Source organism: Fibrobacter sp. UWP2, assembly GCF_900141705.1.
Classification (GTDB): domain Bacteria; phylum Fibrobacterota; class Fibrobacteria; order Fibrobacterales; family Fibrobacteraceae; genus Fibrobacter.
Map to the genome: position 1 here is coordinate 115343 of NZ_FQYM01000001.1, position 57541 is coordinate 172883.

Consider the following 57541-nt stretch of genomic DNA (forward strand, 5'->3'; position numbering starts at 1 on the left):
ATGGGATTCACGCGCAACCTCGAGGCGGGCGAAATTCTCGAAGAAATCCTGAACGTCAACTGGCATCTCAAGGACTCGGGAGTCCTCGACGAAGAGGGCAACATCGCGCAGGTGACGAACATCATCTTTATGGGCATGGGAGAACCTCTCAACAACCTCGAGAACGTTCACCGCGTCTGCTGCACGCTGCACAACCAAAAGCTCTTTAACATGGGCGCAAAGCGCATGACCGTGAGCACCTCGGGAGTCGTCCCCAAGATCAAGGACCTTGTGGACCGCAACACACCCTGCTGCCTTGCGGTAAGCCTCAACAGCACAAACAACGAATACCGCTCCTCTGTGATGCCCGTGAACAAGACGTGGCCCATAGAGAAACTCCTGGAAGCGGTGGACGAGTACATCCGCCGCACCGACAACTACGTGACCTTTGAATTCGTCCTGATCCAAGACATCACCTGCACGCCCAAGGCGGCCAAGGAGCTCATCCGCATTTGCGCCCCCCGCCGCGTGAAGGTGAACGCCATCGTACTAAACGACGGTGACGACCCGACGCTCCACGCGCCGACCCCGGAACAGGTCGAAGATTTCCTCGCCCTAGTGCGAGCAGCCGAAATTCAAATAACGATCCGCAACCCCCGTGGCAGGGACATCCTCGCCGCGTGTGGGCAACTAGCGTACAAAAAGGAAGGTAAAAAATGTTAACGCAAAACCTCCCGGAATTCTGGGACAACCTCTATGCCGACGGCAAGGATTACTGGAATTTCAAGAAGGCGACACCGGCCCTGCTTGAATTTTTCAAGCATCCCTCCTGCCCCGCTACCGGCACAGTGCTGATACCGGGCGCCGGGTTTGGCTACGATGCCGAAGCATGGGCTTTGCGCGGCCACGACGTGCTCGCCGTGGACTTCGCCCCCACCGCCGTTGACGAACTGGACCACCTGAGCCGCAAGCACAAGAACCTGCGCTCCCTCGACCTGGACTTGTTCACGCTCTCCCCCAAGGACACAAAGCGCGGCGGTCAGCAATTTGACATTGTTTACGACTACGGCACGTTCTCGGCAATCCACCCAGGGCGTCGCGACGAATTCTTTGAAGTTTGCTACAAGATGCTCAAGGACGAAGGACTTTTCATTTGCCTCATGTACCCGCTGATGAACGGGAAGTCCCTGCAGGGGCCTCCGCACTGCACCAGCGAAGGCGAGCTCATGGCCCGTCTCGACGGCGTCTTTGACATTGTCGAGCGCATCCCCGTGAAAGAGAGCTTCCCCGGTCGCGAAGGCAAGGAAGAGTTCTGGCTCATGAAGAAAGTCGTGTAATGCAATGTAAAATGTGTAATGTGTGGGGGTGACTAAAACTTAAAACTGCCGCATAGAAAGAAAATCATAAAGATTGCTATTTTTCTTGGCAAACACTAGGTTTTTCTCAAAGCGAGCAACGCAAGCGACCTCACTCCTCAAACCTCATACCTAACAAGGATTAAACTATGTCTAAAGATTTATGCCCCTGCGGAAGCGGAAAAGAATACGGCGAATGCTGCGAACCCATCATCAAAGGCACTGCTCTTGCTTCGTCCCCCGAAGCCCTGATGCGCTCCCGCTACACCGCCTACGCCAAGCACGAAATCAAGTGGCTCAAGGACTCCCTCGAAGCCACCCAGCGTGACGACTTTGACGAACCGAGCGTGGACGCCTGGAGCCGCGAATCCGAATGGCTCGGCATCGAAATCAAGCAGACCAAGACTGAAGAAGAAAAGAATATCGGCTGGGTCGAGTTCATTGCCCGTTTCAAGCAGGGCAACATCACCCGCAACCACCACGAGCTGGGCGAGTTCCACAAGGTGGGCGGCGCTTGGTTCTTCTACGACGGTCGTGCCGTGAAGCAGGAAACCGTTCGTCACGAAGGTCCGGTGGTCGGTCGTAACGACCCGTGCCCGTGCGGATCTGGCAAGAAGTACAAGAAGTGCTGCGGCGCTGGCAAGTAAGGAATAAGAGATGTTCAAAGTTTTCGTAGATGGTGAAGCAGGGACTACAGGCCTGCAGATTTATGAGAGACTCGCAAAGCGCACCGACATCGAAGTGTTGCGTATTTCTCCCGAACTCCGCAAGGATACCGCCGAACGCAAGCGACTCATCAACGAGTCCGACGTGACGTTCCTTTGCCTGCCCGACGCTGCGGCGGTTGAAAGTGCAGCCCTCTGCGAAAACCCGAACACCCGCGTGATTGATGCCTCCACGGCGCACCGCGTGAACCCGGCCTGGACCTACGGCATGCCGGAACTCAGCCCCGCACAGCGCGAAGCCATCGCGAAAGCCAAGCGCATCGCGAACCCCGGCTGTCATGCCTCGGGCTTTATCCTGGGCGTTCACCCGCTGGTTGCCGCCGGCATTTTGCCGAAGAGCGCAAACCTCGCCGCCTACAGCATCACCGGTTACTCTGGCGGCGGCAAGAAACTGATTGCCGAATACGAAGAAGCCGCAGCCCTTTCGCATGCCGCCGGCGAATCGAAGGCCATCATGGCGCCCGCCCCGTACGCGCTTGCGCTTGCCCACAAGCATCTCCCCGAAATGAAGAAGTACTGCGAACTCGATAACACGCCGTTCTTCAACCCGGTGCTCGGCCCCTACTACAAGGGCATGGCGGTGACCGTCGCTATCTTCGCGAATGAACTCACCAAGAAGGTCGGCCCCGAAGGCCTCACCGAAATCCTCGCCAAGCATTACGAAGGTTCCCGCTTTGTGAAGGTGATGCCCTATGAAGCAGCCCCCGTGCTGTTCAACGGCCGCCTTGACGCCACCGTCTGTAACGATACGAACAACGCCCGCATCCAGGTGTTCGGCAACGAGAACGTAATGCAGGTGACGACGATTATCGACAACCTGGGCAAGGGCGCCAGCGGCGCCGCCATCCAGAACATGAATATCGCCCTCGGGCTAGACGAAGGAATCAGCCTTTAATGTTTTTAGACGAAAAATCAATCGAAGTGCGTTCCGGCAAGGGCGGAGACGGCATCTGCAGTTTCCACCGCGAAAAGTTCGTACCCCTGGGAGGCCCGGACGGCGGTGACGGCGGGCGCGGCGGCCACGTGATTCTCCAGGTGAACGAGCAGTACTCCACGCTCCTCGACATGGGCAACGCACGCCTGTACAAAGCCGGCAACGGCCAGCCGGGTGGAGCGAAGCGCTGCACCGGGCGTAGCGCCGAAGACCTCGTCGTCGATGTCCCGCGCGGCACAATCGTCAAGGATTCCGACGGGCGCATTCTCGCCGACCTCACGCAGCCGGGCCAGAAGTGGATTGCGGCGCGCGGCGGCAAGGGCGGCATGGGAAACCAGCATTTCGCCACCCCCAAGATTCAGGCTCCGCGCAAGTGCACGCCCGGCGAAAAGGGCGAAAAGCGCGAACTCTTTTTGGAACTCAAGCTCATGGCAGACGTCGGCCTCGTCGGGTTCCCGAACGCAGGCAAGTCGAGCCTAGTCCACAAGATTTCGAGCGGACGCCCCAAGGTGGGCGACTACCCCTTCACAACGCTCGAGCCGGTGCTCGGTATCGTACAAGTGAACGGACATAGCTTCGTGGTCGCCGATATTCCGGGACTCCTGGAAGGGGCAAGCGAAGGCAAGGGCCTGGGCCACCAGTTCCTCAAGCACATCGAGCGCACGCACACTCTTTTGTTTGTCATCGACGGCTTTGCCGAAAACGCCTACGAGCAGTTCAAGGTCCTGAAGGACGAACTCAAGGCATTCCACCCCAAACTCGCCGAGAAACCCTTTGTGGTAGCCCTCAACAAGGACGATCTCGGGATAGAGGCCGCCATCAAAGAATTCAAGAAGCACAGACAAAAAGTGGTGGTCACTTCGGCCCTCACGGGCGAAGGTTGTGTGGAATTGCAGCAAATCCTCGACGAAATGGTGCCCCACAAGCAGAAAAAGACAGTCGGATGGGCCAAGAAGGGCTAACCCTTTTACCGAATTTTTTGTAGTTTTAAAAATATGGCAGGAAAAGCGAACATCACCAAAAAGGATATCGTCGAAGATATCGCGCTGCGAACTGGCCTCACCCAGGTGCAAACAAAGACGATTGTCGAAAGTTTCTTGGACACCCTTGTGAACGGCTTGCTGCAGGGCAACAACGTGGAAATCCGCGGTTTTGGTCGTTTCAAGCTCAAAGAGCGCAAGGAACGCACCGCCAGGAATCCGCGTACCGGTGAGTCCGTTACAATCAATGCCGGCACCAAGCCCGTTTTTGAAGCCAGCAAAGATTTGATTAAGTCTTTAAACGATGTGCTGGAAGCCGCCGAAAAGGCGGCGGCACCTGTCAAGAACGATGCCTAAAAAAGAACAGAACACCCCCGTCATCCAGAACCGCAAGGCCAATCACCTTTACTTTGTAGACGAAACCTTCGAGGTGGGCATCATGCTCATCGGTTCCGAAGTCAAATCCATCCGTGACGGCAAATGCACCTTGGGCGAAGCCTGGGTCGACATCGACGAGAACAAGGACGAACTGTGGCTCGTGGGGGCGCACATCGACGAATACCTTTTTGCAAACCGGTTCAACCACTTCCCGGCACGCCGCCGCAAACTCCTCGCCCACACGCACGAAATTCAAAAAATGCGCAAGGCGAAGGAACTCAAGGGTTGCACAATCGTCCCCCTAAAACTTTACTTTAAAAACCGTTACGCGAAACTTGAAATAGGAATATGCCGAGGCAAAGATCAAAGAGACAAGCGACAGGACATCATCAATCGGGAAGCCAAGTTGGAAATCGCCCGCATTGCCAAGGCCCGTCGCTGATTATAGCATTGCTCTTGATGGTCGGCTGGGCTCTCTGTTTTGCCGACGTCAACGCCGTGGATGCCGAAGCGTTCGCCAAAAAGGCGGGCGCGTCGTTCCACTGGTTCCCCGTGCAAAAGACGTTCATTTTGGTGACGGCGAAGGACACCGCAAAGTTTGCCGTGGGCATTCCCTACGCTGCGGTCAACGGCAAGGCGATTGACTTGATTGCAAGCCCCGCACTCGAGGACGGGCATTTGTGGATTGCCGAAGACGATGCGAACAAGCTCTTCAAGGCGAGCTCCCCCACCAGTTCCGCGGCGACGCTTTCCAGTTCCGCGGCGGCATTGAGCGGAGCGACCTCCAGTGTTGCGACTTCGAGCGCCTCGGTGTCGAGCACTGCGGCTTCAAGCACCTCCATGTCCGTTGCAGTCAAGGCACCCAAGAACGAGACCGCGGGCACCCGCGAAGTGAAGACCATCGTCATTGACCCGGGGCATGGCGGCAAAGACACCGGCGCCCTCGGCAAAAAAGGGCAAGAAAAGGACATTGTGCTCGCCGTCTCCAAACTCCTCAAAAAGGAACTCGAAAAGGAAGGCTTCAACGTAAAGCTCACCCGCGACAAGGACGTGTTCATTGAACTCGGCCAACGCGCGAACCTCGCGAACCAGTGGGACGGAGACCTCTTTATCAGTGTACACTGCAACGCCATCGACGCGACGCCCGAACGCAAAAAGCAAATCCACGGTTTCCACTTTTATGTGCTGCGTGCGCCCGAGAGCGAAGAGGACAAGGCCATTGCCCGCCGCGAAAACAAGGTGGCGACACTCTACGGCGAAAAGAACGCCAAGGAGGAACTCTCCCCGCTCGAGTGGTTCAAGCTGGAGGCTCGCCTGGAGAAGTACAAGCAGAACAGCTACATGTTCACCGAGGAACTCCTGAAGAGCTTTGACGGCGGCAAAATCACCCGCCAGGGCGGCGGCGTCGGTGGCGCCGGCTTCATGGTCCTCGTGGGCGCGATGATGCCCGCCGTACTCATAGAGCTCGGGTTCATCAGCAACATTGACGACGAAGCCTACATGATGACGGACAAGGGCCAAAAGGACCTCGCCTCGCGCATTTCAAAGGCGGTCGCCAACTACAAGGGTGCAGTACACAACTACCGCGAAACCCTGGGTAGATAAACGCTTAGAAAAATGTCGGGCTAATTAAGCCTTTTCGCCCTTGTCAGAATGGCAGGGGCATTCACCGTCTTCGCAGGGGCAATGGTAGCAGTCACCCGTCTCGGCGTAATCCTTGCCGCTCCAGCAGTACGTGCAGAGTTGTTCCGCCGGGAGGCCAATCGCATGCACCAAGTCATCAATGCGCTGGAAGGCGAGCGTCGTCAAGTTCAGGTTCTTGCGGATGTACTCGACCATATCCTTGTATTCTTGGTTATCGGGATTGGTGTACTTTGACAAGTCGGCGTTCTCTCCTTCGCGTTCGCGAATGTAGCGGCGCGTAATGAGATCATACTCGCTCTTGGAACGGGAGAAGTTGATGAACTTGCACGGGTAAACCAGCGGCGGGCAGGCAATGCGCATGTGGGTCTCTTTACAACCAAGCGAATAGAGCTTGGCGGCCTGCTTACCGAGCTGCGTGCCGCGCACAATGGAGTCGTCGCAAAACACCAGGCGACGGTCCTTGATAAGTCCCGGGACCGGGATGAGTTTCATGGAGGCGACGTGTTCGCGCTGGCGTTGGTCCTGTGGCATAAACGAGCGTGCCCAAGTCGGCGTATACTTTACAAACGGACGGGCGAACTTCATGCCTGCCTCATGGGCATAGCCCAATGCGTGGGACGTGCCGGAATCCGGAATACCGGCGGCGGCATCCGCCTCGGTAGGAGTGCGCTTGGCGAGGGCGCTACCGCAACGGTAACGCGTCATCTCGACGTTGCGGCCTTCGTAGCTCGAAGCTGGGTAGCCGTAGTAGACCCAGAGGAACGAGCATATCGCCATCTTCTTGCCGGGTTCAACCAAAGTCGTGTCGCCTTCGGGAGTGATCTCGGCGACTTCGCCGGGGCCGAGGTCGCGCACATGGTCGTACCCGAGGTTCGGGAGGGCACAGCTCTCTTGGACGGCTATCATCGAACCGTCCTTTTTGCCAAGGATAATCGGAGTGCGGCCCCACTTGTCGCGGCTGGCATAGAACTTGCCGGTGCTGTCGACAAGCAGCACAGAACAGCTGCCCTTCACCCTATCTTGTACGTACTTGAGGCCTTCGACAATCGAGGGCTGCGTCGCAATGAGTGCCGAGACAACCTCGGTCGGACCGACCATCCCGCTTGTGGTCGAGTACTGGAGCTGCATGTAGTTGTTCTTGAAAAGTTCGTCCTTCAGTTCTTCGATGTTGCTGATGAGACCGACTGTCACAAGCGCGAAAGTGCCCAGCTTGGAGCACATCACCAGCGGTTGCGGATCGGTATCGGAGATGACTCCGATGCCAACGTTGCCAGAGAACGAGGCCAGGTCGTGCTCGAACTTGCTGCGGAAAGGAGTGTTCTGGATGTTGTGGATGGAACGATGGAAGTTCCCGTCGGCCTTCAATACGGCCAAGCCACCGCGGTGTGTTCCCAAATGAGAGTGATAGTCGGTTCCGTAGAACAAGTCACAAACGCAATCGTTCTTGGATACAACTCCGCAAAATCCACCCATATATGTCTCCTTGGCTATAGGTCTACAAAGCGACCATAAAATAGAAAAACTAGAACGTTCCGTATAGGGATTTTTTTGCGTATAAAAAACTCCCGGAGTCGTTCCGGGAGTCTTTACGAAGATAAATCTTCGTAAGTCATTTACTAACAATAATTTGAATTATGCGTCAGCAGCGTCCATGTCGGCTTCGTCGATTTCGGCGTTGTGGTAGACTTCCTGCACATCGTCGTGATCTTCGAACTTGTCGATGAGCTTGAGGAGCTTCACCGCGTCGTCGTGGCCGAGCTTGACCGGGTCGTTGGCGACGTAGCTGAGTTCGGCGCTCATCATTTCGATGTTCGCAGCTTCAAGAGCCTTGGAAACGGCATCGAATGCTTCCGGAGAGGTGGAGATTTCATGCACACCGTCTTCGGTGGACATGTCTTCGGCACCGGCTTCGAGCACGAGGTCCATCACCTGGTCTTCGGGGTACTTCTCGGCGTCGACGATAATCACGCCCTTGTAAGTGAAGGCCCAGGAAACGGAACCGGATTCACCCATGGAACCGTTGTTCTTGTTGAAGATGTTGCGGATTTCGGCAACGGTGCGGACCTTGTTGTCGGTCATGCACTGCACCATGATGGCGATTCCGCCCGGACCGCGTCCTTCGTACATCGGTTCCGTCATTTCGGTACCGGAGTTGGCACCGGTACCCTTGGCGATGGCGCTTTCGATGTTCTTGGTCGGGAGGCTCTGGCTCTTGGACTTAAGGATGGCTGCACGAAGACGCGGGTTGGCGTCGGGGTTGCCACCGCCGAGCTTGGCGGCAATGGAGATTTCCTTGATAAGCTTGTTCCAAGCCTTGGCACGAGCAACGTCGGTTTTGGCTTTCTTACGTTTGGTGGTGGCCCATTTAGAGTGACCGGACATAGATTACCTCGAATATTCAGGTTTTCGATTTAGGTGAAACTTTTGATTATCTCTTGTTCATTCTGCAACGGCGCTTTTCTTTCACAGAAAGGCTCGGGTCGTCGCATTCATCTTCTTCGACGGACTTTTTCTTCTTTTTCTTCTTTTTCTTCGGAACGTCGTCGTCATCTTCGTCTTCGTCGTAGGATTTTTTCTTCTTTTTCTTTTTGACGACCGGAGCCTCGTCCTCATCATCATCGGCCTTGGCCTTCATGCGGGAACGGCGGCTGTCATCAGCACCCATGGTTTCCTCGGCATTGGACTTGGACTTCTTTTGCATGGACTTGAGCTTTTGCTTGTCCATGGGGTTCGCCGAAGCCTTGGTAATGGCATTGTCGTACTTACCGTGCCAAATATCACCCAAAAGAGAACCCGAAGAAAGGGCGTCCTTCAAAATGCCCTGCGCCCAGTCGTCGTTGGCAGGCGGCAGCAACTTGAACTTCAAGTTGCGAATAGACGTTGCTTCCTCTTCAAAATAAAGCATCATCTCGAAAAGGCCGACATTGTACTCTTTGTTGTCGGTACCCGTGGCCGTCTGGTCCACGTAGGCAAGCACGGCGTACACATCGCCGTCAAAGAGGGCGTTGATGAGCAATTCCGGGTCACCGTTAGGGGCGCGAACCTCACCAATGGCCTGGAAAGCCCAAGGGGCGGCTTCCACCTTAAGCGAGAACTTGTGGTAGCCGTGTTCCGCGGGCTTCAACTTGAGCAAAGCACCAGAAAAAGCCTGGAACTTCGGCTTAATCGAACCTTCCTGAGCGTAGCCTGCCATGGCGAAGGCAAGCACGAGCATCATGAGAATCTTCTTCATTTTTCCATTCCCTTTTATTTTTTAGTTCTTGTAGAACAAAGCTTTGGCGGCTTCAAACATCGGATCCTTTTCGTCAGGGTTGCGGCACTCCGTGTAAATACGGACCTTGGGTTCGGTACCAGACGGACGCACGAGCATCCAGGAATCGTCCTCAAAGATGACCTTCACGCCGTCGAGCGTGAGGAGCTGCTTCACCGTCTTTTCCTTGTCGCCGACCATGACCTTGGCACCGGGCTTGGCAATCTCGGCGACAGCGTCGACCTTGGCCTTCAAGGGCGCGCCCACGAGGGACTTGTCCACCTCGAAGCCCGAACGCGTCGGGTAGAAGCGACCATATTCTTCGTAGAGGGCGTCGAGGTATTCACCCAGGTTCTTGCCCGTGGTGGCCATGATTTCGAGGGCCATGAGGAGACCGAATTGGGCGTCCTTCTCGAGGGTGTTGTTGAGGCCCGAAATGCCGTCGGATTCTTCGAAGGCGACAAGCGCCTTCTGTTTGGCATTGCGGCTGAGCCACGGGCGGAAGTTCTTGAAGCCCACCGGGGTTTCCATCACAGGCACACCGAGCTTTTCGGCAATGATGTTCACAAAGTTCGAGGTTGCGACGGACTTCGCAACGACTCCCTGTTCCTTGCGCCAGGTCGCCATGTAATGGAAGGCGATGGCTCCAAACTGGTTCATGTCAATTTCGCGCGTGCCGTCGTAGAAGCGAATGCGGTCACCATCGGGGTCAAAGATGGCGCCCAGGCGGAACTCGCTCTTGCTTTCGTCCAAAACCTTGCGGACTTTCTCGAGGTTCTTGCTCGAAGGTTCCGGAGCAATGCCGCCAAAGAGGCTGTCGTCTTCATTACGCAAAGTGATGAGGCATTCCGGATTGTCGAGAAGAGCGGCCGGACGACGACGGGTGGACCCGTGCACGTGGTCGCACACAAGCGTGAGACGCCCCTTCTTGATGAAGTCCTTGATGCGGGCGAACTTGATGGTGCCCTGCTTGATGAGGAATTCCTTGTAAATCTTGAGGGAGTCGATGATTTCCCAGTCCACCTTGGCCACCGGTTCGAATTTCCAGGTCGCCATCATCTCGTTAGAGAGCTTGGTAATGACGTTCGTGATTTCCGGACCTGCAGGACCGCCGTCGGCCGGGTTGAACTTGATGCCGTTGTAGTGGCTCGGGTTGTGGGAGGGCGTCATGTTGATGGAGCAGGCGGCACCGAGCATCTCGATGCAGGCGGAGAACTCCGGAGTCGGCATTTCGCCGCCGTAGTAGACCTTCACGCCGGCCTTGGCGAACTGGTCAGCGACCGCTTCACAAAATTCATGGCCCAAAAGGCGGTTGTCGTGGCCCACGACCACGCCGCGCTTCTGCAGTTCGGCAAAATCCTTGACGCCGAGAGCTTCAAAAAGTTCAGGAGTCGCCTCGCGATAAAGACGCACAATGGCGGCGCCCACCACCTGGAGGTTGCGGAGAGTGAATTCAGAGCCAATTTCGCCGCGCCAGCCGGAGGTACCGAAGCTGACCTTAGCCGGTTCCTGGGAGGTAAGAGCGACCTGCTTGACCTGTTCAACCAGGTTCATATCGGTTGCCAGGTTGAATTCGGGAGCCTGAATCTTTTTCCAAATCTGAGTGATCGTTTCCATGGAGGTTCCTATAGATTGTTGTTTGCGGTTCAAAAATAGAATATTTCTGTGCATTTGTTTTGACATTTATGTATTTTTAGCCCATGCAAATAACTAACGCTTCTCAACTTACTGGTGTTTTCCCCGCGTTGTTCACACCCCTTAAGAACGACGATCACAAAAACCTTCGCAATTCCATCGATTTCAAAAAGATGGGCCAGATGATCGACGATGTTATCGCCGCTGGCGCAAGCGGCGTCCTCCCGGCCGTGACTACCGGTCAGAGTGCGACCGTCTCGCCTCAACAGCATTTGGACGTCATCAAGTTCACTCTGGACTATGTGGACGGGCGCGTGCCCGTGATTGCCGGTGCTGGTTCCAACTGCACCCGCGAATCCATCGAGATGATCGAAAACGTTTTGAAAATCGCCCCGGTGGCTGTCCTCTGCGTGACAGGCTACTACAACAACCCCCCGCAGGAGGGTCTGCTCAAGCATTACCAAACCTTGAGCTCCGAGACGGGCGCCAAGATCGTCATTTACAACGTCCCTGGCCGCACCTCGAGCTACGTACACCCCGACACCCTCATCGCCCTTGCCGAAGACAAGAACATCATCGGCCTTAAGCAGGCGGTGGAATTCGGCTTTGGCGAAAAGTTCCACGAAGACACGATGCGCGTTATCAAGGAAACGAAGGGCAAGGACTTCGCCGTGATGAGCGGTGAAGACGGTCTGTTCGCAGACCTCCTCGAAATGGGCGGCACGGGCCTCATCAGCGCTTCGGGCAACATCCCCGAAGCCTGCAAGACCTTCGTCGACCTTTACAAGGCTTATGCCGCCGGCGACAAGGAGAAAGCTCACGACCTGCAAAAGGCCGCCCGCGACTACATCGAAGCGACCTTCTGCCGCAAGAACCCGATTCCGCTCGGCACGCTGTTCAATAGCCCGCTGTTCCAACCGCTGGTAAGCGTGAAGGACACTGCCCACGGTGACGAAGCGGTCGCCCGCATCATGAAGCTCATCGACGAAAAGGCACCGAGCCTAAAGAAGTATCACGCATAGTTTTTACAGGAGAATCCCATGGCCAAGAACAACAAATCCATTACCGACATCGTCTGCGACCATATCAAGAAGCAGAAGCTCCTCCCCATCCCCGTACAGACGCTGAACGAAGAAGCCGAAACGACCCGCTACTTTGGCGGCGACCTCAAGGAATTCCTTGCCGCGGCCAAGAATCTGGGCGCCAAGGGCATCTTTGTTGAGACCCTCTACCTGGAAGACGACGAGTTCTACTACGACAGCGGTATGGACGACGAAGAATACCTGGCGACCTTCAACAACAACTGCTGCGACGACGAATGTACCTGCGGCAAGTGCAAAGACAAGAAGGGCAAAAAGAACGTCAAGATTGATGAAGAAGAAGACGGCGTTTGGTTGGAACCCGAAGACCTCGACGGCCTCGACCTCTCCCTCCTCCGCCCCGAAATCGCCAAGTTCCAGGACCGCATCGGCGAATCCTGCGGCGTGCGCCTCACGGTGCCCGGCGTAGACCACCTCGAGGTGGAGCTCTTTGCCGACTGGTACGACCAGTTTGCCGAACTCGTGGACGAAGCCTCCGACATCATCGAGACCGACCCGAGCGGAGCCCTCGCCGACATGGAAGCCATGTACAGGGCCGAGGAAGCCGCCGCTAAGGCCGCTGCCGCCAAGGCCAAGGGCACAAAGAAGATTGCCGCCCATCCGCCTAAAAAGTCCAAGAAGAAGTAATCTTCTACTGAACGTTTAAGGGCCGCGGTTTCGACCGCGGTCCTTTTTTTTTGACCGAGTCTCTCCTCGCCTACGCAAAAAAAAACGCCCCCGCCGAAGCGGAGGCGCTTTTGGAGTGTATGGAGGATTTATTGAATAAGCTCTTTGATGTTCCAACCATTGCCGCTAAGATCACCTATATATTTGCAGGCGTCTACAGCGAACGAATTTGTAGTGAAAGCAACCCAATGGCAAGTGCCGTGTCTCCCTAATCTGATACCCACATATAAAATAAATCCCCCGAATTGAATTCGGGGGATTGTAAACATTTTTATGTTGTATACAGGAACAACGCTACTTCACAGCAATCCGGCGAGCCACATTGCCATTCTTGACCATGTAGACTCCAACCTTGTGGAAGCTAGCCTTGATAGCCTGGGCAACGGAGCTACCCGAAGCGACTTCGACCTTGCCAATGAACTGACCCTTGAAATCGAACACGCTGTAGGTTGCGCTTGCAGAGGCCACCAGCATTTTGGCAATGGCCTGCGGAGGATTATCGCCGCCCACAAGCGAGAACTTCACATAGTCCACGTTGGTATTGGCGTTGGCGATGGTAATGCGGAGCACGTGTTCACCCTTGGTGAGCGTCGCCTTGCCGGTAGCCTCTTCGTAGGCATTCCAGTCTTCCTGGGTACCCGTAAACGAGAGCGACGCAAGGGACTTGCCATCGAGAGAAAGGTTCAACTTGCCAGCGCCAGAACCGTTCGAAACGTAGGCAACAATATCGTATTCGCCATCCTGAGCAACATTCACCGTGTATTCGAGCCATTCATCAGCAGCGGTGTAGCCAATCGCCCTACCCTCTCCAGCGGCAACGATATCCACGGAGGCGTAGTCTTCGCCACGGTAGTCATGGTCGCCGTCGTCGCCCGAAGCACCCTGCACGCCGGAGTAGGTCACGCCGTAGTTACCTTCGTCGAAGTTTTCGGCTTCAACGGTACCCGGAATGGAAGCTGCCGTGCCACCGAACGGCTTGCGTTCGATTTCCTTAGGCGGTTCAGACGGCTGGCCGTTTTCGCTCATATCGAAATAGGAGTATTTCACGGAACCCGAAGCACCACCACCGGCTTCGGTCATGAGCATCACTTCGGTCACGTCACCAAACTTGAGAGACATGGACTGGCCGCCCTTGGACCCCTTCAACTGCTTCTGCTGGCCCGTGAAGAGTTCGTTCCACTTGTCAAAGTGGGCCTGGATATCGATATGGCCACACTGACGCGGAGTCTGGCGGACGCTGAAAATCTGCAAGAAGGTAGAAGTACCTGTCTTGGAAGGCTCCTGCTGACGCACGAAAGCATGGATGGTGTAAGTGGCTCCGTCAACGGTAATTTCGCCAAACTTGTCGCCCACATACTGTTCATTCGGCTTGCTGTACCAGTCATCCACGATGTAGTATTCCACCTGCGGGTTCACCGTCCAACCATAGATACCGATGTAGCCGTACGAAGCATTACCAGTCTTGGTGTACTTGTAGTCGGCAGTGTACTGCATGCCCTTGACGCTCTTACCCGGGCCGTTATCGCCATAGCGGAAACCCACACGGGCCAAGTAGTCATTACTACCACTCCAGCTAGCTTCGAAAGTACCGTTGTCGTAGTACTTCATTGAGTTATTACCACCGTCAAACCACTGTTCGAAGCCCCACTTGGTGCCGCTGATGGAACCCGTCTGGTTGCCGTTCACGCTGTGGCCGGAACCCTGCGGGACAGACATCGCATCCTTACAGGCATCGACTGCGAAGGCAGAAGTTGCGCTCAAGCCAAAAGCCAATACAGCGGCCGTTTTGAGCATTTTTTTTGTTCTAGTTTCCATATCATCTCCTATTCAGGTTATTAACCCCAACGCCTTAAAAATAAATCCCCCCAATTGATTTGGGGGGATTGTTAGCAAAGATTTGTTGTAGAGAAAAACAACGCTACTTTACAGCGATTCTCTGTATAAAACTACCCTGTTTGACCAAATAAACGCCACTCTTGTGGAATCTGGTCATCAAGGCGTCGTTTATGGAAACGCCCGTCACAACGTCGATCTTGCCGAGGTACTTGCCCTGCATATCAAACACCTGGAGGGACTTTTCAGTATTGAACAGGTTTATATCGGCAACCGGAATGGCGTCCGTAGAGCTGGAAATGTTCCACATGCCATTGCTGAACGGGAAGGAGAAGCCACTGCTCGACGAAGTCTTGCTAGAGCTAGACCCACCTTCCCTGCTGGAGCTGGACTTCGCCGTGCTGGAGCTCGTCGGAGAAGACTTGGCATTGTCGGTCATATCGAAGTAGGTGTAGTCCACGGAACCCGTAGCGTTACCGCCAGCTTCGGTCATGAGCATCACTTCGGTCACGTTACCGAACTTGAGCGAAGCAGATCCACCGCCCTTCGAACCGCGAAGCTGCTTCTGCTGTCCAGTAAAGAGTTCATCCCACTTCTTGAAGTGGGCAGAAATGTCGATGTGGCCGCACTGACGCGGAGTCTCGCGGATGCTGAAGAACTGCACGAACGTGGAAGTGCCCGACTTGGAGGGTTCCTGCTGGCGGAGGAACGCGTGGATGGAGTACTTGGCGCCATCGACCGTGATTTCGCCGAACTTTTCACCCACATACTGTTCGTTCGGCTTGCTGAACCAGTCGTCCACAATATAGTATTCGGTTTCCGGATTCTTGGTCCAACCGTACACGCCGATGTAGCCGTAAGACGCGCTACCTGTCTTGGTGTACTTGTAATCGACTGCAAAATTCTTCGACTTGTGGTCGATTCCGTTGCCGTTGTACTGGTAACCCACGCGGGTCAGGTAGTCGCTGGAGCCGCTCCAGTTGGCCTTGAATGTGCCATTACTATAATAAGTCATGGAAGCATTGCCGCCCTGATACCATTGTTCAAAGCCCCAAGGGGTTCCACTAATAGAACCTACCCTGTTGCCGCTCACTTGCGAGCCATTGCCAGGATGCCCCATATCTGTGGCCTTGCAAACATCAGTCACAACCGTCTGGCCACCACCCTGGGAAGAGCTAGACTTTGCCACAGATGAGCTGGACTTCGCCACGGAAGAGCTAGATTTCGTCGAGGCGCTAGAAGTCGGCGACGACGAGGCTTTGTCGGTCATGTCGAAGTAGGTGTAGTCCACGGAACCCGTAGCATTGCCACCCGCTTCGGTCATGAGCATCACTTCGGTCACGTTACCGAACTTGAGCGAAGCAGATCCACCGCCCTTCGAACCGCGAAGCTGCTTCTGCTGTCCAGTAAAGAGTTCATCCCACTTCTTGAAGTGGGCAGAAATGTCGATGTGGCCGCACTGACGCGGAGTCTCGCGGATGCTGAAGAACTGCACGAACGTGGAAGTGCCCGACTTGGAGGGTTCCTGCTGGCGGAGGAACGCGTGAATGGAGTACTTGGCGCCATCCACAGTGATTTCGCCGAACTTTTCGCCGACATACTGTTCGCTCGGCTTGCTGAACCAGTCGTCCACGATGTAGTATTCGGTTTCCGGATTCTTGGTCCAGCCATACACGCCGATGTAGCCGTAAGAGGCATTACCTGTCTTGGTGTACTTGTAATCGACTGCAAAATTCTTCGACTTGTGGTCGATTCCGTTGCCGTTGTACTGGTATCCCACGCGGGTCAGGTAGTCGCTGGAGCCGCTCCAGTTGGCCTTGAATGTGCCATTACTATAATAAGTCATGGAAGCATTGCCGCCCTGATACCATTGTTCAAAGCCCCAAGGGGTTCCACTAATAGAACCTACCCTGTTGCCGCTCACTTGCGAGCCATTGCCGGAATGCCCCATATTGTCGTTGCAAGCATCGGCAGCGAAAGCGGATGTTACACTCAAGCCAAACGCCAAAATAATAGCGGTCTTGAGCCATTTTTTTGACCCTGTTCCCATATCGTCTCCTTATGTTTGTAATCCCCCAATACCCTAAAAATATGTTCCCCCTTTTTATTCGGGGGGATTGTAAACAAAAGTATGTTGTTGCAAAAAACAACAGAAAAAAATCCCGCCGGGCATTTCCCAGCGGAATCTTTTTGCGAATTTTGCGTTATTTTAAGGAAAAAACGGAGGCTTTGTTAAACCTCTTCAGGGTTTTCCTTCGGCATCACGTCATTGTCTTCCCCGTCGTTTTTCACGATGGAGTCGTCATCGACCTCGACCCCTTCGACCTTGTCAAAGGTCTCCTTGGCCTCGGCGCTGTCCTGCTCAATGTCCTCGACGCTCGGGAGGGCTGTCGCATCGCCAACCGAGTCCCCATCGCGAAGCGTAATCGCCTTGACGCCCTGAGCATTGCGGCCCGTGACGCGGATGGAATCGGCCTTGATGCGGATGACCTGGCCTTCCTTGGTGGTGATGATCAAGTCGTAGTCGTCGGCAACGCTGTCGACAAATACGGCCGGGCCCACCTTGTCGGTGACGTTCAAGTTCTTGACGCCCTTGCTACCACGGCGTGTAATACGGTAGGAGCCCGGCTCCGAACGCTTGCCATAGCCCTTCTCGGTAATGGTGAGCACCTTGTTGCCGGCCTTGAGCCAGAGGAGCGAAATCACTTCGTCGCCTTCGGCAAGCTTGATGCCGCGTACACCGTGCGTACCGCGGCCCATGGCGCGGAAGCAGCTAATCGGGAACGTGACCGCCTGGCCATTCTTGGTGGCTAGCATCAGCAAGTCGTGCGGAATCGGGCGGTTTTCGTCATTCACCTCTTCGCCCTCGACTTCCTCGGCATTCTCGGCAACTTCGGCGGCGGAATCTTCTTCACCAAGATCAAGTTCACTGGCGGCTTCGGACGCCTTGAACTCTTCTTCGGTGAGGCCCACAAGTTGGACCTTGACCAATTCGTCGTCTTCGTCGAGGCTGATGGCGTTGACGCCAGCCTTGCGCGGACGACTGAACAGTTTGAGGTCCATCTTGTTGATAATGCCCTTCTTGGTCGCAAACACCAGGCAGAAATAACCGCCGAACTTGCGGACAGGCACAATCGCCTGGACCTTTTCGCCGTCGGTAAGGCCCACAAAGTTCACAATCGGGCGGCCCTTGCCGTTGCGAGCCCCCTCAGGCAGGCGGTAGACCTTGGTCCAGTAAGCGCGACCCTTGTTGGTGAACACGAGCAAATAGCTGTGCGTGCTCGCCGTAAAGATTTGCTCCACGTCGTCCTCGTCCTTGAGGCCCGCACCAATAATGCCCTTGCCGCCACGGCTCTGGGTCTTGAAGGTGTCAATCGGCAAGCGGCGAATGTAACCTTCGCGGCTAAGCGTAATCACCTGTTCCTCTTCGGCAATCAGGTCTTCGTCGTCGCTGTCGTCAATGGCTTCGCCAATGGTGGTGCGGCGATCGTCGCCATACTTGTCCACGACGGCATCCAGCTTTTGGAGCATGATGGCAATGCGGCGTTCGCGCTTTTCCAAAATGTCCTTGAGGTCGGCGACGGTCGCAATGAGTTCGTTGTACTCGGCTTCCAACTTTTCGATATTGAGTCCGGTAAGCTGAGCCAAACGCATGTCAACAATCGCCTGCGACTGGATTTCATCCAGATTGAAGCGCGTCTGCAACGCCTGCTTGGCATCTTCCGTGCTCTTGCTGTTACGGATGATTTGCACCACTTCGTCAATGTTCTGCGTTGCAATGCGGAGGCCTTCAATAATGTGCAAGCGGGCTTCGGCCTTTTTGAGGTCGAACTGCGTAGCACGCGTAATCACCTCCAAGCGGTGATCGATGTAGACCTGCAAAAGATCCTTGAGCGTCAGGAGCTTCGGGAGGTTGTTAACCAACGCCAAGTTGTAGATACTGAACGTGGTCTGCAACTGGGTGTATTTGAACAAATTATTTAGAACAACTTCACCAACAGCATCGCGGCGGAGTTCAATCACAATACGAACATCGCGACTCGATTCATCACGAATATCGGTAATGCCGTCCACACGCTTGTCACGGACCAAGTCGGCGATCTTTTTGCAAAGTTCCGCCTTGTTCACCATGTACGGAATTTCGGTCACAATGATACGCGATTTGCCCTTGGAATCCGTTTCAATCTCGGTACGGGCACGCACACGAACGCGGCCATGCCCTGTGAGGTAGGCGTCACGAATGCCCGCGCGGCCGCAGGCAATGGCGCCCGTCGGGAAGTCAGGTCCCTTCACATATTCCATGAGGTCTTCGCCCGTGAGGTCCGGGTTCTCGGCCAAGGCATGGATGGCGGCACCAACCTCGCGCAGGTTGTGCGGAGCCATGTTGGTCGCCATACCCACAGCAATGCCGGAGGTCCCGTTCACAATCATGTTCGGGAGCGCCGAAGGCAGCACCAACGGTTCTTCAAGGGATTCATCGTAGTTCGGGCCCATATCGACGGTATCCTTTTCAAGATCCTCGAGCATCAGGGCGCCCATGTTGTTCATCTTGGCTTCGGTGTAACGCATGGCGGCGGGACTGTCGCCGTCAATGCTACCGAAGTTTCCCTGGCCAAAAACCAGCGGGTAACGCAAAGAGAAATCCTGGGCCATACGGGCCAAGGTCTCGTACACGGCGGAGTCACCATGCGGGTGGTACTTACCGATCACGTCACCCACAATACGGGCGCTCTTGACCGTAGACTTGTTCGGAACCACGCCCAGCTTGTGCATGCTGTACATCACGCGGCGGTGCACGGGCTTAAAGCCATCTCGAGCATCGGGCAATGCACGAGCCACAATTACGCTCATCGAGTAGCGGAGGTAGCAATCCTGCATGTCCTGTTCAATCAGGCTCTTGAATTGTGTTCCTGGTACCATTTCTTCTGACATTTTATCCCTCTTAGTGATTAGCCGTTACCGGCCAACATCTCGTTTATTATTTTCAAATTCTCTTCATCCGTCTGGTCAATACGGTGCGGCGTAATGGTCGCATAGCCCTGGTGGAGCAGGTAATCGTCGCTATCCACGGGCTCCTTCTCCCACAGTTTTTCACCGTCCAACTGCCACACGCCGTCCAAGCCGGAAACCCCTTCAAGACGGTCGTAGTGGTCCGTAAACATACCCAACGCCATCTTGGTCGCCCTGACGCCTTTAAACGTTCCGTCCTTAGACTTGGGGAAATTCACGTTCCAAAAAGTATTAGGTGGCATTTGCGCATAAAGCCGGTCCCGCACCACGTGAACCGCAAAATCAAGCACGGCAGGCATCAAAGATTCGCCACCTACGCAAAGGGACAGTGCCACCGCAGGGACGCCCCAGAGGGCTGCTTCCCGTGCCCCGGCTACCGTTCCCGAGTAAAGGCTTGACACCCCGGAGTTCTCCCCCACATTCACGCCCGAAAAACAGACGTCAAAGTGGGAGCCGGGAACCTCGTTTGCAGCAGGGTCCGCGCTAAACCCGTGGGCGGCAAAACAGCCTATGGCGAACTTTGCCGCGTCAGCGGGAGTTCCCGAAACCGAATACACCTCGTACTGCCCCGAAGATCCCTTTTGCACACGGATTCCCTTGCGCACCGTAAAGGCCTGAGAAACGCCGCTCTGTTCTGTTTCGGGGGCAAACACAAAAACCTCCCCAAAGGGAGCCAAAGCGCCTGCCAAGGCGTGGATATTGGCGCTGTTCACCCCATCGTCATTGGTGATGAGGACGCGCGATTTTTGCGTGTTTTGCATGCTAATAGAAATGTAGAAAATGGCGCCCAAAAGGCGACAAAAAAAAGCAGAAAATGATGAAAAAAAGGGCGAAAAAAGAGCCTTTAACCTTTTGCACTTCTTAGGCAAAAAGCCATGATGGCAAACGCTCCGGCAACGTTCATGCTCGCCTTGCGACCGGCCATGGGGATGGTCACTTTCATGGTGGCCTCGGCCATGATTTCGGGGGCAATTCCCAGTTCCTCGTTCCCCAGCACAATCAGGCCTTTTTGCGGCCACGTTACGTTGTTTATACTGGGGATGTCCTCGCCCGTTTCGAGGGCAATAATCTCGTAGCCGTTCTCCTTGTGCCACCTGATGCAATCAAACGGACTCTCCCAGCGCTTGATGGGGATCCACTCCTGGCAACCGCGGGCGGCGCTCTTGACCGTCACATGGTCAGGGTTGCAACTGTAACCGCTCAAATGGACGCCCTCCAAGCCGAAGCAGTCGGTGCTGCGGATAATGGAACCCACATTAAAGGCGCTGCGCAAATTGTGCACCAGCACGGCAAACGAGATGGGTTTTTCATTGGCCACCTCACGGTCACCCGGTTCTTGCTCCAAGTACACATCGCGTTCAAAACCAAGACCCGCGCGGGTGCGGAACGTCTTGTACAAATCGATCATTTGCGCCTGGTTCTTGCCAATGAGCCGTTCGGTCTCGGGCAGCTTTAGCCACTCTGCGTAGGTTTCAAACTCACGACGGGCGCGAGGCACGTCGTCGCCCAACTGCAAAATGATGACCCGCAAAAGCTCAGCAAGGCGCTTTGCCTGCGAGGTCGGCTTCATCGCGAGGAACTTAGGTTCGGTGTACATGAGTACGGCTATTGCGCATCGGGCTTTGCGTTCAGCTTGTTCACGGCCTCGGTCAAACGGTCAATGGCCTTGATGAGTTCGTCCATTTTGGCATCGCTCGCCCCAACAACAGCCTGTGCGGCTGCCGGAGCCGCCTTGGCTGCCTCGGCAACCGGGGCTGGCTTTTCTTTTACGGGGACCTTGCCAAACCAAACGTCGGGCCAGCGGTCGTTACCCGTATGGTAAGTGATGCGGGCAGCGGTCTCCACCGGCTCGCCAATCTTCCACATGTAAAGCTCGTAATCGAACAGGTCGTGGTCGTGTCCCTTGTCGGTCGCACCCCACACCAGCCACTTGCCATCGGGCGAGAGCCGCGGGAAGTACTCGTGACTGCGGCGACCCGGCAAGTCCATCAACTTCACATTCTTGGGGATGCCAAAGAAGCCGACTTTTTCGACCTGCTTGCCATCCTTTGCCGAGAACCACAAAATTTCGCTAGGGGCTGCCGTGCCGCCGTTACCCGTGGGGTTCACGCGGTAAAGCTTGCTACCATCAAAGTTCCAGTCAATTTGGCAACCGTCGCCAGACTTGGTCCAGGCGCCCTTCGCCAAATCCCAAACGCCAGTCTCGCGCATGGAACCGCGAAGCGTAATCGCCAGGTGCTTGCCGTCGGGGCTCATGTTCGGTTCCTGCAAAATCACGCCCGCCTTGTTGAACGCCTTTTCGCCATCCAGCACAAGCGTCTCTTTTTTGCTCGCGAGGTCCATCGTAAAGACCTTGCCGGCGCGGCTGAACACGATGGACTTGCCGTCGGGGCGCCAAGTACCCCACGTGGCGTTGTCCACAATTTTCACGGCATTTTCGCCATCGATATCGACCGTCCACAAGTCCCACTTTTCGGGATAGTTGGCGTCGTTTTCGGGAACCCAGCCAGTTTTGCTGCGGTTGAACAAAACCTTAGAGCCGTCAGGAGCCACGCGCGGGAACCAGTCCACGTTGTTGCTCTTGGTGAGCGGCCTTGCGTTGGTGCCGTCGGCATTCATAATCCAAATGTCGTGGTGCGAGTTCGATCGGCTCGTCGCCCACACAATGACGCCTTCCACCTTCCCCTTGAGGGCATCAAGCACCTTTTGTTCCTCGGGGGTCGGGTCCACGGCAGCGCCCGTCGGGGCACCCTGCTGGGCATAAGCGACAGAGGCACACAGGGCAAATGCAGAGGCAACGGCAAATTTCTTAAAACTCATGAAGGCAATCCTCATTGTATTTGTTTTGTCTAAAAATACAAAACTTTATAGCGAACACAAAAAAAAGCCGTTTTAGAAACTCTAAAACGGCTTTTTTAACATCAAAAAATGCCGCGCACACGACTAGTGCACGTTGATTTTATACATGCGTGTCGCACCGAGAGCCGAGACCTTGGCAATGTAGAGCCCGCTCGGGACACCCCTGAGCGAAACGCTCACAGAACCCTTGGCGTCGCCGTTCCAAAGCGTCTTGACCAGGGAGCCCGTCACCGAGAATAGGTCCACACGAGCCATGCCGTTCAAGTTCGCCTGGAGCGTACGGCCATGCACCTTGAGCGTCGGGACAACAATACCCGCCGTCGCCGCAATGGACGTGGTGCTGGAGCTGCTCACCGGAAGCACTGCAGAACTGGAAGAGGAGGGCGTTGCAGAACCGGCTGTCATGAGGTTCGGCATGTTGCCCGATACAAGAAGACCGTTCAAGAGTTTGAGAGACTGGTTGAAGTAGTTCTCGTCACCGAGCGCCACGGCTTCCTTCCAATATTCGTCAAGCTTGCTCTGGTAACTCGCGTCCGAGATGAGCGCCGTCATCAGGGAGGTCACGAACGTACTGTTGTGGTCATTACCGAGAGAGCCCGAGGAGCGAATCACCGGACCTTTCATATTGGCCGCCGAAACGCCCGAAACGAATTTTGCCATCTTTTTGTCGATAGCTAGTGCACGTTGGTCGCCGTGCCAGCATACGGCCTTTGCGTTGCGCCACGGGGCGCGGGAGGCATCGTAGCTGTAGTAGTCGTCTTCGCTCTTGCCGTTCTTGTCGGTCCAGTCGTCCACCAGCCCAGTCGAAACTTCGCCAGCGCTGGTTTCGTAAAGTTTCATGTTGGCATCGTAAGCCTTGCTGCTCCAAAAGTCCGCATTTTCCTTGTCCACGGCGGCAAAGATGGGCATGTAGGCGGGGTCAAAGTAGCCCGGATTCTTGCGGTTGTATCCCGCATCACCCCACTTATCGCCCGGCAAATGGAGGCCGTTTTCTTCGAACTCGTGCTTTTTCATATTCTGGATCAGGGTCTTGGCGTCGGTCAAGTACTTCTCGTCGCCAAACTGGTAGTACGCCATCACGAGGGCGGCAGCCGCATCGATATCCCCATCAAGGGCTGCCCCCTGGTCGTACTTCTGCGAAAGGTTCCCGACCTTCCACACCATCAGGCCGTTCTCGTTCATCATCTTTTTGTAGAAGTTCCAAATCTTGTCGAACTGGCTCTGGTAACTCGTGGTGTTGTCACTGAAATAGACCATCAGGAGCATGCCGTAGCCGACACCTTCCGAGAAATACTGATCAGAACCCGGATCGGAACGCACGCCGGCCACATCACCACTTTCATTGTACATGGTCTTGAGCCAGTATTCAAAGCCCTTTTTGAGGTCCGCCGACGCCTGGTCCTTGTCGCTCAAAAGTGTCGCATAGCCGTTATAGTCGGACTTTTGCGGGAACGGGAAGTTCACCGCCGCCTGCGAAAGGCCGAATGCAACGAGACTGGCAACACCGATTTTTGCAATAAAATTCATAACATCTCCTTATTGAAGCAACGCTATACACTCTTTAATCAAAAATAGAGTTTTTTTTCGCAAAGCGGGTACGGGCCGCGTCAATCCGTGTGCCGCGTCACAAAAAAAGAGCTTACAAAAAAATAATCGGGGTCAAGCCTCCCATTTTTTGGTGTTATCTTTGACCCATGAATCTCGTGGTCCAAGATTTTACCGGTGTTTACGGCGAGCAGGCCTTTGTGCAAAGGTTCAAGGACGCATGCCATTGCGAGGGCAACGACTTTTGCTACATCGACTGCTCCGACGTGAGTGGAACGGACTGCTATTGCGACAGTGAAGCCGAGGGCTTTTTGGTTGGGATGCTGGCAAAGTACCCGCCCTCCGGAATCCATTTTTTTGACAGCGGCAACTACCATTACATGAGCAAGATCTGGACAGGGAAAATCACGGAGCCGTTCACGCTCGTGGTATTCGACCACCACCCCGACATGCAGCCGCCCCGCTTTGGCGACATTCTCAGCTGCGGCAGCTGGGTAAAAGAAGCCCTCGACAGCAACAAGTTTATCCATAATGTCGTCTTAATTGGCGTGGCCGACAAGCTCGCTACAGAGGTTCAAACCGATGAGAGCGTCGACTTTGCACGCTACGCCGAACGCGTCGCATTCATCACCGAGAGTGAGGTCTGCAGACTTTGCCAAGACGGCAACGCCCTCCCGCAAAAAGTCCTCGCCATGGTCGGCGAAAGCCTACCGGTATACATCTCCATCGACAAGGATGTGCTCTGCGAAAAAGATGCCGTCACCAACTGGGACCAGGGCTCGCTGGATGTCGCGACTCTCAAAAAAATCATCGCCGGCCTCGCCACAAGCCACAAAATCATCGGTGTAGACATCTGCGGCGAACGCGCCCGCGACTTTGCAGGCGACGAGTACCACACAGTGCAAGAAGCGGACTCCCTGAACGACCGCATAAACCGCGAATTGATAGAGTTTTTGCAGAACTTTCTGCAGTAAACGGATAAAAAAATCTATTTTTGCACGCAGAACTTAAACTCGGGACAAGCCCCGAATAACGAAGAAATAAAATCATGGATATCAACGAACTCGCTCAAAAGCACATCTTAAACCAGCCGCTCTACGTGACCGGCAAGCCCATCGCCTACACCGCCCGCGAATTCGGCCTCGACCCGAAAGACATCGACAAACTCGCGAGCAACGAGAACCCGTTCGGCCCGAGCCCGAAGGGCATGGATGAAGCCCGCAAGGCCCTGGAAGAAATCAACCTCTACCCGGATGGCGGTTCTTACGACCTCATCGGAAAGATTGCAGAGTTCCGTGGCGTGAAGCGCGAACAGATTGCCGTGGGTAACGGCAGCAACGAGCTCCTGGACATGATTGCCCAGGTGTTCCTCGGCCCCGGCACCGAAGCCGTGATGGGCAAGCACAGCTTTGCCGTCTACAAGCTCGCCACCATGGCAATGAACGCGAAGATTATCGAAGTCGACATGCCGGCCCCGGCCTACAACTACGACCTCAAGGCCATGCGCGCCGCCGTGAACGAGAAGACCCGCATCGTGTTCCTCGCGAACCCGAACAACCCGACGGGCTCCGACCTCACCGCCAAGGAAATCATTGACTTCGCCGACAGCCTCCCCGAGACCTGCGTGCTCGTGATGGACGAAGCCTACACCGAATTTATCGAAGACACGCCGGAACTGGTCCCGGATTTCAACAGCCGCATCGCCGAAGGCAGGAACATCATCTGCTGCCGTACGTTCAGCAAGATCTACGGTCTCGCCGGGCTGCGCGTGGGCTACTGCATCACCCGCCCCGAAATCGTGAACCTCATCAATCGCGTGCGTGAGCCGTTCAACGTGAACAGCATCGCCCAGGCCGCCGCCATCGGCGCCATCGACGACCAGGAATACGTGAACAAGGTCCGCGAGCTCAACAAGAAGGGCCTCGACCAGCTCAAGGCCGGTTTCAAGGAACTGGGCCTCGCCTACGTGGACAGCCACGCGAACTTCATCGCCGTCAGCGGTTTCAAGGACCCGATGGACGCGTTCAAGTTCCTGCAGGCCAAGGGCACCATCATCCGTCCGCAGCCTGCGATGGGCGACGTGCTCCGCATTACCGTGGGCACCGAACCGCAGAACAAGAAATGCCTCGCCAATATAAAGGCATACCTGGGCAAGTAAACCGCGGGGAGAAACCTCACGGGGTTGCACGCGTCATCTCGAAGCGCGGCTTTTGCAGCCGTAGCGTAGCAGAAAACCTGGTCCGCGAGGGCCGGGTTTCTTTGCGTGGTAAAATCGTGCTCGACCCCGACACGCCCGCATTCGAGAACGACGAAATCTCAGTGGACGGGAAGCTTATCGAGGTCGCCCAGAAATTCTACTTCGCGATGAACAAGCCGCGCGGCATCGTCACCACCGCAAGCGACGAGAAGGGCCGCAGGACCGTGATGGACTTGTTCCGCGAGCAATACGCCAAGATGTTCCCCGGCAGGCCCGTGCCGCACATATCGCCGGTGGGCCGCCTTGATGCCGCCAGCGAAGGATTGTTGCTGTTTACGAACGACACGCAATGGGCCGACGCACTGCTAGCCCCGCGCGACCCGAGTTCCCACTTGAAAATCTACCGCGTGCAGGTCGCGAGTAAGCCCTCCGCCGCCGAGCTCAAACAGATGGAAGACGGTTTCAACGTACCGCCCCGCGTCTTCGGCGAAAAGGAAGAATTCATGCATGCCGAGCGCGCCGTGCTCCATAGCGAAGGCGAAAAGAACTGCTGGCTCGAAATCACGCTATCCGAAGGCAAGAACCGCGAAATCCGCCGCATGCTCGCCCACCTCGGCTACGAAGTCATGCGGCTCATGCGCATCCAGTTCGACAAGTACACCCTCGGCAATTTGAAACCCGGCGAAATCCGAGAAATAAACTAAATCAAATCTCTGTTCAACAGCTCGCCGTGGTCAAGCACCAGACGGCGGAAAGGGCTGTTCAGGTAAAAGTCCGGGTTATGCGTCGCCATCACGACCGTCGTTCCGCGGGCATTGATTTCCTTGAAAATACTGAATACCTCTTCTGCGTTTTTCGGGTCAAGGTTACCAGTCGGTTCGTCCGCAAGCAACAGGTAAGGGTTGTGCACCATCGCACGCGCAATCGCCACGCGCTGCTGTTCACCGCCCGAGAGCGTGTAGGGCATGGCGAACCGCTTTTGGCTAATGCCCACGAGGGCGAGCGCGTCAAAGACCGCGGCGTTAATCTTGGAGCTGGGAGTCCCCACAATGCGGAGCGCGAGAGCCACGTTCTCGAAAACATTGCGATCCGGCAGCAGCTTAAAATCCTGGAAGATGATACCCATCTTGCGGCGAAAACCCTGGATCTTGGAATCCGGGGAATTCTTGCTGTCGTAAACGTCGTCACCGCTGAACTTCACCATGACTTGGCCGCCGCGTTCCACGTCAGGGCGTTCGTCCATATAAATGAGCTTGAGCACCGTCGACTTGCCGGCGCCCGAATGACCCGTAAGGAACACAAACTCACCCTTGTTAATACGGAAGGTGACGTTGTTGAGCGCCTTCCAGTTGTCCTCGTAGGACTTGGTAACGTGGGTGAAGTGGATCATGGTCCGCAAGGCCTCTACAAAAGCGGTTTATTCCGTCATGCGGATTTCGACGTGGACTTCCTGGCGCCATTTTTTCACGAGAGCCTTGAGTTTCTCGTTTTCCAGGTGGTTTGCGGCAAGGTTCTCAATTTTGCCGTAATCCTCTTCCATGGTGAGCTCGCGAATCTGGCGGGCGTCGTCGAGGCGGAACAAGTGGTAGTTGCCGTCGATGAGCACCGGTTCCGAGACCTCGCCCACGTTCAGGTTCGCGACCGGGTCGACGTAAGCGGGTTCCATCTCGTTTTTCTGGTACCAGCCCAAGAGACCGCCCGCAAAGTTGCTGGACTTGTCTTGGCTGAACTTCTTGGCAGCGGCAGAGAAATCTTCCTTGGTCTTGATGGCCTTGTGCAGCGAATCCGCTCGGGCCAAAATATCGGCGGAGTCCTTAGCCGTCGGAATGGTGCGGAGCAAAATCTGCGCTGAACGCACACCGTCCTCTTTGCGACCAAGCACGCGGGCAATGTGCCAGCCCAAATCCGTCTTGACGGGCGTCGTCGCATACTGACCGTTCTTGAGCTGGTCCAGGGCGCGTTCAAAGGCCGGGTCCAAAAGCCCGCGACGGAAGTAGCCCAGGTCACCACCCTTGGCGGCGGAGGAATCCTGCGAATGGTTCTTGGCCAAAAGCTCAAAATTCATGCCCAGGTTCAGGCTGTCGATCAAATTCTCGGCGACCTTCTTCACCGAGTCCACAATCATCTGGTCCGGCGTAATCGGGATTTGGATATGGCTCAGCAAAACGCAGTTGTACTGACGCGGCAGGGAATCCTTGTAAGCCTTGTAAAACGCCTCCACCTCTTTTTTGGTCGGGTTGATGGAGCCCACATGCATCTGGCGCACGCGGGTCATTTCCATGTGACTGCGAATCTGCTTTGAGAGCTGGTCGCGGTATTGCGCCATGCTCATGCCGAGCTGGGCGCGAATGGCCTTTTCGAGGGTCGCCAAATCAATGTTCTGGCTGGCGGCCAACTGCGACAAGTGCTGCGTCACACGCTGGTCCACCTCGGCGTCGCCAATCACAATGGAGTCGCGGTCAATGCGGCTCAGCAAAACCTTGTCCTCAATCATCTGCTCCAGCACGTAGTCCTTTTGCTGCTGCTCGGTCATCGCAGAGCCCTCGGGCGTCTCCTGGAAGCGGTAGAGGTTGTTCATCAACTCGGAGCGCATAATGGGCTTGCCGTCTACCACCGCCGCAACGCCTTCCATAAGCACAGGGGCGGCAAACGCAGAGGCCACAAGGGCAACTACAGCCACAACAAAAAGTTCAAAACGCTTCATCACTGGTCCTTTTTACTAAATACATCCGTTTGCGAAAAAATGGGACGTTCCGTTTTCCATTCCTTCTTGAGCTTGTCCATGACCTTGGCCCTGTGTTCCAGCCAAGCCTGGGTCGCCACATCCTCGGCAACGGCCTCGAACGGGAGCACATCGGCGGAATCCAAGCGGGCAGTCACCACAGCCATCTTGAGCGCCCCGCCGCAAACCTTCATAGGCGAGAGCTTCCCTACCTCGACCTCGTAAATATCGGGGATCAAGCAGCTATCGGGCGACACCGTGGCCGAGTCAAAAGTCTCCATTCTCTTTATCAGGTAGTGTTCACTGGGGAGCGAATCGTACTTGAGGTTCTTGTGCCCACGGTAGTACTGGTCAGCCGAAGCCCAGTCCTTAAAGAAGATGAAGGCTCCAAAAACATAGGTCTTGCCGCGCAAAAACTTATCCTGGTGGGCGTGGTAGTAATCGATTTTTTCGGCATCGCTCACGACCATCGTGTCGGCAAAGTTCTCCAAGAACTGGTCCACGACCATCTTGCGGACCGCCTGTTCAATCTGCATCGAAAGCACCGGGTCCTTGTCCGTCCCGTTTTCGACGGCCTCCTGGTACATGGTCTCTTCGTCAATCCAGTTTTCCAAAAACTTGAGGCGTTCCTGGTTGTTCCAGGAATCCCATTCCGGGGCAAGTTTTTGTATTTCGGAGAGATGCAACTTGGCCGACCCGACAGACACGACCACCGGATCCTCTTTGCCAAACGGCATATTGCAGGCCACAAAAGCAATGAGCCCGCAAATGCACAAAAAACGCATCAAAAATTTCATCGAGCCCAATTTAGCAAATTCCAGGCCCGCGGACCCGCCCCAAACGTTCAAAAAAGGGCTTTATTTGAGTTTTCCGAACCGTCCCTTAAGCTTGGCGAGGGCGTCTTCTTCCACGACCTCTTCCACGTCGCTCCCGCGGCGCTTGTAGCGGAGGATCTCGAAATCCTCGAGTAGGGCCCGCGCCTTCAGGTAAAGTTCCGCAAATTCCTTTTCGTCCTGGCCTGTGCGTTCAATTTCAGAGAGTAGTTCACGGGCGCTTTTGAGTTCGTGGTCCTTGAGGTAGCGCGACTTGAGGAACGGGCGGAACATTTCACGGAGCGCCCTCGGGTTCAAGGCTACCGTTGTTTGTACACCATCGTTTACCAAGTTCGCGTCAAGCACTTTGGACACAGCTTTAAGCCTTTCGTACAAAGTAACATCCTTTTGATAGAGCGTAAAAATTGCGTTCATCTGGGGATTGCGGGCAGCTTGGGCATGTTCTGCCCCCTGCCGCATCGAGATGCTAAACTCCTTGAGCAAACGCCAGCTCTTCACAAAAGACTCGGCGCCCAGCAGCCCCGACTCGTAGGTGGCCCGCACCAAGGCAAGGCGGATTTCTTCGTCTTCACTGCGGGTGGTGGCGGCAAGGTTTTTGAATTCGTGTATTTTTTTGCCGCGACTGAACTCGAGCCCAGTAAAGCGCACGCAGCGGTTCACGTCCAGCCGGTCGGCCACCAACGATTTTAGGACCCAGGCCTTGAGGGCGGTTTCAAAGCCGTCCAAAAACACGCCACCGGTTTCGAGCATGTTCAAACGGTCGGCAATGAGCGTCGCGTCATAGGCCTCCTGGGCGTCGCGCTCCAGGCGTTTGCGAAACGCCTGCCAAAAAGCCGATTCCCCGGGCGTCATCAATGACGATTCGCCCAAACGCCAGCCAAAGCGGAGCGTTTCGAGCGGGAAGTCAATGCCAAAAGTCACCACCGCCGGGCGAACCGCCTGAAACATGCGGAAACACCCCCACTCGGGCGAAATCTCCAGCGTGAATTTTTCGGCAACGCCCTGCTTGCAAACGCTCAGGTGCAAGCGCAAGTGATTCTCCTTGTCAGGGTTCACCGTGGCGATGGAGAGCGCCGCACCATCCTCATCGAACAACTCCTTCATCTGCGACAGGGTCTCATAAAGCGAAAGCAACGGCGCCTTGTGCGGGGCAGCTTCCAGCGCCGCATAAAAAGCGTCGTCAATCGAGGTCTTTTTGCCTTCCAGGGACTTTTTCACAGCCTTCGGGAGCTCGCGGATTACCGATTCGACCATCCATTCGCGCCACTGGTGAATAGCCATGGCTAAGTTCGCGGGCGAAACCTGCGTAAGCAAGTCGTAGGGCAAATTGAGGTTAATGCCGTCGCAGTCGCGCGTGGCGTCAAAAACCATCTCGCCCACCACCACGCGGTCGCCAATGCGGAACTGCTCGAGGGAGCCGCCGAGAGTGGGCTTTGGCAGCAACTTTTTATTATGCGTGTCACCCAGGCCCTTCGACAAGCTCAGGGTAAACTCCGTCGAAGGGTCTATCAACGGATGCATTAAATTCTTCGACTCCGTGCTTCGCACTCCGCTCAGAATGACACCGCTTATTTCACTCTCATTCTGGTCCAGCCAGAATTTCGCATCGAATTTCAGAAACTGGTCGGTGTGTTCGCGGATGTAGTCCTTGAGCGTTTTGATGGAATTCACCTCATGCGCAATGCGCACGTAGTAATCCACCAGCGCATCTTCGCTCGGGGCTAGCCCGAATTGGCGCTTGCGGGCTTCCAGCGCATGCAGGTCCTCGACGACGCGTTCATTGTGCGTCATGAAGGCAAACGGGCGCGCCATCTGGCCAAGCACTACGGCCTCGCGCCAGAAAATCTCGGCACATTCCTCGGGATTCACGCGGGCGTAATCCACGCGGTGGCCACGGCTAATCACGAGCCCGCGGAAACTCACCTCCTCCACCGCTTCCACAAAACCGCGATCCTGGTTCCACGTAGGCGCATACCAGCGGCGCGTGCAGAAGGGCTCCGCCACCTGCATAATCCATTCGGGCTTGATTTCGGCGGCCTTGTTGAGGAAGATGCGGCTCGTCTCGCGCACCTCGGCGCTAAAGAGCCATTCTGCGCTCTTGCCGTAAAGGTCACTGCCCGGGAACACGTGCGTCTCGCGCCCGCTCACCAGGCGGTAGCAACCGTTCTCGATATCGCGGAGCGCAATGCCGCCCAGGAATCCCGAAAGCAAGGCAATGTGCAGGTTGTCGCGGTGGAAACTGTCGAGCGGGCATACGCGATTCTCGAATTTCACGTCGAGGATGCGCCCGAACTGTTCGTACAAATCAATCCATTCGCGGCACCGCAAAAAGTGCAGGCTGTTCTTGTCGCAGAACTTGCGCAGTTTATTCCAGGTCTTGCCATCCCATTCGGCGCAGAAGGCATTCCACATGCAGATGAACGTGAGGAAATCGCTCTTGTGGCCCGCGAACTTGCGGTGCAGCTGGCGAATGCGGGTGCGTTCGGGTTCTTCGCTCGGCACCACGCGCGGATCCTGGATGGAGAGCGCCGAGCAGACAATCAACGCGGGCTGCAATACGCCGGCATCACGCGCCCGCAATAGCACCGCCGAGAGCGCCACATCCATCGGAAGGCGCGTCATCTCGCGGCCAAGTTTGGTCACATGCCCGCTAGCGTTATCGGCGGTCAACGCACCGAGTTCAAAAAGCGTCTTGTACGCGCCGCGGAACGCCGAATGCGGCGGCGACTGCAAAAACGGGAAATTCTCGAGTTCCAGCCCGAGGCTGCGAAGTTGCAGAACCACGTTCGCGAGATTACTCCGCCGGATTTCCGGCTCCGTAAACTCGTCTCGCTTCTCAAAATCCTCGGGAGAATAGAGGCGGATACAAACACCAGGCTTTACGCGCCCCGCACGCCCTGTGCGCTGCCGGGCACTTGCCTTCGAGATATCCTCGACAGGCAACCCCTGGATTCGAGACTGCGCGTTGTACCGCGAAATGCGGGCCGTACCCGTATCCACCACGTAGGCGATTCCCGGAATCGTGAGCGAAGTTTCCGCGATGTTCGTCGCGAGCACCACGCGGGTCTTTTCCGTACGCCTGAAGATGCGGCGCTGTTCGTCGGGGCTCATGCGCCCGTAAAGCGGCAAGATGTCGAAAGTCGCAGAGTCCAGTTCGTGCGCGAGCTCGCCCGCCAAATCTTGAATGTCGCGTTCCGTCGGTAAAAAACACAATAGGTGGTCGCGGTGGCGCGTTTCCAAATCGAGAATCGCATCGCGCGCCTCGTCCAAAAGGCCCGAATCACCCTTGCCGCTGGTGTCGCGGAATCTCGGCCCTTCGGCAAGCTCAGGGACCTTACTTAAGGTCGGTGAGCCTGTCGAACCGCCGCCGAAATAGTACTCCACATCGACGGGGAACGTTCTTCCCTCGGCTTCGAGCACGCAGCTGTTGTCGTAGAATTCCTCGAAGAGCTTGGCATCGAGCGTCGCGGAAGCCACAATCAATTTGAATTCCGGACGAGCCTGCAAAACCGTCTTGAAAATGCCGAGCAGAATGTCGATGTTCAACGAGCGTTCATGCGCTTCGTCAATCACGATGGCCGAATACTGCCTAAAGAGTCTGTCGCGACGGAATTCCTGCAGCAAAATGCCATCCGTCATCACCTTGATGGGAGCATCACTCTGGCCCTGCTCCCAGAAACGGATCTTGGTGCTGACAAGAGTTTCGTCTTTCAACTCTTCGCGCAGGCGGTCCGCAATCGAAATCGCCGCAAGTCGGCGGGGCTCTGTAACACCGATTTTGAAAGGGTTCTGAGGTCGCGCTTCGCGCTCTGTGGTATGGGCACGGGCTTCGCCCTTCGAGGAATACCATTCTAATAAAAACTTCGGCAACTGCGTCGACTTGCCCGAACCGGTGTCTGCCTTGACAATCACCACCTGATGCTTCTCGAGCATCTCGAAGAACTCTTCCCGATGTTCAACGACAGGAAGGTCCGGGTAGGCGATTTTCAAGTTCTCGTAAGACATTTGGCAATGGATAATTGATAATGGATAATGGATGATGTAAAATTATAAATCATCAATTATCAATCATCAATCACTCTTTAATGTGCCCACACTTGTCGCAGGTGAGTTTATAGCTGTTGTCGGGGTCAACGACCATCACGCCGTCACAATCCGGCTTTTCGCACGGGAGTTCACCCGGCATCACTTCACGGTATGTCTGTTTTTCTTCCATATCCCAAATATAGAAAATGCTACGGGACGAACTTCTCAATCACCTCGGTAATTCCCGAATGGTTGTTGTCGTTTACCGTCACGTAATCGGCAATGTCCTTCACCACCTGCGAGGCATTCGCCATCGCGACACCGACACCGGCAGCTTCAATCATCGGGCAATCGTTCTCTTCGTCGCCCACCGCAATCGTATCGGCAATCGGCACCTTGTAAAAATCCGCCATGAACTTCACCGCATCGCCCTTGTTGCTCTGCATGTGCGAAAACTCGAGCATCTCGGGCTTGCTGAACACGTCGAAGAGCTTGCCCTCGGTAGTCTTGCGCATCTCGGTGCGGAAATCCACGAGGCCAGAATGTTCGAAAGGCGTAATGATATTCACCTTGATGGGTGGCTTCACCACGACATTGACGAACTCGCCGTAATACTCGCGGATATCCTTCACCACCACGTAATCCATCTTCATCAGGCGGCAATACGTCTTGAGCTGTTCCGTCTCGTATTCCGAGACAACGAGGTCGCCCGAGTAGGTGTGCGCGTGCATCCCGTGGGCGTGCGCGGCATCCATGATGGCCTTGACCTCGTCGACGGGAATGTAGCGTGTGAGAATCGGCTTCTTTTCGCCGCAATCGTAGATGAGCCCTCCGTTAAAACTCACGAGGAAGAATCCCGGTTCCAGGAACCCGTACTGTTCCGCCAGTTGTTTCACGCTCGTAAGCGGCCGGCCCGTAGTCATCACGAACTTGTGGCCCGCATCGATCATCGCGCGGATGGAACGCATGTCGGTTTCCGAAATACGCTTGTCGTCGGTCAGGAGCGTGCCGTCAAGGTCTGTGAACAGGATTTTCATCGGGCTAAAATTTAGAAATTTTACGCAAGGTCAGGGCAAATCATACGTGATTTTTCAATGACATCAAAGAAACTAGACGCGACCAGACTGCATAAAATGACACTTTATGACATCATGATTAATGTATATTATGCATGTACGGAGGGAAAGCATTACTTTTTGTGTCGAAAAAAGGGTAAATTATTTCTTATGAAGTTTCTGTTAATTTTAGCAGCTTTAACTATTTTAGTTTCTTTTACACTATTCTTGTACGTCATTTTTGATGCGTATATGTTTGCCGTTGTATTTATGCCGTTGGTCTTGGCTTTGACAGCTTCTTTTGCAGCAACCATTGTGTATATCGCAATCTTCCATTACAAAGACGTTTAAAACATCCTGTTATCGAACTCACTTTTATTTTATAGAGACTATTAATGTGCCGAGAAAAAAAAATGAATGCGGAAAAGCAAAATAAAACATCGTCAAAATTTGTAAAGCATGTAATATACGCCGGCCTCTATTGGGGCTTTTATGCCATCGGATACCATTTTTGTTCTCAAATCGAATCTAGCGGTTCCTTTATTATGCAGGAATCATCAAAGTTTGAGATTATTGCATTAGCAATATTTACATATTGCGTAACCGCTTTCGAAGTAATAGAGGTTTTTCCAACCACTTTACGTTCAAAAAGATCTTCCGATACGCAATCTCAAAATCAAAAATGATGGATTAATGCCTCCACATCCATTTTTTTAATTTCAGAAGTAGCACTCCCGTTTTTCTCACTTTTTTCTATTGCTTCTTTGCAGAAACAAACTAGCCATGGTTTAAATATAAACCATGGCCAAAAATCATCAATCATTTAAGGAACATCTTTTTAATACAAGAATGGGCCTGCATACCTAGATTCATGATCACTGCAAAATAGTACAAGAATGGGCACCGAAACAAAAATATTTACAAGAGCAATACAAGATTGCACGTAAAAAATTGATTCCCGACCAACACAAAAGGCAAAAACGAGAGACGACAAAAAAGAAAAAACATAAGAAATCACCCAAAGCGAAGAAATCAATTTTCCTTTTTTTCTTCCATCTTCGTTTGTATAAAAATCAGACGAACTGTCCAAATACAAATCCAAAAGAACCATATATGCATAAAAAGGCACCAGGCATCCCAACTTTGTAATAACACCGCCCCAAAATGCAGAAATAATAATTCCCAACCAGAATAGGAAAAACGGAACAACCATCCCCAAAACAACAGACTTGGGAACATACCTAAAATCAATGTCATTCCATTTTTCCATGCCAATAATATACATTATATTAACGTCTTTTCTTCCAAATTGCAAAAACTTATGTCAAATCTTATAGAGGCTCTTTATGAGCCGAGGAAATACTAAGACATGGCTAGCAAAATAGTTGATTTAGTGAGCATCTTTTTTATTTGGATTCAGGCCAACTATACCACAAACTTCCCCATCGCATATTGAACGCCACGCACAGCAATCCACAAAAAGAGAAAAACATCATAACAACAGCATTCAAGACTGAAGACCTCAAAACAAATAAAAAGTAGTCACTTTTGGGAAAAAATCCAGCATAATACGCTACAATAACAAAAACGAGCGACACAACCCCAATAAACGCCGATGCAACAAGAGCATTCCTACAATCCGTATTTTCGTAAAGATTAGTTCCAAAATAAACATAACCATAAAACGGAATCATTGAAACTAAATAAACCAGCATCGATCCTGAACTAGCCCCCCAAAGAAGTCCAATCCAAAAAAGCACAAAAGGCAAAACAACGCAAAAAACAGCGTTTTTCAACTCCATTATGTCTTTCAGCATCCTCATAGTCTATTCCTCTAACCATAATATACACTAAATTATTGACAATTTCTAACACAAAAGGTAAAATCTTAAATGTTATAGAAGCTCTTTATGAGCCAAGAAAATACGTATCCTCACAAACTCCCATCCTTCAAGTCAGGAAAGAATTTGCTTTTGCTATTCGGGTCAATAATTCCCAAAAGCTTAACTTTCCCATCGGAACCAGCAATAAAATATCCGCTAGGCAAAACTTTACGGAGAAAATCAAGTTCTTTTCCGATTGCAATGATTTTTTTCGCAACATTGTCAGGCACTTTACAAGACACACTATGGGATTCAAACCACCAGTATTTCATCTTCTTCAAAAATTCTTCATCCAAAGGACATCCCGACGCATCGGGAATAACAGAATCTATTCCACAATACGGGCATAACGCGGTCCGACGTCGGTCCCGCTCATCGCACCAGTCCACCACTTCTGAAGCAGGGTATACGCGGCAGCAATAATAGCAGCCACACTTCTTCGACTTTTTCAAAAGCCTCCAGCTTTTGAAGGACGCATCCGCCGCATCACGGTATGTCTTCGGGATTTCTGAATTAGACACATTTAACCTCACTTCTAAATATATACTTGCGTATTTAGCGTCAAGTACAACTTCAATTATAGCATTTTTAAAATGTCAGATTATGACATTTAAATTAACATATATTTGTCGTGACACAATAAGAATCATTGCTTTTTTCGCAACATGGATAGTATTAATTTTAGCAGCATTTATCCTCACCTCACTTAAAGACACCTAAAAGCCGCCGTTCAAGAAAAAAACCAGCGCTTAACAAGATTGACCCAAACAACCCAGTTTTCCACCGAAATGCAACCGTTAAACCAGCAAGCATAATTATCCTTTTTCGTCAAAAATCGCCATTTTATTCAAAACATCCTTGAAAGAGTGTAATACAGAACACTAAAGTGGGTCGAAAAAGTGCATTAAAGCATTGATTTATCCCTAGAAAAAGTGTATATTTAGAGTATGTTCGAGCGAAAAATCCTAAAAGAATTCGAAAAATGGATGAATGGCGGGGGCAAGAAAAAGGCTCTTGTCGTCAAGGGAATGCGCCAAATCGGCAAGACATTCAGTGTACTTGAATTCGCTAGGAGCCACTATAAGCATGTGGTCTATGTGAACTTCAAGGAAAACGACAGCGCCCGTAAAATTTTCGACGGCGATTTCAATGTCAACCGCATGACAATCGACCTGTCGGCCCTGCTTCCCGATGCTCGCTTCGAACCGAGAAAAACAGTTATCATCTTTGACGAGATTCAAGAATGTGCGAACGCCCGCGCAAGCATTAAACCGTTTATGGAAGATGGTCGATATGACGTCATCTGCACGGGTTCTCTCCTAGGAATAAAAGGGTATAACAAAAAAAAAGGCAAGGGTGTCCCGACTGGGTTCGAGAGAATTGTTTACATGAAGCCTATGGATTTTGAGGAATTTCTATGGGCAAAGGGCATTGACGAAAAAGTCATTGATTATCTCAAGGAATGTTTCAGCAACAAGAAACCCGTCAGCGAAGCCACGCACAACGTCATGTTGCGCTATTTTAGGGAATATCTCTGCGTGGGAGGCCTCCCGTACATCGTTTCCCGTTTCGTCGAGACAAACGACATGAACGTCGTTTGGCAAGAACAGCAAGATATTCTCGAAGAATACAAGGACGATTTCGGCAAGCACCTTGACGAAGACGAAAACGAGGAAATAGACAGAACGCTTCTAGGCAGAATCAACCGCGTATTCGATTCCATTCCGGCGCAACTCGCCAAAGAGAACAAGAAATTCACATATTCCTCATTAGAAAAGAAAGGCCGTTCCGAAGCATACCAGAATGCAATCCAGTGGCTTTATGACTGCGGCATCATCAATCTATGCCATAATCTCACAAACATATCTACTCCGCTGGATGGTTACAAGATTGAAAACGCGTTCAAAATCTACGTGCAGGATTCCGGGCTGTTCGTCGCGATGCTCGAAAAAGGATGTGCTGCCAAAATCCTTAGCGGAGACTTGGGATTTTACAAGGGCGCTATTTACGAGAACATTGTTGCTGACTGTTTCTCGAAACAGGGGCGAAACCTATACTACTTCCGCAAGGATTCCGGACTTGAAATAGATTTTGTAGAAACCATTGCTGGCGAAACAGCATTAATCGAAGTCAAGGCAACTTCGGGGCAAACCAAGTCGGCAAAGACCGTCCTGCAAAACGAAAACTACGAGGTAGACATCTGCTACAAACTTTCCGAAAACAATGTAGGCGTTGTCGGGAAAATAGTAACGCTACCTTACTACATGACCATGTTCTTGGAATAAAAGGACCTTTCTATGCGTTTCTACGTACCCACGGATATCTATGTCGAAAAGGACTGCGTGAAGAGCCACGCGCAAAACCTGCTTGCGATGGGGAAACGCGCATTCATCATGACGGGCAGAACTTCCGCCAAAAAGAACGGTTCTTTGAACGATGTCATAGCCGTTCTGGATGCAGGCCACATTCCATATCAGTTTTTTGACCAGGTCGAAGAAAATCCGTCAACAGATACCGTAGGAAACGCCGCACAGCAGGCTCGCGAATTCAAGGCCGATTACATTATCGGCATCGGAGGCGGCTCCGCCATCGACGCGGCGAAGGCAGCAGCACTACTGCTTGCAAACCCGAATCTCATCGCGGACAACATGCACAAGGCTCCCGAAAAGCCGCTCGATCACATGCCCGTCGTCGCCGTACCGACTACCTGCGGAACAGGTTCCGAGGCAACACCGGTCTCCATCATCACAAACCACAAGATCCAACTGAAAAAGAGCATCCCGCACAAGATTTTCCCGGCGCTCGCGCTTGTGGACGGCAAATACCTCGCCTCGGCCAAGAAGACGCTGATTATCAATACCGCGGTCGACGCCCTCGCCCACATGGTCGAAAGCATCTTGAACATCTATTCCAACGCGTTCAACCGCATGTGCCCGGAATACGGCCTCAAGCTCTGGAGCGAATTCAAGGAAGCGCTCCTTTCCGACGCGCCCGTAAGCGAAAACCTTTACGAAAAACTCATGCTCACCTCGACTATCGCAGGCATGTCCATCGCTCACACGAGTACCTCCGTACCACACGGCATGAGCTATGATCTCACGCTGCATCAGGGCACGCCGCATGGCCCCGCCGTCGGCTATTTCCTTGCCGGCTACGTAGAAGTCTGCGAGAAGAAGGTTCCCGAAGACGTCCAGAAAATCCTCGCGCTCTTGAACCTCAAAAGCACCGCCGATTTCACCGCAATGCTTGACAAGCTCATCGGCAAATGCAAGGTTTCCCGCGAAATGCGCGACCAGTTCGCCGCCGCCATGAAGGAAAACCATTCCAAGCTCGACCTCGTCCCCGGCGGAATCACGCCCGAAGAAGTCGACTACATTTACGACAAATCCCTTGTCGTAGAATAGGCGTTTCCTTTCCCATTTATTATATTCCCCGCAAAAAGGATTGAACATGACAATTGACGAATTCTTGGGCGAAGCGAAAACGGTTGCGATTTTCGGGCACGTGAGGCCCGACGGGGACTGCGTGGGCAGCACTACGGCGGTTTACAACTACATCCGCGACAACTTCCCGGGAATCGCAGTGAAGTTATTCCTCGAGAATTTCCCCGAGAGTTACCGGATTGTGCGCGGCACGGAAGTCGCGCAGTCCACCTATACCAAGGAAAAAGACGGCATATTCGACCTCGTCTTTCTGATGGACACGCCGAGTTTCGAACGCGTGGGCGCAAACGGAGCCGAATGCATCCGCACCGCAAAGAAGACCATCAATGTCGATCACCACATTTCTAACCCGCTCAACCTCTGTACGGCAAACTTCGTGGAACCCGAAGCGAGTTCCGCATGCGAGGTGCTGTACATGAACCTCGACAAGGCGAAAGTGAGCCGCGAGACCGCGAACAGCCTTTACCTGGGAATCGTGCACGACACGGGAGCCTTCAAGTTCAGCAGCACCGGCAAGCGCACCATGCAAGTAGTCGGCGACCTCATCGAGAAGGGAATCGATTTCGCAAAAATCGTGAACGAAACTTACTACACGCGCACCTACAAGCAGACGCTCGTGACCGGGTTCGTAATGCAGAACTGCAAGCTCGGGCTCGGGGGTAAAGTGGTCTACGCCCACATCACCCCCGAAGACATGGAACGCTTCGGCGTTACGCCCGTGGAGCTCAGCAACGTAATCGATACCGTGCGCGAAGTCGGCGGCACCGAAGTGGCCTTGTTCCTCTACCCGGTGAATGGCAAGTACAAGATTAGCCTTCGCAGCAACTACATCGTAGACGTAAACGCGATTGCGAAGGAATTCGGCGGTGGCGGCCACACCCGTGCCGCCGGCGGCGATACCAGCGATGCGCCCGAAGCGGCGATTGAGAAAATCCTGAAATTGATTGAGAAGCAGCTATAGCGCGAACAGCGCGATGGCGAGGGCGATAAACACGCAGCCGCTGAACCAATTGAGGTTGCGGTTCGCCTTCGGGCTATTGAGCATGAATTTCTTGACCGCTCCGGCGAGGAGTGCGATGGAGCCGAATACGATAAATGTCGCCACGATGAATTCCCCGCCGAGAATCACCATCTGGAGCGTCGGGCTCAGCGGGCGTTCCATCTTGACCGCGGGCGGGATAAACGAAAGCGCGAAAAGAACCGCCTTCGGGTTCGTGAGATTCATGATGATGCCACGCAGGTAGAGCCTGTGGAACGGGAGGCCCGCGGATTCTCCACTCGGGCCTAGATCCTTCGACTCCGAGCTTCGCTCTCCGCTCAGGATGACACTAGCGGATTCCGCGCGCATCTCGCTACAAGCATCACTCTCGTCTCTCGTCTCTCCACTCTCGTCTAAATTCACGACGCCGGCGCGGACCTGGAAACTTTTGTACGCGAGGTATAGCAGGTACGCCGCCCCGCAGCACTGCAGAACAAAGAACGCAACCGGGCTTGCGGCAATCAGGGCAGAAACGCCGACAATCAGCAGGCAAACCTGCACGCAAATGCCCGTGCATAGCCCGCAAATCACGCTAAAGCCGGACCTGGCCCCGTATGTGGCGCTCTGCGCCAAAACAAACAGGTTGTCTGGACCGGGGGCAATTGCCACCACCAGCGCCGCTACAAAAAATTCAAGCATCGAACCCAACCGCTACATCAAAGCTTTTCGAGGAAGGAATCAGCATCCATCTCGGCGAGGTCCTTCTCCAGCTGAGCCAGGGCGTCGTCCGAAATGGAGGGCTGCGCCTTCTCGCGTTCGGCCGCCAAGGAGTTCGAGGCGTCCACCATCTTCTTGAGCGAATCCGCCACCTCGCTGACCGAGCTCTCTTGCTTCATGACGACGTTCAGCACCTTGGAAAGGCGTTCACGCAGGCCGGCGAACTCCTCGCGGTCCAATTCCAGCACTTGGCCGTGGTAGTACATGAGCGGCGTCTTGCAACGGGCGCAGGGGAAAACCATCATGTTTGACGGTTCTCCGTTCAACTGCACTTCGAAGTTGGAGCCGCAATGGGGGCATTCTATGTGGAATTCACTCATGCGTCATAATTTAGCAAATATGGATTTCTGCCGGAACAAAAACGCCTTTTTATTTTATTTTTTAAGAAACAACTTTTTTTCACATTCAAAATCTGTAAAAAATGCTCTGCCATTGGCTTTACCATATTACTAGCATTGACCTTTTCGACGGCCGCCTGTTCCGTGCCGGCGTCGCCGCCATGCTTTCCATCGTCCTCGTGCTCTTCTTCATGCCCAAGTACATCCGGCTTTTACAAGGGCTAGACGCCACCTCCGATTTCGACAAGGACGGCAAGTCCAAGTCGCCTCCCATCATGGGCGGGCTCCTCCTGGTGGTCGTGGTCGAAATAGTGTCGCTACTGGTGTGCAAGATGAACGGCTATACCATATCGACCCTCGTCATCTTGGCGCTGTTCTCTGCCGTGGGGGCCATCGACGACATTGCGAAAGTCCGCGCCAAGCGTCTCATCAAGCTCGGTAAGCTCAAGGCCGCCGACTACATGGACAAGGCCGACGGCATCTCCAGCAGCCTGCGCCTGTTCCTCTACTTTCTGTTCAGTCTCGTCGTCGCGATTTTCTGCTACAAGTTCATTCCCGAACTCAAGGGCGACCTCACCATCCCCTTCTGCCCCATCGACGTATTCCAGCTTCACTTGCCCAACTGGATTTTTGTCGCCTTCATGACGTTTGTCATCGCCGCAAGCGCGAACGGCACCAACTTTACCGACGGCCTCGACAGCCTCGTCTCGGTGCCCATCCTCACCAGCATGATTTTCGTGGGACTTGTCGCCTACGTGAGCGGCAACTTCATCTTCAGCCAGTACCTGAGCGTCCCGTACCTTCCGGGCTGCGACGAACTTTTCCCGATAGCGCTGTCCATCGCAGGTGCGCTGCTCGCCTACCTGTGGTTCAATAGCCCTCCCGCCGAAATCTACATGGGCGACGCGGGCTCCGTGGGCTTTGGCGCGGCCATCGGCATCATGTTCATCTTGGTGCAGGCAGGGCTGTTCCTGCCCATCGTGTGCATCATCATCATCGCAGAAGCCTGCTCAGTGCTGTTGCAGATAACCTGGTTCAAGTTCACCAAGAAGACTACAGGTACCGGCAAGAGGATTTTCCTCTGCGCACCGCTGCACCACCACTACCAGAAAAAATGGGAAGGCAAGTTCCCGAGCAAGCCGCTCATGAACTCCAAGATCGTGTGGCGCATGCACCTGGTGAGCATCTTCGCGCTCATCGTGAGCATGGTGATATTCTTCGGCATTAGGTAATCAAGGCATGGACATCATTGAAACTTTGAATGCGGCGGGGCAGCAAGAGCTGGCCGCCAAACTGGAATCGTTGAGCGGGGATGCCCGCGCCTTGCTGGAACGCGACATCGCAAGCCAGGACTGGCTAGCGCTCCAAAGCATTTACGAAGAAAAATCCAGCGCCTCCCTGAGCGACAACGTGGCAAGCGACATCCAGCCGATGCCCTTTAAAATCGCCTCAGACGACCTGCGCTACGACTACTGGAAAGAGACCGGCGAAATCCTCCTCGGCAAGGGCCAGGTGGCGGCATTCCTCGTTGCGGGCGGTCAAGGTTCGCGCCTCGGGTTCAACGGTCCCAAGGGCATGTTCGACATCGGGCTCCCGAGCCACAAGAGTCTTTTCCAACTGCAGGCGGAACGTTTGCAGAACCTCGCCGCGCAGGTGGGGCACGCCATCCCGTGGTGCATCATGACGAGCCCCTTGAACCATGAAGCGACCGTGAACTTTTTCAGGGAACACGACTACTTCGGCATGAACAAGGACGACATCCGCTTCTTTGAGCAGGGCACCATCTGCGCCCTCAACCCGAACGGAAAGGCCGTTGTCGACGAGAACAACCGCCTCGCCCTCGTGCCCGACGGCAACGGAGGCTGCTTCCGCGCCCTTTCCCAGAGCGGCACGCTCGCCTGGCTCGTGGAACGCGGCGTGCAGTACGTGTTCCTCTACAGTGTGGACAACGCCCTCTGCCGCATTTGCGACCCAGCCTTTGTGGGGGCGCTCGCCGCCGACGGACGCGCTGTGAGCGCATCCAAGGTGGTCGCAAAGGCAGGCCCGGGCGAGAAGGTGGGCATTTTCGCCTTCCAAAACAACAAGCCCGGCGTGGTCGAATACAGCGATTTGCCCGAAAACCTTCGCGACATGACTAACGCCGACGGCAGCCTCACCTACGACGGCGGCAACATCGCCGTTCACTTGTTCAAAATCAGCGGACTCCGCAAGCTGCAAACCGGCAAGCTCCCGTGGCACACCGCACGCAAGACCGTCTGCGGCATCGAAAAGTGCTTCAAGTTCGAGCAGTTCCTCTTTGACGCCTTCCCGCTCCTCGGGAGCATGCTCCCGTTCGGCGTCATCCGCGAAGAGGAGTTCAGCCCCGTGAAGAACGCCGAAGGCAATGACAGCCCGAAAACCGCCCGCGAGATGATTGGCAAGCTTCACCGCGAGTGGCTCCGCAAGGCGCACGTGGAAATCGACCCCCACAAGCTCTACGAAGTTTCCCCCACCCTGAGCTACGCGGGCGAAGGCCTCTCCCGCCGCCTGTTCGAACGCGAACTCGGGCGCAACATTTGGGAATTTGACGCCTAACGTTTGGCCGAGCGCCGACCATGCCCTACTTTGCATACAAGTTCCTGTTGCACGGTTTGCTGCGCCTGCCCGACCCATTTTTTGCGGCACTCTTCGTGCTGGTCCACCCCGTGTACAAAGCGCTGCACATGAAGCGCGCCTACGGACGCGTCATTGGGCACTTACAAAAATGCGGTTTCAGCGAGCGCACTCCGGGCGTAACCGCCCGCGATGTCTTCAAGTCGCTCTACTGGAACGGCATCGACAGCTACCGCCTGCTCGCCCGCATCCCGAGCGCCACCCGTCGCGTGCGTTACGAAAACGAACAGGTTATCCAAAGCGCCGTCGCGCAGGGACCGGTTGTCGCCATGAGCATCCACCAGGGCGCCTTCGAGAACATGCACCGCACCCTCTGCCGCTACAGCGAGCACGTGCACCTCGTCACCAACACCTTCAAAAGCGGGGGGCTCACCCGCGCACTCCGCGAAGTGCGCAGCGACCCGCACCTGAGCGAGTACTCCCCCGAGGACGTGGGCAAGGTGATACGGAACCTCTTCAAGACCAAGGGGATCATTGCGATGGTCGTGGACCAGGCCCGCAACACCAAGGGGAACCTCGTCCAGCTATTCGGTCGCGACACGACCATCTACCTGAGGCTCGCCGTCAAGGCGAACCAAATGGGCGCAGGCGTCGTCACCTTCCGCACCTTTAGCGAGACCGTCACCGGCCCCCACGGGGGCAAGCGCCGCGAGCACGTCGTGCGTTTCGAGAAATACTACCCGCCCCGGTTCGACCAAAACGAACTGGTCCAGAGCATTGCAAAAGAAATCGAGTCCTGGATCGCCGACCACCCCGAGCAGTGGTGCTGGAATTACCACAGGAACTTTACAACACAGAACAACTCTTAATTTTTATTTTTGAACTATGGGATACAACGCAGAAGAAGAATTCCAGCTCCAGTGGATTGCGAACCACCGCATGGAGGACAAGGACGCCCTCCTGAAAAAGCAGGCCGAAGACGAGGCCGCCGCCAACCCGAAGGCGCGCCTCACCCGCGGCAAAAAGATGCGCCGCAGCCCCTCCGCCTGGGAGCTCCCCATGCCCGAGGACGAAATCGACCTGCACGGGTTCACCGCCGACGAGGCAGCCGAGGCTGTAGAACGTCGCATTGACGACCTGCTCATCGCAGGGCTTTCCGTACTCCGGGTCATCCACGGGGGCGGCAACCCTGAGTACGGCAACGTGAAACACATCATCGACCGAAAGGTCCGGTCCGAGTGGAAAAACAAAGTCGTTTTTTACAAGGTGGAGCCCGACAATGCGGGCTCCAGCATCATGAAAATTGGCAAACCCCGCCCCTCTGTCGCCAAAAAAGCGAAAAATTAGCCGTTTACCCCTTTGATAATCCCCGATTTTTAACTATAATTGTGCCCACTAGAACGGAATATAGCTCAGCCTGGTAGAGCGCTTGCTTCGGGAGCAAGAGGTCGTGAGTTCGAATCTCGCTATTCCGATAAAACGAAAAAGGACCCCACCAAGGGGTCCTTTTCGTTTTTTATTCGGAATATAGCGCGAGATGAGAACTCACGAAGTGAGTTCGACTACCGCGGCGCGGAACGAAGTGAAACGCGACGCGGGAGGCCTTGACCTGCAACAAAGTTGCAGGCAAGCCCGAAGGGCAAAACGTAAACGAAGTGCACGTTTTGGCAATCTCGCTATTCCGATACGAAAAGCACCCCTTGCGGGTGCTTTTTTCGTATCGGAATTATACGCGAGATGAGAACTCACGAAGTGAGTTCGACTAAATCGCCATTTGAACGCAGTGAATTTAGGCGATTTAGAGATTACGCCGCCAGGCGTAACCCGAAGGGCAAAAGTTGAACATCGTGAAACTTTTGTCAATCTCGCTATTCCGATGCGAGATGCAATCTCGCAAACAGATCTTTTTACGCAACCTGCTTCTTGCGGGGGCGCTTGGCCCCGGAAACAAATTTCGGTTCCATCTTTTCTGCTTTAGCCTGGGCAAGGAACATGTTAATCAGCGTCTGGTAAGGAATATCGGTCTTCTCCGAAAGTTCCTTGAAGTAAGCGAGAACCGACTCACTAATATTTATGCAAATCGTCTTTTTCAATTTCTTCGCATACGGATTTTTCACCGCATTACTAAAATCATAGTTTTTCTTCATAGCGGCCTCCTTTTCTTCCAATACTGTTCAGTTTCTTTCTTGTTCGCCTTTCGAGATGAAATAATGCGGATTATCTCATCGGTCTCCGAACCACGTTCACAAAAACACACTAACAAGGTGTTCATCATTGACGACATTCCCATTAAAACAAATCGATCCTCATCGTCAGAGTGTTTCTCGTCAGCAAGCAAGAGAGCGTTTTCGTCATAGAATACAGTCTGAGCCTCTTCAAATGTCACCTTGTGTTTGGCAAAATTCTTCTTGGCTTTATCCTCATCCCACTCAAAAATCATATATATATTATATATATTAGAACAATAATTGTCAATAGGTTGCACAATTTTTTCCCGTTCAGAAAGCGCAACTTGCATAATTACAGATTTTGTTTTTATTTTCCGATTCATTAGTGCATTTTATCTTTTTCAACGGATGGACCTCCGCCTGGCGGAATAGGGGGACGTCCCTACCCTTACATATAAACGGATTTACCGACATTTTTGAGCCATTTCCCACCGTAAAAAGATCTTTGCAATTTTTCAACAATACACCCTTAACGCTCCGCCAACCACTTTTTCCACCTACCCTCACCAAAAATGTGATTAAAATCCCCTTTTTGCGACAAAAAAGCGCATTTTTGCATTTTCGTGACACTTCCCGCGTTGTTTTTTGATATTTTACATTCCATAAGGACCAGAATGGTCCCGCCGAAATTAGGAGTATCCATGCGCTTTGCTAAACGTGTTCTGACCCTTTTGACTGTCGCTTCTACGATAACCTTCGCACAGCTGGCCCCCGAACCGCAGGTGGCCGACATCCCGCTGATGATGGATTCAACCACCAACCAGCCCATGAAGATGGACTTCTCCGTGCCGCTTACAGGCATCAGCGACCCGGGCATCCTGTTCAGCCACTTCAGCAAGCGGCCGCTGCTCATCTACTACTTCAGCCCCAAGTGCCCGCACTGCCAGCGCCACATGCCCGAAATCCAGGACCTGATGAAGGAATACGAGAAGGACGGCCTGACGGGCATCGCTATCGGACTTGGCGGCGGCATCAAGAAGAACGACATCCGCATGTTCATCGACCAGTTCCACGTGGTGATCCCGGTATTCCAGGACGCGAACGGCAAGTTCGGCCCAGCCTACGGCACCGGCTACATCCCGGTCGTCTACCTTGTACAGAAAGACGGGACGTTCTACCGCTACGAGACGCTCAACGAGGCTAACATGAACCATCTCCGCGCCACGCTGAACAAGATGCTGAAGAAATAAGGCACAAGTTCGCCGCCGTGAGTACGAAAAGGGCCCCCAGAAGGGGGCCCTTTTCGTACTCACGGCGGGAGTCGAACCCACGACCCGCTGCTTAGAAGGCAGCTGCTCTATCCAACTGAGCTACGCGAGCGTGTCCGCCCAATATAGAAAAATAACCCAATTCCTTCAATGGACGACAGGGACCGTTGCCACGTCCCATAAATTTATCTATATTTATGCATGTATTAGAATATTTGCATAAACCACGACAGCTGGTTCGACCTGCAGAAAATGTTTAAGACCCAAGAGGCTATATGAAGATTATCGATATCCTGAAGCAAGACAAGATGAGTCTTTCTTTCGAAGTGTTCCCCCCTAAAAAAGAAACGAGCTTCGAAAACGTGAAGGCTGCCACCGAAGCCATCGCGGCGCTTGGCCCCGCATTCATGAGCGTCACCTACGGCGCGGGCGGCGGCGTGAGCCACTTTACCCTCGATATCGCTAAAAACCTCAAGGAAAAGTTCAATATCCCGATGCTTGCGCACCTCACCTGCGTCTCGAGCAGCAAGGAGACGGTGCACCAGCGCATCGAAGACATGAAGGCGGCGGGCATCAAGAACGTGATGGCACTCCGCGGCGACCTCACCCCGGAACTCATCGAGAAGGGGCGCGACAACTGCGATTACCACTATGCCGTGGAACTCATCCGCGAGCTCAAGGCTGCCGACGCGGACTTCTGCATCGGCGCGGCCTGCTACCCCGAAAAGCACCCCGAGAGCGCGAACCAGGCCGAAGACATCAAGCACCTCAAGGAAAAGGTCGACGCAGGCGCGGATTTTCTCACCACGCAGATGGTGTTCGACAACAACCTGTTCTTCAGCTTCCTCTACAAGCTGCGCGATGCGGGCGTGAACTGCCCCGTGCTCCCCGGCATCATGCCCATCACGAACGCGAACCAGGTGGAACGCGCCATCAAGCTTTCGGGCTCGTTCATGCCGCAGCGCTTCAAGTCACTTGTGGACAAGTTCGGGAGCGATCCCGAGGCCATGAAGCAGGCGGGCATCATCTACGCGAGCGACCAGATTATCGACCTTTACGCGAACGGCATCACGAACGTGCACGTGTACTCTATGAACAAACCCGACGTGGCCGAGGGAATCCTCCGGAATGTCTCTGCCATTCTGGGCAAGAATTTCGCCTGTTAAGCTTGACATTCCTCACAGTTCAAAAAAACGGCCCCACGGGGCCGTTTTTTATTATATATTCTTATAAAAGTCCGGCACGACCAATGGCTGGGCGCCAAACCAAAGGAACCTATATGACAGACGAAAACGCCCAGGCAATTGTAGCTGCATTGAACAGCATTTGTGGGGAAATGCAAAAACAGAACGAAAAGCTCGACTCCATCCGCGAAGACCTCAAGATTCTGCGGGGATCATCCGAGCTGAACACCGCCCTGAGCCTCGCCGAAGTGGACTTTGACGGGGGTGCCAGTTGCAGCAAACTGAGCGACGCCATCCAGTGCACCAAGGACTTTGTGGACAAGCGCGAAATGCAGGGACGCTTTGACCAGTACATTTTTGGCAGACGCACCCGCTTTACTACCCGCGACCCCATCGACATCAATATCCGCAAGGGCTAAATGGTCAAAAAAAACATTTAAAAAACACTTTTTGTTTTTCATATTATCTATATTGAGAGAGTGAACCTCTCCCGTGTATACAGGAGTCTAATAAAGGACAAACATGATTTCTTACGCTGACGCATACAAGATTGCATCTGAAGTCCACAAGGGCCAGACAGACAAGGCCGGTGGTCCCTACATTGACTTTTTACAGAACGTCGCCGACTACCTTAAGGAGAAGGGCGAACCCGAAGAGGTCCAGACGCTCGCCATTTTGCAAGACATCACCACGGCTTCCACTAAGAAGACTCCCGAAGAAGTCATTGCCATGGGCGTACCGGCAGATATGGTCGAACGCATCCAGAAGATGACCTACCACAAGAACCAGAGCTGGATCGACGAATACAGCTGCAAGCTCATGGCCCAGGGCGTACCCGCCGAGGAGGCCACCTACGAAGCCCGCGAAAAGGAATTCGTGAACTTCGTGACGACCCTCAAGACCGACCCGATTGCCGCCAAGGCCAAATCGGCAATCCTCAACGTGCTACTCGAAGACAAGTACATCCACCGTCAAGAACGGCGGGAGCTAAAGACCAAGTTCAGGCTCAAAAAGTACAAGTCGGCCATCGAGGCCCTCGGAGTGTAAGTTAGACTAAAGAACGACACTTCGTGCCTACAGATCAAACTCACCTACAGAAAAACTCCCGGCCGAAAAGGCCGGGATTTTGTTTGAAGTTGTAGGAAACCAAGCCCTACTTTATCATTACCTGCTGGGTCTTCACGGCGCTCCCGCTTGCCACCCGCACAATGTAGACGCCCTTGTTCAGATGTCCGAGGGATACCACATGGTCTCCGGCGGAGTAGCCCACGTAATGTTCCTGCAGGAGCCCCTGCATGTCGAACACCAGGACCTTCACTTCCGACGCTTGCGGTACGGTAACCGTCAGCTCGTTGTGGGCAAAGAACATGTTCACGCCTACCACCGTCGGATAGAATCCGTCGGCCTTGCCACTGCTGCTGGATTTGTCGTCCTTGCTGGAGCTAGACTTCGTCTTGTCAGCAGAACTGCTAGATAGTTTTTCCGTCTTGGAGCTGCTTGACACAACGGGAGTCTCGCTGCTGCTGGAGGCAACAGGCTTTTCGCTAGAGCTAGATACAACCGGTGTATCACTGCTGGAAGATTCCACAGGTTTCACGCTGCTGCTAGATTCAGGTTCCTCTGAACTGGAGCTTGCCGGCAGTGCCGTGGACGTATAGGTTGCCGTGTAAGTAGCCTCACCCGTCACCATCGTAACGGCGGGACTCCAGCCCGCGAAAGTGTAGGAGTATTGTGCGTCGTTTTCCCTGGTGGGGGCCTCAGGAGTGATATCGGTCGCAGGCGTACCGTAGGCATAGGATGTTTGATCCGTGAGCGGGCGGTTATCGTAATCCAGGAACACCACTTCGTAACGGCGCACGGTTGCAGTAAACACCGCTTTCAGCGTCAGGTCGCCAGTCACCGTGGCACCTGCGGACAAATCCGTCTCGGAAGTTCCGTTCACCACTACCCACTTGTTGAACGTGTAGGTGAATTCATCCGTCTGTGTCTTGTCGGGATTCGTGGAAGGCAGCAAAGTCGAAACCGCTACGCCATATTCAACCGTCGCGGCAGCTGGGAGTCCCGTCACACCGACTTCGCTGGCAAAGGTCACTGAATAAGTGCGGGTGACGGACGTAAACACCGCTTTCAGCGTCAGGTCGCCAGTCACCGTGGCACCGGCGGACAAATCCGTCTCGGAAGTTCCGTTCACCACTACCCACTTGTTGAACGTGTAGGTGAATTCATCCGTCTGCGGCTTGCCGGGATTCGTGGAAGGCAGCAAGGTCGAAACCGCTACACCATATTCGACCGTCGCGGCAGCTGGGAGTCCCGTCACACCGACTTCGCTGGCAAAGGTCACTGAGTAAGTGCGGGTGACGGACGTAAACACCGCTTTCAGCGTCAGGTCGCCAGTCACCGTGGCACCGGCGGACAAATCCGTCTCGGAAGTTCCGTTCACCACTACCCACTTGTTGAACGTGTAGGTGAATTCATCCGTCTGCGGCTTGCCGGGATTCGCGGAAGGCAGCAAGGTCGAAACCAGGGTTCCTTCTTCCACAGTCATGCTGGAGGGAATACCCGTAACATCCGCATCACCTGTGAAAGCGACTGTATACGTGGTGCCCACTAAAGCCGTCTGCGTATAGGCAGCCTTGTAAATCTGCTCGCCCGTCACAGCCGTAACGGTGGGGGTCCAGCCCGCAAAGGTGTAGCTGAACTCGTCGTCAGGGTCCCTAGAGGGGTCGTCGGGTTTGACAATGTCGGCGGCAGCCGTACCGTAAGTATAAAGGGTTCCGCCACCCCAACGCGGAGTGTCATCGTAATCCACGAAGGTAATTACATACCTGCGATCAAATTCCTTGAACACAGCCTTGAGGGTCATACCGGCAACAAGGACCGCACCTTCGGCCAGTTCCATATCCTCGGTATCGGAAACCTTGACCACCCACCTGTCAAATTCGTAGGTCTTTGCCACAGTCTGATCTTTGTACGGATCTGTAGACGGGATAAGAGTTGCGATTTCCGTGCCATAGTCCACAAGCCGAGCCGCCGGAAGTCCCTTGACTCCGTCATCGCCAACGAAGGAAACCTCATACTTGTTCTTGACCTGTTTGTACTTGGCCGTGTAAGTGGCTTCACCCGTTACGACAGTTTCGTCGGTAATGGCGGGGGTCCAGCCGTCAAATTCATAGGTGTATTCGGCGGTCACGGCGCCATCGACCTGCGGAGCAAACGATGCGACCGCTTCTCCGTACTCCTTGGAAACAGTGATGTTCGCATCGGGGTTATGCTCGGCCACAAATGTCACGTCGTACTTGTTCTTCACGCTTGTATACGAGGCCGTATAGGTCGCATTCTCCGTAGCGGCAACCACCGCGGGAGTCCACTTGTCGAAGGTATAAGTGTATTCAGCCGTGGGATCCTTTGCGGGATCTTCGCCATAGTACGGCATATCGCCATCATCAACATAATCCAGGCGCAACACAGAACCGTCGTCATCCTTCCAAGTGATGACAATCTTGTCTGTATAGAGCGCCTTGTAAATCACGTTCCTAGTGACCGGAGCAAGTCCCGGTTCCCAGCCAGCAAACTTTAGCGAGCCCTTATCGCCGACAACGGGAACATCAATCTGGTCAACCGGAGTGCCATAAGGATATTCCACAGCACCCTTTAACGGAGTATCATCATCGTCGACAAAAGTGACGGAATACAAGTTCGTGGACGTCGTAAAGTTCGCCGTGTAGGAAACGTCACCCGTCACAACCGTCTCGCCAGTAATCGCGGGATCCCAGCTGTTGAACCTATAGGTAAACTGCGAATCGGCTTCCTTGGCCGGATCTGGAGGCGCAACACTCAAAACAGGAGTGCCGTATTCCACACCTTCCACTTGTCCATAAACCGTTTCGCCATCGTCCAACAAGAAGGTAACGGTATAGGCATTCGTAATTTCAGTATAAACGGCCTCGTAAGTGGCTTCACCGACAACGAGCCTTGTCGGATACCCCCATTCATTCTCGTACCATGTCCAATAGTCGAAAACATAGGTGTACTGGGCATCGGCCGCCTTGGCGGGCACCCCGGCCGGGTCGGGCACATTGGAACCTGCAGCCCAGCTCTTTACTTCATAGTCTTCATCGCCATTCTTGAATGTTACAGTGTAGTACGGGGTTTCGGCAAGGCCAATGCAACGAATGTTGTCGATGGCAAGAGTGCCACTGGATACATCGTCCACATCTTTACCGTCAATTCGCCAGTCAAATCCGTTAACATACGGGAGGATCGTTTCTATATCCACCCAGTTGCCGCTATTGCCCGTCCATTGCTGTCTCAAACTGGCAACAGGGATTGTCACGGTCTGCCACGATGCGCTAGAATCGCCCACCACGAAAGTGGGGAATCCCCAGCCCATGTCGAGCAAGTTGTTCATTGTCTCACTAACTTTCACTCGGAAACTGTGGGCAGCACCCTTGTAATCGTAGCGAACCTCCGAACACTGCGAAAGGTTCAAGTCCATGAAGTCGTTGGTAGAAATCGATGCATAGGGAGGGCCCCATGGGTACGTACCCACATCCAGGGAGTAGGTCATCTGCAAAGCATGGGAAGAATTGTTTCCCTTTACAATGGACAATTCCGCCATCGAAGCGCCACCGCCAATTTCATCCGTTTCGTTCCAGAAGTTTCCAATATCACCCCACAGCGGACGGTAGTCCCCATCCTCGAAGTCGTCAAACAGTTCCGTATTGGTGGTGGGTTCTGCCACTATGGGCAATTCAACGCTGGAACTACTTTCCTCACCGACGCTGGAACTGCTGGAACCTCCATCCAATACACACTGGATTTCTTTGACGTAGAGGTTTCCGTTTTCACCACCAGGAACCTGCCACTTGATATCCAGAGCATTATCCAAATCGATTCCAGATAGCGATGCCATATTGAACGTGTGAGTCGTCCATGTGTCACTACCGGAGATGGACCATTCCGCTGTCACGTCAGCGCCATCAGGAGTATTGGCAAAAGTCAGGTTGTGCGCAATACCGATATACTTGTACGATAGAGTCCGGCATCCGCTCAAATCGAACACGTTCATGCTTACACCGGCATAACCGTCCTCCGTTCCCGTGGACACATTTTTCAAGCCCCAGAAATAATCGCCCAGTTCTTGGTCATAAACGGTTGCCTCTGTCCCCCATTCACCTTCCGGGTTCGCAACGGTCCACCCACCACCAGCGTAGGCATAATCGTAAACCGGCATGAGCGTGTATATTCCAGACCCACCACTGGAACTACTGATTCCGCCACTGCTGCTACTGGAAGCAGGTACATAGTCGTCGCAGGCCGTGTAAGTGGCGGGCAAATCGTTAAAGACGTTTGCGTTGACCCACTGGCCACTGCGGGAATAAGTCCAATTATCGGGAGCGTTGTCGGGATCGAAATTGAATCCAAAGTATTCAGAACCGGATTCACTGCTGGGATCGTCGCTTTTCCCGACATTCCAGTTTGCCGAAGAAATTTTCCGGGAATTCATCCAAGCTTGCCACTGCGGATTCAACGTGGTACTCGGCACACCGCCACCATTGTAGCCGACCGTACCCCATTCGCTCACGAAAACCGACAGGCCCCTTTGCATTGCGAAATTCGCATTAGAGGTCAAAGAAAACTCATGAGCCGCCGTGCCATCGTCACGCCCCGCATAAAAATGGAACGCATAGGCGATATTGTCATTTTCTAGAGGGTCCTCAACCGGATAATCAACCACCGCATGCGGGTACTGGTCCCACATCGGCGTCCCTACGATAATCAGGTTGTCGGAATACTCGCGGATCACCGAAACCACCTGGTCGGCATAGGTTTTGATACCGTCCATGCCAATGAACCCGCCATATTCGCTACAATCGCTATTGTCACCAACGGAACCCGAAGTGCAAATCGGCTCGTTGAACACCTCGAAAATCACGTTGTCATATTTGCCCCATTTTTCTGCCTGAATCCTGAAAAAGGACTTCGCGTTCTCGACACTGTCCGCCGCCACATGGGAATGGAAGTCAATAATCACGTAAATGTCATTTTCGACGGCCGCTTCTACGGCCTCATCCAGCATGGCCTGGTAGAAATCGGGCTTTGTAAAATAGTGACCATCGGCCCACTCGCCCATGTCGTCTACCGCCATGGCAGCGCGAATCAGCTGGATATTCTGCCGTTCCACAAGTCCCGTAATGATATCCTTTTTCCAGTACCGCTGCTGATTTGCAGCACAACTCCAGAAAAGGCTCATGCCCTTGACCTGCACCTCGTGGCCGCTAGAACGGAAATGCCTGCAGCTGCCGTAAATCCGACCGTTTTGAGCGTTATCCTTACCCGCCTGCAACTGGCCGTACTGGCTCACGGGGCCTACGCGCTTGGGGATAATGGTTAGTGTTTGCGCCGAAGCAAGTCCAATGCCTAGCGCCAACAGGCCAAGCATGATAATTTGGGGAAAAGTGTGTCTGGCCATAGTAACTCCATACTGTTTATTTATTACAAATATAATTACAACATTGGGAAATCGCCCCGCCGTTTTTGAAAAATTTATTTACCGACTTTTTTGGGCGTATTTTGCCTAGACCCTCATTTTTCAAAGAAAATTGCCACTTGGGTATTATTTTTCTAGATTTGGCAACGCAAAATTGAATAAGGTCCAACCTTAAAAAAGGAACACAACCATGGCAAACAAGGTCTATAACTTTAGCGCAGGCCCGTCCGTCCTGCCGGAACCGGCACTCAAGGAAGCATCTGCTGCATGCATCGACTTCGAAAACAGCGGCATCAGCATTCTCTCCATGAGTCACCGTTCAAAGCCGATCGAAAACATGTTCGCCCAGACGGAACAGTACCTCCGTGAACTGATGGGCATCCCTGAAGACTACGACATCGTTTTCCTCGGTGGTGGCTGCTCCCTTTTGTTCTGCATGCTCCCGATGAACTTCTTGGACCAGGACGCTACGGCCGACTACGCTCTGACTGGCGTTTGGGCAAACAAGGCTTACAAGGAAGCTAAGCAGTTCGGTAACGCTCTCGCCGCTTGCGACACCAAGTCCGAAACCTACAGCCGCATCGACAAGAACCTGAAGCTCAGCGACAACGCGACCTACCTCCACGTTACCGCCAACAACACCATCTACGGTACGGAATGGCACAACTTCCCGAAGCCGAAGTCCGGCTTCCTCATGGCTGACGTGAGCTCCGACTTCCTCGCCCGCAAGATCAACGTGTCCGACTTCGGCGTTGTGTACGGTGGCGCCCAGAAGAACATCAGCTGCGCTGGCGTGACTGTTACCATCATCAAGAAGGGCCTCCTCGGTAAGGTGAACCGCACCATCCCGACCATGCTCAACTTCCAGACTCACATTGACGCTGCCAACATGTTCAACACTCCTCCGGTATTCGCCGTGTACGTGATGAACCGCACCCTCAAGTGGCTCAAGGAATTCGGTGGCGTGGATGCTATCGAAAAGGTGAACCGTTCCAAGGCCGCTCTCCTTTACAGCGCCCTCGACAACTCCAAGGTGTTCGTCGGTACCGCTGCTAAGGAAGACCGCTCCATCATGAACGTTCCGTTCGTGTTCAACAAGGACGTGGTTGCCGCAGACAAGGCTGACGATCTCGCTAAGGAATTCCTCGAATTCGCTAAGGCCCGTGGTCTCCAGCAGCTCAAGGGTCACCGCTCCGTCGGCGGCTTCCGCGCATCCATCTACAACGCGATGCCGGTCGAAGGCGTGCAGGCCCTCGTCGACTGCCTCGGCGACTTCGAAAAGAAGGTGCTCGGCTAATTAACCGCGCAACACGCGATTGATTTTAAAAGGCCTCCGCAAAAGCGGAGGCTTTTTTGATAAAGAAGAAGCCCGCACAAGGCGGGAATGACATATAAAAGAACGTGAAAGAAAGGCTGCACTTATTCTGCGGCAGTCTTCTTGCTGAACTTGTTCACCACGTCGGGAACGATATCCATGACCTTCCCGACAAGCGAGCTGTCCTTGCTGATGGGCATGATGCGTACATCTTCACCGTTGATGTAGAGAAAAGCCACCGGTTCCACGGAGGCGCCGCCGCCAGAAGCGGTGAGTTCGCCCTTGCCGGCATGCCCGCCGAGACCGAAGCCCACAGAGACGCGGCTCACGGGAACGACCGTAGCCGAGCCCGCCTGGATAGGTTGACCGATAACCGTC

Annotated in this window: 53 protein-coding genes and 2 tRNA genes (2 of these 55 cut by a window edge); 27 read left to right on the forward strand and 28 right to left on the reverse strand. The window is 53.9% G+C overall.

Going from position 1 to position 57541, the window contains the following annotated elements:
- From rlmN to BUB55_RS00510, 8 genes are all read left to right on the forward strand, one after another.
- Positions 1–702, forward strand: the 3' portion of a protein-coding gene (gene rlmN, locus BUB55_RS00475) for a dual-specificity RNA methyltransferase RlmN (protein WP_073187227.1). The gene continues 372 nt to the left of window position 1, outside the view; the window shows 702 of its 1074 coding nt (coding positions 373–1074); the start codon falls outside the window, past its left edge; it ends in the stop codon at positions 700–702.
- Entirely contained in the window at positions 696–1316 is a 621-nt protein-coding gene (locus BUB55_RS00480) for a methyltransferase (RefSeq protein ID WP_073187229.1), read from the forward strand. The genes rlmN and BUB55_RS00480 overlap by 7 nt, the downstream gene beginning before the upstream one ends.
- Positions 1317–1483: 167 nt before the next feature.
- Entirely contained in the window at positions 1484–1981 is a 498-nt protein-coding gene (locus tag BUB55_RS00485; RefSeq protein ID WP_073187230.1) for a YchJ family protein, read from the forward strand.
- Between the two features lie 10 nt (positions 1982–1991).
- Positions 1992–2954: an N-acetyl-gamma-glutamyl-phosphate reductase gene (gene argC, locus BUB55_RS00490; RefSeq protein WP_073187232.1), complete on the forward strand. Its 963-nt coding sequence runs from the start codon at positions 1992–1994 to the stop codon at positions 2952–2954.
- Positions 2954–3955: a GTPase ObgE gene (gene obgE / locus BUB55_RS00495; RefSeq protein ID WP_073187233.1), complete on the forward strand. Its 1002-nt coding sequence runs from the start codon at positions 2954–2956 to the stop codon at positions 3953–3955. The genes argC and obgE overlap by 1 nt, the downstream gene beginning before the upstream one ends.
- 33 nt (positions 3956–3988) lie before the next feature.
- The gene (locus BUB55_RS00500) at positions 3989–4330 is read left to right on the forward strand and encodes an HU family DNA-binding protein (RefSeq protein ID WP_073187235.1); all 342 of its coding nucleotides are present in this window, start codon (positions 3989–3991) and stop codon (positions 4328–4330) included.
- On the forward strand, positions 4323–4793 hold the full coding sequence (gene smpB, locus BUB55_RS00505; RefSeq protein ID WP_073187237.1) for an SsrA-binding protein SmpB: 471 nt from the start codon (positions 4323–4325) through the stop codon (positions 4791–4793). The genes BUB55_RS00500 and smpB overlap by 8 nt, the downstream gene beginning before the upstream one ends.
- Before the next feature lie 17 nt (positions 4794–4810).
- Entirely contained in the window at positions 4811–5956 is a 1146-nt protein-coding gene (locus tag BUB55_RS00510) for an N-acetylmuramoyl-L-alanine amidase family protein (RefSeq protein ID WP_073187239.1), read from the forward strand.
- A 24-nt stretch (positions 5957–5980) separates the two neighbouring features.
- Here BUB55_RS00510 and BUB55_RS00515 read toward each other — a convergent pair whose 3' ends face one another.
- The 4 genes from BUB55_RS00515 to BUB55_RS00530 form a co-directional block, all read right to left on the reverse strand.
- Complete coding sequence (locus BUB55_RS00515; RefSeq protein WP_073187241.1) at positions 5981–7468, reverse strand: amidophosphoribosyltransferase; 1488 nt, start codon at positions 7466–7468, stop codon at positions 5981–5983.
- A gap of 159 nt (positions 7469–7627) precedes the next feature.
- Entirely contained in the window at positions 7628–8377 is a 750-nt protein-coding gene (locus tag BUB55_RS00520; RefSeq protein WP_073187242.1) for a YebC/PmpR family DNA-binding transcriptional regulator, read from the reverse strand.
- A 46-nt stretch (positions 8378–8423) separates the two neighbouring features.
- Positions 8424–9227 (reverse strand): hypothetical protein, encoded by an 804-nt coding sequence (locus BUB55_RS00525; RefSeq protein ID WP_073187244.1) that lies wholly within the window; start codon positions 9225–9227, stop codon positions 8424–8426.
- Positions 9228–9248: 21 nt separating this feature from the next.
- The gene (locus BUB55_RS00530; RefSeq protein WP_073187246.1) at positions 9249–10862 is read right to left on the reverse strand and encodes a phosphohexomutase domain-containing protein; all 1614 of its coding nucleotides are present in this window, start codon (positions 10860–10862) and stop codon (positions 9249–9251) included.
- A gap of 83 nt (positions 10863–10945) precedes the next feature.
- Here BUB55_RS00530 and dapA point away from each other — a divergent pair, with 83 nt between their 5' ends.
- Both dapA and BUB55_RS00540 read left to right on the forward strand, forming a co-directional pair.
- Positions 10946–11902 (forward strand): 4-hydroxy-tetrahydrodipicolinate synthase, encoded by a 957-nt coding sequence (dapA, locus tag BUB55_RS00535; protein ID WP_073187248.1) that lies wholly within the window; start codon positions 10946–10948, stop codon positions 11900–11902.
- 18 nt (positions 11903–11920) lie between these two features.
- The gene (locus tag BUB55_RS00540) at positions 11921–12607 is read left to right on the forward strand and encodes a hypothetical protein (protein ID WP_073187249.1); all 687 of its coding nucleotides are present in this window, start codon (positions 11921–11923) and stop codon (positions 12605–12607) included.
- A gap of 333 nt (positions 12608–12940) precedes the next feature.
- Here BUB55_RS00540 and BUB55_RS00545 read toward each other — a convergent pair whose 3' ends face one another.
- The 7 genes from BUB55_RS00545 to BUB55_RS00575 form a co-directional block, all read right to left on the reverse strand.
- Positions 12941–14461 (reverse strand): glycoside hydrolase family 11 protein, encoded by a 1521-nt coding sequence (locus BUB55_RS00545; protein ID WP_083596799.1) that lies wholly within the window; start codon positions 14459–14461, stop codon positions 12941–12943.
- Between the two features lie 103 nt (positions 14462–14564).
- On the reverse strand, positions 14565–16475 hold the full coding sequence (locus tag BUB55_RS00550) for a glycoside hydrolase family 11 protein (protein ID WP_234971738.1): 1911 nt from the start codon (positions 16473–16475) through the stop codon (positions 14565–14567).
- Positions 16476–16711: 236 nt separating this feature from the next.
- Positions 16712–19411 (reverse strand): DNA gyrase subunit A, encoded by a 2700-nt coding sequence (gene gyrA, locus BUB55_RS00555; protein WP_073187255.1) that lies wholly within the window; start codon positions 19409–19411, stop codon positions 16712–16714.
- Between the two features lie 17 nt (positions 19412–19428).
- Positions 19429–20250 (reverse strand): 5'/3'-nucleotidase SurE, encoded by an 822-nt coding sequence (gene surE / locus BUB55_RS00560; protein ID WP_073187708.1) that lies wholly within the window; start codon positions 20248–20250, stop codon positions 19429–19431.
- Positions 20251–20333: 83 nt separating this feature from the next.
- Complete coding sequence (locus tag BUB55_RS00565; RefSeq protein WP_073187257.1) at positions 20334–21086, reverse strand: TrmH family RNA methyltransferase; 753 nt, start codon at positions 21084–21086, stop codon at positions 20334–20336.
- An 8-nt stretch (positions 21087–21094) separates the two neighbouring features.
- On the reverse strand, positions 21095–22309 hold the full coding sequence (locus tag BUB55_RS00570; RefSeq protein ID WP_073187710.1) for a TolB-like translocation protein: 1215 nt from the start codon (positions 22307–22309) through the stop codon (positions 21095–21097).
- 123 nt (positions 22310–22432) lie between these two features.
- Positions 22433–23875, reverse strand: a complete 1443-nt coding sequence (locus BUB55_RS00575; protein WP_073187259.1) for a glycosyl hydrolase family 8 — start codon at positions 23873–23875, stop codon at positions 22433–22435.
- 167 nt (positions 23876–24042) lie between these two features.
- Between BUB55_RS00575 and BUB55_RS00580 the strand changes: the two genes are divergently transcribed.
- The 3 genes from BUB55_RS00580 (at position 24043) to BUB55_RS00590 (ending at position 26794) form a co-directional block, all read left to right on the forward strand.
- On the forward strand, positions 24043–24867 hold the full coding sequence (locus BUB55_RS00580; RefSeq protein ID WP_073187260.1) for an arginase family protein: 825 nt from the start codon (positions 24043–24045) through the stop codon (positions 24865–24867).
- Positions 24868–24941: 74 nt separating this feature from the next.
- A complete protein-coding gene (gene hisC, locus BUB55_RS00585; RefSeq protein ID WP_073187262.1) occupies positions 24942–26051 on the forward strand; it encodes a histidinol-phosphate transaminase in 1110 nt (369 codons plus the stop codon).
- Positions 26015–26794 carry a pseudouridine synthase gene (locus BUB55_RS00590; RefSeq protein ID WP_073187263.1) on the forward strand — a complete coding sequence of 260 codons (780 nt, stop codon included), beginning with the start codon at positions 26015–26017 and terminating at the stop codon, positions 26792–26794. The genes hisC and BUB55_RS00590 overlap by 37 nt, the downstream gene beginning before the upstream one ends.
- Here BUB55_RS00590 and ftsE read toward each other — a convergent pair.
- From ftsE to BUB55_RS00615, 6 genes are all read right to left on the reverse strand, one after another.
- On the reverse strand, positions 26791–27480 hold the full coding sequence (gene ftsE / locus BUB55_RS00595) for a cell division ATP-binding protein FtsE (protein WP_073187265.1): 690 nt from the start codon (positions 27478–27480) through the stop codon (positions 26791–26793). The two genes, BUB55_RS00590 and ftsE, sit on opposite strands and share 4 nt — an antisense overlap.
- A 27-nt stretch (positions 27481–27507) precedes the next feature.
- A complete protein-coding gene (locus BUB55_RS00600) occupies positions 27508–28794 on the reverse strand; it encodes a peptidylprolyl isomerase (protein WP_073187267.1) in 1287 nt (428 codons plus the stop codon).
- The gene (locus BUB55_RS00605; RefSeq protein ID WP_073187713.1) at positions 28794–29609 is read right to left on the reverse strand and encodes a peptidylprolyl isomerase; all 816 of its coding nucleotides are present in this window, start codon (positions 29607–29609) and stop codon (positions 28794–28796) included. Before BUB55_RS00605 ends, BUB55_RS00600 begins: the two co-directional genes overlap by 1 nt.
- Before the next feature lie 60 nt (positions 29610–29669).
- Positions 29670–33650: an ATP-dependent RNA helicase HrpA gene (gene hrpA / locus BUB55_RS00610; protein ID WP_073187268.1), complete on the reverse strand. Its 3981-nt coding sequence runs from the start codon at positions 33648–33650 to the stop codon at positions 29670–29672.
- 70 nt (positions 33651–33720) lie between these two features.
- Positions 33721–33861, reverse strand: a complete 141-nt coding sequence (locus tag BUB55_RS14130; RefSeq protein WP_159431904.1) for a hypothetical protein — start codon at positions 33859–33861, stop codon at positions 33721–33723.
- Between the two features lie 19 nt (positions 33862–33880).
- A complete protein-coding gene (locus tag BUB55_RS00615) occupies positions 33881–34708 on the reverse strand; it encodes a Cof-type HAD-IIB family hydrolase (RefSeq protein ID WP_073187270.1) in 828 nt (275 codons plus the stop codon).
- Positions 34709–34897: 189 nt separating this feature from the next.
- Here BUB55_RS00615 and BUB55_RS00620 point away from each other — a divergent pair, with 189 nt between their 5' ends.
- A complete protein-coding gene (locus BUB55_RS00620; protein WP_143152820.1) occupies positions 34898–35077 on the forward strand; it encodes a hypothetical protein in 180 nt (59 codons plus the stop codon).
- A 325-nt stretch (positions 35078–35402) separates the two neighbouring features.
- Here the strand turns inward: BUB55_RS00620 and BUB55_RS14135 are convergent, their stop codons facing one another.
- The 4 genes from BUB55_RS14135 to BUB55_RS14440 all read right to left on the reverse strand — a co-directional run bounded on the left by BUB55_RS14135 (position 35403) and on the right by BUB55_RS14440 (position 36905).
- Positions 35403–35549 (reverse strand): hypothetical protein, encoded by a 147-nt coding sequence (locus tag BUB55_RS14135; RefSeq protein ID WP_159431905.1) that lies wholly within the window; start codon positions 35547–35549, stop codon positions 35403–35405.
- A 15-nt stretch (positions 35550–35564) separates the two neighbouring features.
- Positions 35565–35996, reverse strand: coding sequence for a hypothetical protein (locus BUB55_RS00625; protein WP_143152821.1), 432 nt, complete (start codon positions 35994–35996; stop codon positions 35565–35567).
- A 136-nt stretch (positions 35997–36132) separates the two neighbouring features.
- Positions 36133–36549, reverse strand: a complete 417-nt coding sequence (locus BUB55_RS00630; protein ID WP_073187276.1) for a hypothetical protein — start codon at positions 36547–36549, stop codon at positions 36133–36135.
- 110 nt (positions 36550–36659) lie between these two features.
- The gene (locus BUB55_RS14440) at positions 36660–36905 is read right to left on the reverse strand and encodes a hypothetical protein (protein ID WP_200778501.1); all 246 of its coding nucleotides are present in this window, start codon (positions 36903–36905) and stop codon (positions 36660–36662) included.
- Between the two features lie 651 nt (positions 36906–37556).
- Between BUB55_RS14440 and BUB55_RS00640 the strand changes: the two genes are divergently transcribed.
- From BUB55_RS00640 to BUB55_RS00650, 3 genes are read left to right on the forward strand one after another with little or no spacing between them, the layout of a single operon-like run.
- Positions 37557–38894: an ATP-binding protein gene (locus BUB55_RS00640; protein ID WP_073187279.1), complete on the forward strand. Its 1338-nt coding sequence runs from the start codon at positions 37557–37559 to the stop codon at positions 38892–38894.
- A gap of 12 nt (positions 38895–38906) precedes the next feature.
- A complete protein-coding gene (locus BUB55_RS00645; RefSeq protein ID WP_073187281.1) occupies positions 38907–40013 on the forward strand; it encodes an iron-containing alcohol dehydrogenase family protein in 1107 nt (368 codons plus the stop codon).
- 46 nt (positions 40014–40059) lie between these two features.
- Positions 40060–41013 carry a DHH family phosphoesterase gene (locus tag BUB55_RS00650; protein WP_073187283.1) on the forward strand — a complete coding sequence of 318 codons (954 nt, stop codon included), beginning with the start codon at positions 40060–40062 and terminating at the stop codon, positions 41011–41013.
- Here BUB55_RS00650 and BUB55_RS00655 read toward each other — a convergent pair.
- Both BUB55_RS00655 and BUB55_RS00660 read right to left on the reverse strand, forming a co-directional pair.
- Positions 41008–41730, reverse strand: a complete 723-nt coding sequence (locus tag BUB55_RS00655; protein WP_073187285.1) for a LysE family translocator — start codon at positions 41728–41730, stop codon at positions 41008–41010. The genes BUB55_RS00650 and BUB55_RS00655 overlap by 6 nt on opposite strands.
- A 17-nt stretch (positions 41731–41747) precedes the next feature.
- A complete protein-coding gene (locus tag BUB55_RS00660; RefSeq protein ID WP_073187286.1) occupies positions 41748–42128 on the reverse strand; it encodes an MJ0042-type zinc finger domain-containing protein in 381 nt (126 codons plus the stop codon).
- Positions 42129–42229: 101 nt separating this feature from the next.
- Between BUB55_RS00660 and BUB55_RS00665 the strand changes: the two genes are divergently transcribed.
- The 5 genes from BUB55_RS00665 (at position 42230) to BUB55_RS00685 (ending at position 46213) form a co-directional block, all read left to right on the forward strand.
- Positions 42230–43378 carry an MraY family glycosyltransferase gene (locus BUB55_RS00665; protein ID WP_073187288.1) on the forward strand — a complete coding sequence of 383 codons (1149 nt, stop codon included), beginning with the start codon at positions 42230–42232 and terminating at the stop codon, positions 43376–43378.
- Between the two features lie 7 nt (positions 43379–43385).
- Positions 43386–44720: a UTP--glucose-1-phosphate uridylyltransferase gene (locus BUB55_RS00670; RefSeq protein WP_073187290.1), complete on the forward strand. Its 1335-nt coding sequence runs from the start codon at positions 43386–43388 to the stop codon at positions 44718–44720.
- A 20-nt stretch (positions 44721–44740) separates the two neighbouring features.
- Entirely contained in the window at positions 44741–45607 is an 867-nt protein-coding gene (locus BUB55_RS00675) for an LpxL/LpxP family acyltransferase (RefSeq protein WP_073187292.1), read from the forward strand.
- A gap of 16 nt (positions 45608–45623) precedes the next feature.
- Positions 45624–46085, forward strand: a complete 462-nt coding sequence (locus BUB55_RS00680) for a Smr/MutS family protein (protein ID WP_073187294.1) — start codon at positions 45624–45626, stop codon at positions 46083–46085.
- A 54-nt stretch (positions 46086–46139) separates the two neighbouring features.
- Positions 46140–46213, forward strand: a tRNA-Pro gene (locus BUB55_RS00685).
- 432 nt (positions 46214–46645) lie between these two features.
- Here the strand turns inward: BUB55_RS00685 and BUB55_RS00690 are convergent.
- Both BUB55_RS00690 and BUB55_RS00695 read right to left on the reverse strand, forming a co-directional pair.
- Positions 46646–46885, reverse strand: a complete 240-nt coding sequence (locus BUB55_RS00690) for a CopG family antitoxin (RefSeq protein ID WP_073187295.1) — start codon at positions 46883–46885, stop codon at positions 46646–46648.
- Positions 46882–47256: a BrnT family toxin gene (locus BUB55_RS00695; protein ID WP_200778502.1), complete on the reverse strand. Its 375-nt coding sequence runs from the start codon at positions 47254–47256 to the stop codon at positions 46882–46884. Before BUB55_RS00695 ends, BUB55_RS00690 begins: the two co-directional genes overlap by 4 nt.
- Positions 47257–47607: 351 nt before the next feature.
- Between BUB55_RS00695 and BUB55_RS00700 the strand changes: the two genes are divergently transcribed.
- Entirely contained in the window at positions 47608–48156 is a 549-nt protein-coding gene (locus tag BUB55_RS00700) for a TlpA family protein disulfide reductase (protein ID WP_073187297.1), read from the forward strand.
- 56 nt (positions 48157–48212) lie between these two features.
- Here BUB55_RS00700 and BUB55_RS00705 read toward each other — a convergent pair.
- Positions 48213–48286 (reverse strand) — tRNA-Arg (locus BUB55_RS00705).
- Between the two features lie 163 nt (positions 48287–48449).
- Between BUB55_RS00705 and metF the strand changes: the two genes are divergently transcribed.
- From metF to BUB55_RS00720, 3 genes are all read left to right on the forward strand, one after another.
- Entirely contained in the window at positions 48450–49340 is an 891-nt protein-coding gene (metF, locus tag BUB55_RS00710; RefSeq protein WP_073187299.1) for a methylenetetrahydrofolate reductase [NAD(P)H], read from the forward strand.
- 113 nt (positions 49341–49453) lie between these two features.
- Complete coding sequence (locus tag BUB55_RS00715) at positions 49454–49777, forward strand: hypothetical protein (RefSeq protein ID WP_143152823.1); 324 nt, start codon at positions 49454–49456, stop codon at positions 49775–49777.
- A gap of 103 nt (positions 49778–49880) precedes the next feature.
- Positions 49881–50405 carry a hypothetical protein gene (locus BUB55_RS00720; protein WP_073187302.1) on the forward strand — a complete coding sequence of 175 codons (525 nt, stop codon included), beginning with the start codon at positions 49881–49883 and terminating at the stop codon, positions 50403–50405.
- Between the two features lie 106 nt (positions 50406–50511).
- On the opposite strand, the gene BUB55_RS00725 is transcribed toward BUB55_RS00720, so the two are convergent.
- Entirely contained in the window at positions 50512–55800 is a 5289-nt protein-coding gene (locus BUB55_RS00725; RefSeq protein WP_073187304.1) for a cellulase family glycosylhydrolase, read from the reverse strand.
- A gap of 238 nt (positions 55801–56038) precedes the next feature.
- Here BUB55_RS00725 and serC point away from each other — a divergent pair, with 238 nt between their 5' ends.
- The gene (gene serC / locus BUB55_RS00730) at positions 56039–57145 is read left to right on the forward strand and encodes a 3-phosphoserine/phosphohydroxythreonine transaminase (RefSeq protein ID WP_073187305.1); all 1107 of its coding nucleotides are present in this window, start codon (positions 56039–56041) and stop codon (positions 57143–57145) included.
- Between the two features lie 122 nt (positions 57146–57267).
- Here the strand turns inward: serC and BUB55_RS00735 are convergent, their stop codons facing one another.
- On the reverse strand, positions 57268–57541 hold the 3' portion of the coding sequence (locus tag BUB55_RS00735) for a GerW family sporulation protein (RefSeq protein WP_073187719.1). It continues 62 nt past the right edge of the window; the window shows 274 of its 336 coding nt (coding positions 63–336); its start codon lies off the right edge, out of view; its stop codon occupies positions 57268–57270.

Coding starts and splice junctions, on each gene's coding strand:
- BUB55_RS00480 (WP_073187229.1), top strand. CDS start 696: ATGTTAACGCAAAACCTCCCGGAATTCTGGGACAACCTCTATGCCGAC.
- BUB55_RS00485 (WP_073187230.1), top strand. CDS start 1,484: ATGTCTAAAGATTTATGCCCCTGCGGAAGCGGAAAAGAATACGGCGAA.
- argC (WP_073187232.1), top strand. CDS start 1,992: ATGTTCAAAGTTTTCGTAGATGGTGAAGCAGGGACTACAGGCCTGCAG.
- obgE (WP_073187233.1), top strand. CDS start 2,954: ATGTTTTTAGACGAAAAATCAATCGAAGTGCGTTCCGGCAAGGGCGGA.
- BUB55_RS00500 (WP_073187235.1), top strand. CDS start 3,989: ATGGCAGGAAAAGCGAACATCACCAAAAAGGATATCGTCGAAGATATC.
- smpB (WP_073187237.1), top strand. CDS start 4,323: ATGCCTAAAAAAGAACAGAACACCCCCGTCATCCAGAACCGCAAGGCC.
- BUB55_RS00510 (WP_073187239.1), top strand. CDS start 4,811: ATGGTCGGCTGGGCTCTCTGTTTTGCCGACGTCAACGCCGTGGATGCC.
- BUB55_RS00515 (WP_073187241.1), bottom strand. CDS start 7,468: ATGGGTGGATTTTGCGGAGTTGTATCCAAGAACGATTGCGTTTGTGAC.
- BUB55_RS00520 (WP_073187242.1), bottom strand. CDS start 8,377: ATGTCCGGTCACTCTAAATGGGCCACCACCAAACGTAAGAAAGCCAAA.
- BUB55_RS00525 (WP_073187244.1), bottom strand. CDS start 9,227: ATGAAGAAGATTCTCATGATGCTCGTGCTTGCCTTCGCCATGGCAGGC.
- BUB55_RS00530 (WP_073187246.1), bottom strand. CDS start 10,862: ATGGAAACGATCACTCAGATTTGGAAAAAGATTCAGGCTCCCGAATTC.
- dapA (WP_073187248.1), top strand. CDS start 10,946: ATGCAAATAACTAACGCTTCTCAACTTACTGGTGTTTTCCCCGCGTTG.
- BUB55_RS00540 (WP_073187249.1), top strand. CDS start 11,921: ATGGCCAAGAACAACAAATCCATTACCGACATCGTCTGCGACCATATC.
- BUB55_RS00545 (WP_083596799.1), bottom strand. CDS start 14,461: ATGGAAACTAGAACAAAAAAAATGCTCAAAACGGCCGCTGTATTGGCT.
- gyrA (WP_073187255.1), bottom strand. CDS start 19,411: ATGTCAGAAGAAATGGTACCAGGAACACAATTCAAGAGCCTGATTGAA.
- surE (WP_073187708.1), bottom strand. CDS start 20,250: ATGCAAAACACGCAAAAATCGCGCGTCCTCATCACCAATGACGATGGG.
- BUB55_RS00565 (WP_073187257.1), bottom strand. CDS start 21,086: ATGTACACCGAACCTAAGTTCCTCGCGATGAAGCCGACCTCGCAGGCA.
- BUB55_RS00570 (WP_073187710.1), bottom strand. CDS start 22,309: ATGAGTTTTAAGAAATTTGCCGTTGCCTCTGCATTTGCCCTGTGTGCC.
- BUB55_RS00575 (WP_073187259.1), bottom strand. CDS start 23,875: ATGAATTTTATTGCAAAAATCGGTGTTGCCAGTCTCGTTGCATTCGGC.
- BUB55_RS00580 (WP_073187260.1), top strand. CDS start 24,043: ATGAATCTCGTGGTCCAAGATTTTACCGGTGTTTACGGCGAGCAGGCC.
- hisC (WP_073187262.1), top strand. CDS start 24,942: ATGGATATCAACGAACTCGCTCAAAAGCACATCTTAAACCAGCCGCTC.
- BUB55_RS00590 (WP_073187263.1), top strand. CDS start 26,015: ATGCCTCGCCAATATAAAGGCATACCTGGGCAAGTAAACCGCGGGGAG.
- ftsE (WP_073187265.1), bottom strand. CDS start 27,480: ATGATCCACTTCACCCACGTTACCAAGTCCTACGAGGACAACTGGAAG.
- BUB55_RS00600 (WP_073187267.1), bottom strand. CDS start 28,794: ATGAAGCGTTTTGAACTTTTTGTTGTGGCTGTAGTTGCCCTTGTGGCC.
- BUB55_RS00605 (WP_073187713.1), bottom strand. CDS start 29,609: ATGAAATTTTTGATGCGTTTTTTGTGCATTTGCGGGCTCATTGCTTTT.
- hrpA (WP_073187268.1), bottom strand. CDS start 33,650: ATGTCTTACGAGAACTTGAAAATCGCCTACCCGGACCTTCCTGTCGTT.
- BUB55_RS14130 (WP_159431904.1), bottom strand. CDS start 33,861: ATGGAAGAAAAACAGACATACCGTGAAGTGATGCCGGGTGAACTCCCG.
- BUB55_RS00615 (WP_073187270.1), bottom strand. CDS start 34,708: ATGAAAATCCTGTTCACAGACCTTGACGGCACGCTCCTGACCGACGAC.
- BUB55_RS00620 (WP_143152820.1), top strand. CDS start 34,898: ATGAAGTTTCTGTTAATTTTAGCAGCTTTAACTATTTTAGTTTCTTTT.
- BUB55_RS14135 (WP_159431905.1), bottom strand. CDS start 35,549: ATGATTGATGATTTTTGGCCATGGTTTATATTTAAACCATGGCTAGTT.
- BUB55_RS00625 (WP_143152821.1), bottom strand. CDS start 35,996: ATGGAAAAATGGAATGACATTGATTTTAGGTATGTTCCCAAGTCTGTT.
- BUB55_RS00630 (WP_073187276.1), bottom strand. CDS start 36,549: ATGAGGATGCTGAAAGACATAATGGAGTTGAAAAACGCTGTTTTTTGC.
- BUB55_RS00640 (WP_073187279.1), top strand. CDS start 37,557: ATGTTCGAGCGAAAAATCCTAAAAGAATTCGAAAAATGGATGAATGGC.
- BUB55_RS00645 (WP_073187281.1), top strand. CDS start 38,907: ATGCGTTTCTACGTACCCACGGATATCTATGTCGAAAAGGACTGCGTG.
- BUB55_RS00650 (WP_073187283.1), top strand. CDS start 40,060: ATGACAATTGACGAATTCTTGGGCGAAGCGAAAACGGTTGCGATTTTC.
- BUB55_RS00655 (WP_073187285.1), bottom strand. CDS start 41,730: ATGCTTGAATTTTTTGTAGCGGCGCTGGTGGTGGCAATTGCCCCCGGT.
- BUB55_RS00660 (WP_073187286.1), bottom strand. CDS start 42,128: ATGAGTGAATTCCACATAGAATGCCCCCATTGCGGCTCCAACTTCGAA.
- BUB55_RS00665 (WP_073187288.1), top strand. CDS start 42,230: ATGCTCTGCCATTGGCTTTACCATATTACTAGCATTGACCTTTTCGAC.
- BUB55_RS00670 (WP_073187290.1), top strand. CDS start 43,386: ATGGACATCATTGAAACTTTGAATGCGGCGGGGCAGCAAGAGCTGGCC.
- BUB55_RS00675 (WP_073187292.1), top strand. CDS start 44,741: ATGCCCTACTTTGCATACAAGTTCCTGTTGCACGGTTTGCTGCGCCTG.
- BUB55_RS00680 (WP_073187294.1), top strand. CDS start 45,624: ATGGGATACAACGCAGAAGAAGAATTCCAGCTCCAGTGGATTGCGAAC.
- BUB55_RS00690 (WP_073187295.1), bottom strand. CDS start 46,885: ATGAAGAAAAACTATGATTTTAGTAATGCGGTGAAAAATCCGTATGCG.
- BUB55_RS00695 (WP_200778502.1), bottom strand. CDS start 47,256: ATGCAAGTTGCGCTTTCTGAACGGGAAAAAATTGTGCAACCTATTGAC.
- BUB55_RS00700 (WP_073187297.1), top strand. CDS start 47,608: ATGCGCTTTGCTAAACGTGTTCTGACCCTTTTGACTGTCGCTTCTACG.
- metF (WP_073187299.1), top strand. CDS start 48,450: ATGAAGATTATCGATATCCTGAAGCAAGACAAGATGAGTCTTTCTTTC.
- BUB55_RS00715 (WP_143152823.1), top strand. CDS start 49,454: ATGACAGACGAAAACGCCCAGGCAATTGTAGCTGCATTGAACAGCATT.
- BUB55_RS00720 (WP_073187302.1), top strand. CDS start 49,881: ATGATTTCTTACGCTGACGCATACAAGATTGCATCTGAAGTCCACAAG.
- BUB55_RS00725 (WP_073187304.1), bottom strand. CDS start 55,800: ATGCTTGGCCTGTTGGCGCTAGGCATTGGACTTGCTTCGGCGCAAACA.
- serC (WP_073187305.1), top strand. CDS start 56,039: ATGGCAAACAAGGTCTATAACTTTAGCGCAGGCCCGTCCGTCCTGCCG.